We start from the raw sequence: 57,671 nt of genomic DNA, 5'->3' as shown, positions 1-57,671 counted from the left end.
AATTAAAAGCTTGATTTGCTGAAACAAGTTCAGCGATGCTCATCTGTAAAACGTCATAATGAATTTCATTATGTGTTCACTCGTGAGACTTGATATTTTTTAAAGTCCGGAGACTTTTGATATCAATCCTGCGAGTGCCCACACAGATTGTCTGATAAATTGTTAAAGAGCAGTGCAGTCAGTGCCGGGGCAATCTGCTGCGAGGTGGCGTATATTACGCTTTCCTCCTTCGGAGTCAACTTCTTTTTGAGAAGTTTTTTCCGGCGGTTCAGACAACTTTCTGAACCTCTAACACGCTGGCCTGTAAGCCGTTGTTCCGTGTCAGTGGAGGCGCAGTATAGGGATTTTCTGGCGGCTGACAAGGGCTAATTTCAAAAAAATGTTCACATGCTTAGTTTTCACCCAAACCTGTGTTAAAAGCCTCATTTTTGCCGATTTAATAAACAAAAATGGGCCCGAAGGCCCATTTTAATGATGACATGGTCAGAAAACCCCGTTCAGGAGCTTACCTGACACAGTGCACTTTACTGATGCGCAACGATAACGCCATCCTGCAGATCCATTTCTATTGTCTTACCCGGTACCAAAGCGCCGGAAAGAATCTGCTGTGCCAGCGGGTTTTCAATCTGCTGCTGGATAGCGCGTTTCAGCGGTCGCGCGCCGTAGACCGGATCATAACCATTCTCACCGAGCTGCTGCAGAGCGGCATCGGAAATATGCAGCTCATAACCCCGCTCTTCCAGGCGCTGATACAAACGCTGCAGCTGGATACGAGCAATAGAAGCAATATGTTTCTCGCCCAGCGGGTGGAACACCACCAGCTCGTCAATACGGTTAATGAATTCCGGACGGAAGCTGTGGCTGACCACAGACATGACCAACTCTTTCATTTCGCCATAGCTCAGCGCACCGAACCGTTCCTGGATCAGATCGGAACCCAGGTTAGAAGTCATGATCACCACGGTGTTGCGGAAATCGACCGTTCTACCCTGACCATCGGTTAAGCGACCATCATCCAGCACCTGAAGAAGGATGTTGAAGACATCCGGATGAGCTTTCTCAACTTCATCCAGCAGGATCACTGAATAAGGACGACGACGTACCGCTTCGGTCAGGTATCCGCCTTCTTCATAACCGACATATCCCGGAGGTGCACCCACCAGGCGCGACACCGAGTGTTTCTCCATAAACTCGGACATGTCGATACGCACCATTGCATCGTCACTGTCGAACATAAAGTTAGCCAGCGCTTTACACAGTTCGGTTTTACCCACCCCGGTCGGGCCGAGGAACAGGAACGAGCCAATTGGACGATTCGGATCGGCCAGGCCAGCACGGCTACGGCGAATGGCGTTCGATACGGCTTCCACCGCTTCATTCTGCCCAATCACCCGCGTATGCAATTCCTGCTCCATGCGCAACAGCTTGTCACGCTCGCCTTCCATCATGCGGGCCACAGGAATACCGGTCCAGCGCGCAAGCACGTCGGCAATTTCAACATCGGTCACGCGGTTACGCAGCAGGCGCATGGTCTTGCCTTCAGCCTGGGTTGCCGCCGCCAGCTGTTTTTCCAGCTCCGGAATTTTACCGTACTGCAGCTCAGACATCTGTCCCAGGTCACCCAGTCGGCGCGCCTGTTCCATATTCAGCCTGGCCTGCTCCAGCTCGGCTTTAATGTGCTGGGTTCCGGAAAGAGAGGCTTTCTCCGCCTTCCACTCCTCTTCCAGCTCAGAGTATTCGCGCTCTTTCTGCGAAAGCTCGTTTTCCAGCATCTCCAGACGTTTGATACTGGCATCGTCAGATTCTTTCTTCAGCGCCTGCTGTTCCAGCTTCAGCTGAATGATACGACGCTCCAGGCGATCGAGCGCTTCCGGCTTGGAGTCGATTTGCATGCGAATGCTGGATGCCGCTTCATCGATCAGATCGATAGCTTTGTCCGGCAGCTGGCGATCGGCAATATAGCGATGGGACAGCGTAGCCGCCGCAACGATAGCCGGGTCGGTAATCTGTACATGGTGATGCAACTCATAGCGCTCTTTCAGGCCGCGCAAGATAGCAATGGTATCTTCCACGCTTGGTTCGGCCACGAACACCTTCTGGAAACGACGTTCCAGCGCGGCATCTTTTTCAATGTACTGGCGATATTCGTCCAGCGTTGTCGCGCCAACGCAGTGCAGCTCGCCGCGCGCCAGCGCAGGCTTCAGCATATTACCGGCATCCATTGCGCCGTCGGCTTTACCGGCACCGACCATGGTGTGCAGTTCGTCGATAAACAGAATGACGTTGCCTTCCTGTTTCGACAAATCGTTCAGCACACCTTTCAGACGCTCTTCAAATTCACCGCGGTATTTAGCCCCGGCCACCAGCGCCCCCATATCCAGCGCCAGCACGCGGCGGCCTTTCAGTCCTTCCGGTACTTCGCCGTTAATGATGCGCTGTGCCAGACCTTCAACAATGGCCGTTTTACCCACACCGGGTTCACCGATCAGTACCGGGTTATTTTTGGTACGACGCTGCAGTACCTGAATGGTACGGCGAATCTCTTCATCGCGGCCAATAACCGGATCAAGTTTGCCTTTCTCGGCGCGTTCGGTCAGGTCGATAGTGTATTTACTTAATGCCTGGCGTTGATCTTCCGCCCCTTGATCGTTCACGTTCTCTCCTCCTCGCATCTGGTCAATCGCTTTCGTCAGCTTGTCATTGGTGACCCCGGCCGATTTCAGTAAGTCGGCCAGTGAACCACGGGAGTCGAGTGCTGCCAGAACAAATAATTCTGATGAAATGAAGTTGTCGGCGCGCTTTTGCGCCAGTTTGTCACACAGGTTCAGTACGCGGACCAGGTCAGCAGAAGGCTGAACATCGCCATCGGTGCCTTCAACCTGCGGTAAGCGACTGAGTGCCTGTTCAATACCGCTGCGTAAAGAGGCAACGTCTACGCCAGCCGCGGTAAGTAAAGGACGTACGGAACCACCTTCCTGATTAAGCAGTGCGCTCATCAAGTGCAGAGGTTCGATAAATTGATTATCTCGGCCGAGGGCCAGGGATTGGGCGTCAGCCAGTGCCAGCTGAAATTTGTTAGTAAGACGATCCAGACGCATAATTTCCCCCATTCAGGTCAAATTGCTACTGGAGATTAAATGAGGTCATCCCTCAAATTTTTCAAGGTAATGACCTGAACATTTCGGAGAAAAAAACATCAATCCGGACCGTCTTATGGCGCTAGGTTATATCAGCCAGATGAAACTTGCCATACGCCCGGTGATTCCATCGCGTCGGAAGGAGAAAAATTGTTCTTCCTGCGTATAGGTACAATCGCCGCCGCCCCTGATACACCGCACTCCGGCAGCGTTTAAGCGCTGCGTTGCCAGCATCCAGAGATCGGCATAAAATTTTTCACCTACAGCACAAAAAGCCGAGTTGGCAGCAGGATCGACGGCACAAAAGGCGTCTTTTACCTCTGGCCCAACTTCAAATGCGTTCGGCCCGATAGCCGGACCGAGCCAGACGATAATCTCTTCTGCTGGAGCGGAAAAAGCGTCAAGTGTTGCTTCGAGTACCCCAGAACACAATCCGCGCCAGCCAGCGTGAGCGGCCGCAATTTCCTGGCCATCTGCCGAACAAAACAATACCGGCAAACAGTCCGCAGTCATCACCGCACAAACAACCCCAGGCTCCCGAGTGTAGACGGCATCTGCCCGCAATGAAGCCGGAGGCTGACCATCCAGCCGCAGCACATCCGTGCCGTGTACCTGCTCCAGCCAGACCGGCATCGAAGGCAGATTACATGCCTCTACCAAACGTTGACGATTAGTCTGCACGTTTTGTGGATCGTCACCAACGTGTGCCCCCAGGTTCAGACTGCTCCATGGGGCATCGCTGATGCCGCCGCTGCGCGTGCTGCTGCACGCGCGAACGTTGACGGGAAGTGACCAGTCGGGAATAACGGGCTTCATTACCAATCCATCTGATCTTTAAACTCTTCGGTATCCGCCTTCAGAGCATTGATCAGATCGACCATGTCCTGCGGCAGCGGCGCGTGCCACTCCATCTCGATGCCGGTGATCGGATGGTACAGACGCAGCATGGTTGCGTGCAGCGCCTGGCGATCGAAACCGCGCAGTGCGGTAATGAAGGCCTCAGAAGCACCCTTCGGCGGGCGAGGACGGCCACCATAGAGCGGATCGCCCACAAGCGGATGTGTAATGTGGGACATATGCACGCGGATCTGGTGAGTACGCCCGGTTTCCAGACGCAGACGCAGACGCGTATGGGCACGGAAGTGTTCCATAATGCGGTAATGCGTCGTTGCCGGTTTACCCATCGGGTGTACCGCCATATGCGTGCGCTTGGTTGAGTGACGGCTAATCGGCTCATCAACGGTACCGCCAGCGGTCATGCGGCCAATCGCCACAGCTTCATACTCGCGGGTAATTTCACGCCGCTGAAGTGAATCCACCAGATGCGTCTGTGCCGGAACGGTTTTAGCGACAACCATCAGGCCGGTAGTATCTTTATCCAGACGATGGACGATACCCGCGCGCGGCACATCGGCAATGGCCGGGAAATGATGCAGCAATGCATTCAGCACTGTGCCATCGGGGTTGCCCGCGCCAGGATGGACGACGAGATGACGCGGTTTATTAATGACCAAAATATCGTCATCTTCATAAACGATTTCTAATGGGATGTCCTGCGCTTCCCATCTTGCCTCTTCTTCGATTTCCGCATCGATGATAATTTGCTCACTTCCGAGCACCTTTTCCTTAGGTTTGTCGATTATTTCACCGTTTACGGTGACGCGACGGTCAAGAATCCATTCTTTTATGCGAGAACGTGAATAATCAGGGAACAATTCGGCCAAAGCCTGATCTAAGCGTTGTCCGAGTTGCGATTCGGATACCGTTGCGTTGAGTTTTACTTGTTGTGCCATACACAGCTTCTTCGTTAACGTTGGGTTTTCACGGCGATGCCGTTTAATATAATGTGCTATTGTACCTGGTCACTATCGGGAGCTATACGGACAGCTTCCTGAATAACACTCTGAGGATAATCAAATCGTCATGACGCGTATGAAATATCTGGTGGCTGCAGCCACGTTGAGCCTGGCATTAGCTGGATGTTCCGGCTCCAAGGATGTGGTGCCTGACAGCCCGCCTTCCGAGATTTATGCCACTGCCCAGCAAAAACTGCAGGACGGTAACTTTAAAGGAGCAATAACGCAACTGGAAGCGCTAGATAACCGCTATCCATTCGGCCCTTACTCCCAGCAAGTTCAGCTAGACCTGATCTACGCATACTATAAGAATGCCGATTTGCCGCTGGCCCAGGCTGCCATCGACCGCTTTATGCGCCTCAACCCTACCCATCCGAACATTGACTACGTTATTTACATGCGTGGCCTGACGGATATGGCGTTGGATGATAGTGCGCTGCAGGGATTCTTTGGTATTGACCGATCGGACCGCGATCCAACTCATGCGCGTGATGCTTTTAAGGACTTCTCGCAGTTACTGCGCGGCTACCCTAACAGTCAATATGCGACCGATGCACGTAAGCGCCTGGTGTTCCTGAAAGATCGCCTGGCGAAATACGAATTATCCGTGGCTGAATTCTACACTAAACGCGGTGCCTATGTCGCTGTGGTTAACCGTGTAGAGCAAATGCTGAAAGATTACCCGGATACGAAAGCAACGCGCACCGCGTTACCTCTGATGGAAAATGCTTATCGTCAGCTGCAGCTTAATGCCGAAGCTGAGCGTGTGGCTAAAATCATCACTGCGAATCAGGCCTGATTCGCTGGTAACAAAAAAGGCAGCGCTAAGCTGCCTTTTTTACGCCTGAAAAATGCCATTCCGGCAAATTCCCGCTGTAGTTATCCCATCAACAATGCCATTGAAACAGCCCGCCGACAAGGGCTCTGACCGCATTTATCTGCCGGTTTCACACTTTTATCCTTCTTGACAAAAAGTGACAATAAAACGTGATCTAAATCACACATTTTACCGTTTTTGGCGCTATGCTGGACTTACCAAGACGGAAATGACAGAGAGGTAAGCACTATGGTTCTGAACATTACCAGCAAACAAATGGAAATTACTCCGGCTATCCGCCAGCATGTCGAAGACCGTCTCTCTAAGCTCGAAAAATGGCAAACCCATCTGATTAATCCGCACATTGTTCTTTCGAAGGAGCCGAAAGAGTTCGTTGCCGATGCCAATATCAATACGCCTAACGGGCCGCTGGTTGCCACCGCCAAACACGAAGATATGTACACGGCTATCAACGAGCTGATTAACAAACTCGAGCGCCAGCTGAATAAAGTTCAGCACAAAGGTGAAGCGCGTCGCGCCGCCGCCAGCGTCAAAGATCTCAGTCCGATTGACGAAGAATAAATGACTCATCCCGAATAACGCGCCTGCGGGCGCGTTTTTTATTGACAGAATGAAATTACAGCGGTTACTTTAACCCTCCAGACCGCTGCTATGAATTGAGCAAAATGAAATTTATCCCGTTTTTCTTCGCATTCTTTTTTACCTTCCCCTGACTGGGAGGCAATTCGTCGTGTAAGAATGAATGCGAAGACGAACAATAAAGCCTCCCGACAAAGGGAGGCTTTTTTTTTAGCGACATCTGACAGGTAGCGATATGAACTCCGAGAATCCTTTGCTGGCCCTGCGTGGTAAAATCAGCGCGCTGGATGAAGAACTACTGCAACTGCTGGCTCAGCGCCGTGCGCTGGCGATTGACGTTGCTACAGCCAAAATGGCGACGCATCGCCCCATCCGTGACATCGATCGCGAACGCGATTTGCTTGAGCACCTGATTACACTGGGCAAAGCACATAAATTGGATGCTCACTACATCACCCGCCTGTTTCAGCTGATTATTGAAGATTCCGTACTAACCCAGCAGGCGCTGCTGCAAAAGCATCTGAATAACACTAACGCGCAGTCCGCCCGTATCGCTTTCCTTGGTCCAAAAGGTTCCTATTCGCATCTGGCCTCGCGCCACTATGCGGCACGCCATTTTGATAATTTCATCGAGAGTGGCTGCCTGAAATTCCACGATATTTTTAACCAGGTTGAGACCGGACAGGCGGATTACGCCGTTCTGCCTATCGAGAACACCACATCCGGCTCCATTACCGATGTCTACGATCTGCTGCAGCAAACCAGTCTGTCGATCGTCGGTGAAATCACTCTGCCTATCGACCACTGTGTTCTGGTTTCCGGCAGCACCGATCTCCAGCAGATTGAAACCGTTTACAGCCACCCTCAGCCTTTCCAGCAGTGCAGCCAGTTTATCCACCGCTATCCGCACTGGAAAATTGAGTACACAGAAAGCACCGCCGCCGCGATGGAAAAAGTCGCTGCGATGAATTCTCCGAAGGTCGCCGCACTGGGCAGTGAAGCCGGGGGCGATCTGTACGGTCTGCAGGTTCTGGAAAGGAATCTCGCCAACCAACGGCAAAATATCACCCGCTTTATCGTGCTGGCCCGCAAACCGGTGGATGTTTCAATGCAGGTTCCGGCTAAAACCACGCTGATTATGGCAACAGGACAGCAGGCAGGCGCACTGGTTGAGGCGTTGCTGGTACTGCGCCAGCATAATCTGACTATGAGCAAGCTGGAGTCTCGTCCGATTAACGGTAATCCGTGGGAAGAGATGTTTTACATCGATTTCCAGGGAAACCTGCGTTCAGATGAGGTTCAGCAGGCGCTGCGCGAGCTGGCCCCGATTACCCGCTCGCTGAAAGTACTGGGCTGCTACCCCAGCGAAAACGTCGTGGCGGTAGAGCCACTCTGACGAATACAGGTGGCCTGCCGTGCGGGCCACCGATTTCCTGCCACAGAATCATTCCCCCCAGACTCCTGACGCTATATCATTAGGTATATAGCGAAATTCAGGAAATCTTCATGCGTCAAATTCTCCGCTTCTTTGTCTTACTGGTGCTGCTTGCCTCCGTCCCCGGTTTCTCTTATGCCGATCGTATCGTTACCGATCAGCTTGGTCGGCAGGTTACCATTCCCGATAGGGTTGATCGGGTTGTCGTGCTACAGCATCAGACTCTGAACCTGCTGGTTCAGCTGGATGCCACAAACAAGATGGTGGGAATACTCGCCAACTGGCGACAGCAGCTCGGTGACAGCTATGCTCGCCTGGTGCCTGAGTTAACCAAAGTACCGATGCTTGGCGATCTGACCCATGTCGATCTGGAAAAGCTGGTTGCCCTGCATCCACAAGTGGTGTTTGTCACCAACTACGCACCGCAGGAGATGATCGACCAGATCCAACAGCTGGGTATTGCCGTGATTGCCATCTCGCTGCGGGCGGATGATAAACAGCAGAGCCATCTTAATCCCGAGTTGCAGAATGAGGAACAGGCTTACAATCAGGGTCTGAAAGACGGTATCCGTTTAATCGGCGCGGTGGTAAACCATCAGCAGCAGGCCGAGGCGCTGATTAAAGCCACTTTTAGCCTGCGCCAGCAAACTGCCGACCGCCTTAAGGACATTCCCGCCGACCAGCGTATCCGCGTGTATATGGCGAACCCCGACCTGACAACCTACGGTTCCGGTAAGTACACCGGGCTAATGATGAACCATGCCGGCGCGATGAACGTCGCTGCCGCAACGGTAAAAGGCTATAAGCAGGTTTCAATGGAGCAGATACTGGCCTGGAACCCTCAGGTCATCTTTGTCCAGGATCGATACCCGCAGGTGGTAGATGAGATATATCAGCAGCCGGTCTGGCAGGCTTTAGATGCGGTAAAAAATCATCGCGTCTATCTGATGCCGGAATATGCCAAGGCCTGGGGGTATCCGATGCCTGAAGCGATGGCGCTGGGTGAACTTTGGATGGCGAAAAAGCTTTATCCCGAAAAATTCAAGGATATCGATATGCAACAGCAGGCCGAAAGCTGGTATCAGCGTTTTTATCGCACTGACTATCGCGGCAGCAACTGATGGAACCGCTGCGCGTACTGGCCGCAGGCAGCCTGCGCCCCGTCTGGTCAGCCATCACTGAACGCTTTCAGAGCTATTATTCGTCAGGCGTGGAGACGCAGTTCGGCCCGGCGGGCCTGCTTCGGCAGCGCATCGAACAGGGAGAACCCTGCGATCTGTTTGCCTCCGCCAATATGGCACACCCGCTGGCGCTTCAGCAGTCAGGCCGGGCACAGCAGGTTGCCGCCTTTTGCCAGAACTCGCTGTGCCTTAATGTGCGCCGCGAGCTTGGCGATCTGACCTGGCTGGAGCTGTTAAAGGACCCGACACTGCGAGTGGCAACATCAACGATCGGCAGCGATCCGTGCGGTGACTATGCATGGCAGATGTTTGACCGTCTGACGGCGTGGGACAGCCTGCTCGGCCAGGATCTAAAGCAGCGAGCCAGAATGGTCGTTGGAGGTGAGCACTCCCCGGCAATTCCACCGGGCATGCAGGCGGCAGCGTGGATTATTGAGTCAGGGCTGGCCGATATTTTCGTCGGCTATAGTAGCTACAGCCACCGGCGAGAGCACAATAGCCAAATCGCAACAGTCAGCATTCCTCAGGAGTGGCAGCCTTCGGCAATCTACGGTTTTGCGGTTTGTGATATAGCGGCACAACCTCTGGCTGATTTTTTACTGTCGGAAGAGGCACGGGAGATTTTGCATCAGCACGGTTTTGGCGCCGCGAAGCCGTAAGTCATACTGGTCAGACTGAATTCGGAACTGACCAATAAAAAAGGACAGCCCGAAAGTGACTTCCGCTCACTCTGAGTGCGCGGTTAACCAACGGCTGCCCTTCTCAATCAATACGGCAAATTATGCCCGGCTGTCATTTGCCTGGCGCAGCAGCGTCCGGCTCTCGGCCTGGAAGCGCTTAGCGTAGTCGCCAAACCAGTGCTCTACCCGGCGGAAGCTGTCGATAAACGCCTGCTTGTCACCGTACTCCAGCAGCTTAATCGCCTCACCAAACCGCGTGTAGTAACGCTTAATCAGCGCCAGGTTACTTTCCGAAGACATAATAATGTCCGCGTAAAGCTGCGGGTCCTGCGCGAACAGACGGCCGACCATCGCCAGCTCAAGGCGGTAGATCGGTGAAGAGAGCGCCAGTAGCTGTTCCAGCTGCACGTTCTCTTCTGCCAGATGCAAGCCATAGGCAAACGTCGCAAAGTGGCGCAGCGCCTGAATAAACGCCATATTCTGATCGTGCTCAACCGCGCTGATGCGATGAAGCCGCGCCCCCCAGACCTGAATCTGCTCCAGGAACCACTGATAGGCTTCCGGCTGACGACCGTCGCACCATACCACTACCTGTTTCGCCAGACTGCCGCTGTCAGGGCCAAACATCGGGTGCAGCCCCAATACCGGCCCACCGTGCGCGGCCAGCATTGCCTGCAACGGTTTATTTTTTACCGATGCCAAGTCGACCAGAATACAGTCCTGCGGCAGCGGCGGCAGCTCAGCGATCACCTGTTCGGTCAGATGAATAGGCACGCTGATAATCACCATTCCGGCATCCGCCAGCATTGCTTCCGCCTGATGGTGCTCCTCTTTATCGAGGATCTTCACCTGATAGCCGGAAAGGGTCAGCATTTTTTCAAACAGCCGCCCCATCTGACCTTTACCACCAACGATCACCACCGGGCGCAGTTCAGGATTCAGTGTTTTGAAGCCTTTATCATTTTCGCTGGTATAGGATTCACGCATGACCCGACGCAGCACGTCTTCGATCAGATCCGGCGGTACACCGAGCAGCTCGGCCTCTTTGCGGCGCGAAGCCAGCATGGTGGCCTCGCGTTCCGGTACATAGATCGGTAATCCGTAGCGGCTTTTCACTTCCCCCACTTCCGCCACCAGCTCCAGCCGTTTAGCCAGTAAATCCAGTAGCGCTTTATCTACTTCATCAATTTGATCGCGCAGTGCGGTCAGTTCAGCCACCATAACTCGTTAATCCTCTTACTGCAGACGTGCCGCCAGTACGCCGTTGAGATCCTGATGAATTTCACGCAGCAGGCTTTCAGTCGTTTCCCAATTGATGCAGGCATCGGTGACCGAAACGCCGTAGCGCATTTCGCTGCGCGGCTGCTCGGAAGACTGATTGCCTTCATTGAGGTGACTTTCCAGCATCAAACCGATAATCGAACGGTTACCGTCTTTGATCTGTGCCACTGCAGATTCAGCGACGCCCGACTGGCGGCGGAAATCTTTATTAGAATTGCCGTGACTGCAATCTATCATCAAGGATGGGCGGAGTCCCGCCTGCTGCATCTCTTTTTCACACTGCGCCACATCTTCCGGGCCGTAGTTTGGCTTTTTACCACCGCGCAGGATCACGTGCCCGTCCGGGTTGCCCTGAGTTTGTAGCAGGCAGACCTGGCCTGCCTGATTAATGCCGACAAAGCGGTGCGGCATCGCAGCCGCGCGCATGGCGTTAATCGCGGTACCCAGACTGCCATCGGTGCCGTTTTTGAATCCAACAGGCATCGACAACCCGGATGCCATTTCACGGTGGGTTTGTGACTCGGTGGTACGCGCACCGATGGCGGACCAGCTGAACAGGTCGCCGAGGTACTGTGGACTGTTTGGGTCCAGCGCTTCGGTCGCCAGCGGCAGGCCCATCTCAACCAGATTCAACAGAAGCTGACGCGCAATATGCAGGCCCCCTTCCATATCAAAAGTGTTATCCATGTGCGGATCGTTAATCAGGCCTTTCCAGCCAACGGTGGTACGTGGCTTTTCAAAGTAAACGCGCATCACAATGTACAGCTGATCTCCAACCTGATCGGCCAGAGTTTTGAGATGACGAGCGTATTCCAGCGCTGCATCCGTATCGTGAATTGAACAAGGCCCGCACACCACCAGCAGACGGTGATCTTTACCATTAATGATGTCGGAAATGGTCTGGCGCGAAGCGGCAATCTGCTGTTCCAGCGCGCTGTTAAGCGGGAAACGTTTTTTCAGTTCCTCTGGGGTAATCAGAACCTGTTCGTCAGCGATATGAATATTGTTCAGCGCATCTTTTTGCATGATCGTAATCCTGGGCAATTCGATTAATAGGGGTCCTCAGTGAGGTTGAAAAGAACTGTACCACAATAAGTACATTACTCAACCCCGAAACGTACAGTTTTATTACCACCGACAAAAACACAAGCACCACACAACAATTAAAACAATTAATATCAACAACTTAAAACAATAAAATAAAACAGAACAACAACCACCAGTGTAAATATAAATGTACATAATGGACTTTGATAAAAAAGCCTTTCTTTTCCGTCACCTGCCACCAGGCCTCCCCTCTGCTGTGATACTGTTAGCATCGATCATCGATTTTTAAAGACAAACCGTCGGGAGAAATGAATGGATTTTATCATGCGGGCGTTTGAGGACGCTGACGCAGTACCCTTCGCGCAGGCCGTTAATCAGTCACTGGATACCCTGCTGCCCTGGATGACATGGGCACATAAGAATTACACGGAAGATGAGGCCCGACTCTGGTTTCACCTGACTCACCTGCAGCGCCAACAGGGTACAGCCAACGAAATGGGCCTGTTCGCTGCCGATGGTCGCCTGCTCGGCGGTGCCGGTTTGCGTTACAGCAGCAATCCTCTGATCCCCACCTCGATTGGTTATTGGGTTCACAGTAATGAACAACGACAGGGGATTGCCAGTGAGGCAGTTCGCCGCCTGGTAACCAGCGCCTTCAGTCAGCCGGACATTGATGTGGTTGAAATCCTCGTTGCGGAGAGAAATATCGCCAGCCGCTCCGTCGCGGAAAAAGTGGGCGCAAAAATTATCGCTATTCGCTACGGGCTGATCGTACTGGACAACGGTCCGGTCAGCACGGTTATCTATCATCTGCACCGCCCTTCATCAGATGAAAGTGAAGATGACATTGCCAGAGAATCCCGTCTCATATAGCATTCTGTTTTACCTGCACAGGATAATTTGCAATGACGTCTCACGTTCGCTTAGCGCTTATTGGCGATTATCGCGCCGATGCGGTTGCCCATCAGGCCATTCCTCTGGCGGTGGACCTTGCCGCACAGTCCCTGAATCTCGATGTTACTGCCGAATGGCTGCCTACTCCTGAACTTACCGATGCATCAATGCTGGCCAAATATGATGCCGTCTGGCTGGTCCCCGGCAGTCCCTATCTGAATGATACAGGTGCGTTTATGGCAATCCGCCATGCGCGCGAAAGCGACCTGCCGTTTCTCGGCTCCTGCGGCGGATTTCAGTACGCGGTTGTTGAATATGCCCGCAATGTATTGGGCTGGGAAGATGCGGGGCACGCTGAAACCGACACCGGTGGGCGCCTGGTCATTGCACCATTAAGCTGTTCACTGGTAGAGAAAACGGGAACTATCGTCATTCAGCCCGAAACGCGCCTGGCCACGCTGTACGGTAAAAACGAGATAGAGGAAGGCTACCACTGCAATTATGGCGTTAACGCTGATTTTGTCAGCGAGCTTGACGGCCACTCACTGCGTATCAGTGCCCACGATCTTGACGGTGATGTCCGCGCTATCGAACTGCCTGAGCACAAATTTTTTATGGCAACGCTGTTCCAGTCGGAACGAGCCGCCCTGCGTAATGAACTGTCGCCGATGGTCGTTGAGCTTCTGCGCGTGGCCAGCCAGCGCGCGTAAATATCAACGGGGCCGAGAAAGCATCAGGCCCCGTTATTCTCGTCATTGCGACCAGTCTGACTTTTCGCACTAAGCTCAACCAGGTTTCCTGTACTGAACCCAGCCTGATTCTCATACTGAATTCAACCTAACTTTCCGTACTCAGCGAAGTCACGATACGTCGATTACGCCGCTCAAAATACATCGAGATCATCCCCCCCGATACCACCAGCCCGGCTCCTATTAGCGTCGCCGTCTCCGGCATATTTCCCCAGAAGAGAAAACCAATCATCGCCGACCAGACCAGCGTGGTGTAATCAAACGGTGCCAGCAGTGAAGCATCGGCATAGCGCAGGCTTAGCGTTAACAATATCTGGGTGATCCCTCCCAGCAGTCCGCAGCTGATTAATAACACCAGCTGTCGGGGATTCGGTACCGTCCAGCCAAACCACAGCGTAGTCAGCGAGGTCAGCGTGGTCATCACTGCGAACCAGAATGCAATAGCTCCCGGCTTTTCAATGCCGTTCAGATAGCGGATTTGAATCGATGCGCCGGCAATACATACCGCAGCCGCTAATGCGAGGATGATTCCCAGAGAGGAGGTCCAGCTTACGGAAGTTAAGGCACCTTCACGATTAAAGAAAAGGTGGCCCGACAGCATAACCAATATACCGGCGAATCCGGCAGCCACCGCTATCCAGCGATGAAATTTTACTTTTTCCCGCAGAATAAGCGCCGCCATCACCACGGTAATCAGCGGTGCGGCATAGTTAATCGCCGTCACGTCAACGAGGGAAATATAGATCAGCGAAAGATAACTAAAATAAAGCCCGCCGGTACCGGCAAGGCCGCGGACAAAGTGCCCGCGAACGTTCTTTGTCCTGATGCCATCAAGGATACTGCCCTGGCTCCATAGCCAGATAAATAGTGGGATCAGCGCGATAAACGATCGAAAGAAAATCACTTCACCGACGGGGATAGTACCGTCCAGATCTTTAACACAGGCCATCATCAGCGTTGAACTCAGCGCTGCGGCGATTTTCATCGAAATACCCGTCGAAGGGCTACTCATATCAGGGAAGGTTCCGGCTGTGGGGTATCAATCAAACATACTCGTTACGCTGTTTAAAAAAGCTTTTAAATCAGCGGATAACGGCATTATATTTTTTATTTGTGTATTTGTCGGCAGAGAATTTTTCATAAAAAAAGGGGCTAGCATACGCTAACCCCTTTTCACTATTAACTATCAGATGTCGCTTAAGCGCCCAGACGTTCTTTGATACGTGCAGACTTACCAGTACGCTCACGCAGGTAGTACAGTTTAGCTTTACGCACAGCACCGCGACGTTTCACGGTAATGCTGTCAACAACTGGGGAGTGAGTCTGGAATACACGCTCAACACCTTCGCCGTTGGAAATTTTGCGAACAGTGAATGCAGAGTGCAGACCGCGGTTACGAATAGCGATAACCACGCCCTCGAATGCCTGCAGACGCTTTTTAGCACCTTCAACGACCCATACTTTCACTTCCACGGAATCACCCGGACGGAATGAAGGTACGTCCTGTTTCAGCTGTTCTTGTTCAAGTTGCTTGATAATGTTGCTCATAATTAAATCTCTTATCCTGGGTAAACTGATAGTTAAGGCGAACCCGGCATTATGCCTGTCCAGCCGTCTCATCGTTTTGTTGCCTGGCGTGTTCCCGTTGGAACTCGGCCAGCAACTTTGCTTGCTCTACAGTCAGAGCCAGGTTTTCCAGAAGTTCAGGTCTTCTAAGCCAGGTACGGCCCAGCGACTGTTTCAGGCGCCACCGGCGAATATCAGCATGGTTGCCCGACAGCAGAACTGGCGGAACTTCCATTCCTTCTAACACTTCAGGGCGGGTGTAGTGTGGGCAATCCAGCAAACCGTCAGAAAACGAATCTTCTTCCGCCGACGCCTGTTTCCCCAGCACTCCCGGAATAAACCGGGAAACCGAGTCAATCAGCGTCATCGCTGGCAGCTCGCCACCGCTGAGTACGTAATCCCCAATCGACCATTCTTCATCGATCTCGGTTTTAATTACGCGCTCATCAATCCCTTCATAACGACCACAGACCAGAATTAACTTCTGATTGGTCGCCAGCTCGCAAACACCATCTTGATCGAGTTTGCGGCCCTGAGGTGAAAGATAAATCACCTTAACGCCTTCCCCTGCCGCCGCTTTTGCTGCGTGAATGGCATCCCGCAAGGGTTGTACCATCATTAACATTCCCGGACCGCCGCCGTATGGACGTTCATCCACGGTACGATGACGATCGTGAGCGAAATCACGAGGACTCCAGCTCTGAATGCTGAGCAGGCCATTTTTTACTGCCCGGCCAGTTACTCCGTAATCGGTAACTGCGCGAAACATTTCAGGAAACAGGCTGATTATGCCAATCCACATACTTTGCGCCGGAGTATTACCGTTTTGTTCGGAGTTCAAAAACCAGGATCCCAATCTACTTCGATCGAACGAGTAGTGAGATCGACATTCTTGATAACCTGTTCATCGAGGAACGGGATTAACCGTTCCTGCACACCAAATGCATCTTTCAGGTTTGCCTTCACGACCATAACGTCGTTTGAGCCGGTTTCCATCATATCGATGACTTTACCCAGCTCGTAGCCTTCAGTGGTGACGACCTGGCAGCCCATAAGGTCTTTCCAGTAGTATTCACCATTATCAAGCTCCGGCAGTTGCTCCGAGTCCACGACAATTTCGCAATTAGTCAGCAGACCTGCAGCATCACGATCGTCAATGCCTTTGACTTTGATGATCATGTCCTGATTGTGGCGCTTCCAGCCTTCCAGCTCGACATGCTGCCACCGACCCGCCCGCTGGATAAACCACGGCTGATAGTCGAAAATGCTTTCGGCGTCTTCGGTGGAGGAAAACACTTTGAGCCAACCACGGATACCGTAGGCCGAGCCCATCTTTCCCAGAATTAACGGGTTAGCGGGAGGCTGGTTGTGTTGCTTGCTCATGTTGACCACCGTGACAGATTAAGCTGCTTTCTTTGCTTCTTTGACCAGCGCACCAACGCGGTCGGACAGAGTTGCGCCCTGGCCAACCCAGTGCTCAATGCGGTCCAGATCAAGACGCAGTGCTTCAGCCTGACCAGATGCGATCGGGTTGAAGAAACCAACGCGCTCAATGAAACGACCATTGCGAGCATTACGGCTGTCAGTGACGACTACCTGGTAGAATGGACGCTTTTTAGCGCCGTGACGTGCCAAACGAATTGTTACCATAACATCCTCTTTAGTTAATAAAACAACCGGGCCCCATTGAGGGAACGGGGCCCGGGTGCAATATAAAAAGCCCGAAAATTTTACTCATTTTGGCGAAAAAAGCAACCTAATTCGCCTGAGCCCTTTTCCGGCTTGATTAACGGCCTGGGAAGCCAGGCGGCATCATGCCTTTCATGCCGCGCATCATCTTCGCCATGCCACCTTTTTTCATCTTTTTCATCATGCGCTGCATGTCGTCAAACTGCTTCAGTAAGCGGTTAACGTCCTGCACCTGCATACCCGAACCGGTTGCAATACGACGCTTGCGGGAGCCTTTAATAATCTCAGGTTTTTCGCGCTCTTTACGCGTCATTGAGTTAATCATGGCTTCCATACGCACCAGAACTTTATCGTCCATTTGCGATTTAACGTTGTCCGGCAGCTGACCCATACCCGGCAGTTTGCCCATCAGGCTGGCCATGCCGCCCATATTACGCATCTGCTTTAGCTGATCGAGGAAGTCGTTCAGGTCGAAACCGTCACCCTTCTTCAGCTTGCTGGCCAGCTTTTCAGCCTGCGCACGGTCAACTTTGCTTTCGATATCTTCGATAAGCGACAGCATGTCGCCCATGCCGAGGATACGTGACGCAATACGCTCAGGATAGAATGGCTCAAGGGCTTCGGTTTTCTCACCGACACCCATAAATTTGATTGGTTTGCCGGTAATATGACGAATCGACAGGGCCGCACCACCGCGCGCATCACCGTCAACTTTGGTCAGCACCACACCGGTCAGCGGCAGCGCTTCGTTAAACGCTTTTGCCGTATTGGCGGCATCCTGGCCGGTCATGGCATCAACCACAAACAGCGTTTCAACCGGGTTAATCGCGGCGTGGACCTGTTTGATCTCGTCCATCATCGCTTCATCAACGTGCAGTCGACCGGCGGTATCCACCAGCAGCACGTCGTAGAATTTCAGCTTCGCCTGTTGCAGGGCGTTCTTAACAATATCAACCGGCTTCTGGCTCAGATCGGACGGGCAGAAATCCACGCCGACCTGCTCTGCCAGAGTTTCCAGCTGTTTGATCGCCGCCGGGCGATAAACGTCGGCAGAAACAACCAACACCTTTTTCTTGTGCTTTTCACGCAGGAACTTACCGAGTTTACCAACGCTGGTGGTTTTACCCGCCCCCTGCAAACCGGCCATCAGCACGACAGCAGGCGGCTGAGCGGCCAGGTTCAGAGTGTTGTTCTCCTCCCCCATGGCGGCAACCAGCTCATTTTTCACGATCTTGACGAATTCCTGACCCGGAGTCAGGCTTTTGTTCACTTCATGACCGACGGCGCTTTCTTTAACACGGCTGATAAATTCGCGTACCACCGGCAGCGCAACGTCGGCTTCCAACAGCGCCATGCGCACTTCGCGCAGCGTATCTTTGATATTGTCTTCTGTCAGCCGTCCACGGCCACTGATGTTGCGCAGGGTTTGCGACAATCTATCGGATAAATTAGTAAACATCGTCTCTCGCTTAACGTAATGAGAGGCCGCCAGGGCGACACAATTGGCCGGATTATAACACACTGATGCAGGGATCTCAGCCATATGCGATGAGATCGTTTGGAGCCTGCTGCCGCTGGCGCTATACTGACTTTTTTCACAGTCCTGGCCGGTACTAACACTTAATATGTCCGTATTTGCGATTCTGGCACTACTCGCCTATTCATGTAGCCTTGCACTGATTGTTCCCAGCCTGCTGCGTAAAAACAGCAGCTGGCGCAGGCTGGCCGTTTTGTCTGCCGTCGTCGCGCTGGTGTTTCACGCCGTTGCATTGCAGCAGCGAATCTTTTCCCTCGACGGGGGGCAGAATCTCAGCCTGCTGAATATTGGCTCACTGGTCAGTCTGCTGATCTGCTCGATCATGACCATTGTCGCCTCGCGCAACCGCGGCTGGATACTGCTGCCGATTGTTTACAGCTTTGCCCTGATCAACCTGGCGTTTGCAACCTTCGTTCCTAATGCGTTTATCACCCATCTGGAAACCACGCCGGGGATGATGGTGCATATCGGCCTGGCCCTGTTTGCCTATGCTACGCTGATCATTGCCGCGCTTTATGCGCTTCAACTGGCCTGGATTGACTGGCTGTTGAAAACCAAGAGGCTGGCATTTACCACGGATATTCCTCCGCTAATGACCATCGAGCGGAAAATGTTTCATATCACCCAGATCGGTGTGGTGCTGTTGACGCTGGTGCTCTGCACCGGCCTGTTCTTTCTACCGGATCTTTTCAGCCGCGAAAACATTGATAAAGCCGTGCTGTCGTTCCTTGCCTGGTTCCTCTATATCGTCCTGCTTTGGGGCCATTATCACGAGGGCTGGCGCGGGCGTCGCGTTGTCTGGTTCAACTGCGGCGGTGCGTTTCTTTTGACGATGGCCTACTTCGGCAGCCGTATGCTGCAGCACTTTTTAACGTCCTGATCGACCACAACAAGGATCTCCCTTGGAACACGTTTCCACCACGACTCTGATCGTGACGCTGATTATCATGATTCTGGTATCAGCGTACTTTTCCGGCTCCGAAACCGGCATGATGACGCTGAATCGCTATAAACTGCGTCATCAGGCCAAGAACGGAGACCGCGCCGCGCGCAGAGTTGAGAAATTACTCCGCCGCCCGGACCGCCTGATAAGCCTTGTGCTGATTGGCAATAACCTGGTGAATATTCTGGCTTCTGCGCTCGGCACCATCGTCGGTATGCGCCTCTACGGTGATGCCGGTGTGGCGATTGCTACCGGTATCCTTACCTTCCTCGTGCTGGTCTTCGCGGAAGTGCTACCGAAAACCATCGCCGCGCTCTATCCCGAAAAAGTGGCTTTCCCCAGCAGTTTCCTGCTTGGCCCCCTGCAGATCGTGATGATGCCGCTGGTGTGGCTGCTGAATACCATCACTCGCCTGTTGATGCGCATGGTGGGAATGAAAAGCGATGGCTCGATCAACTCTGCGCTGAGTAAAGAAGAGCTGCGCACCATCGTTTATGAGTCCCGCACGCTGATGTCACACCGTAATCAGGATATGCTGCTGTCTGTACTCGACCTCGATAAGGTCAATGTGGATGACATCATGGTGCCGCGTAACGAAATTGTCGGCATTAACATCAACGATGACTGGAAATCAATTGTGCGGCAGCTGGCCCATTCTCCACATGGCCGCATCGTTCTTTATCGTGACTCACTGGACGATACCATCAGTATGCTGCGCGTGCGGGAAGCCTATCGCCTGATGACGGAAAAAAAGGAATTTACCAAAGAGGTGATGCTGCGCGCAGCGGACGAAATCTACTATGTACCTGAAGGAACGCCGCTAAACGTTCAGCTGGTTAAGTTTCAGCGTAATAAAGAGAAAGTGGGGCTGGTTGTTGATGAGTACGGTGATATCAAAGGGCTGGTCACCATTGAGGATATTCTGGAAGAGATCGTCGGCGATTTCACCACCTCCATGTCCCCTTCACTGGCTGAAGAGGTTGTGCCGCAAAACGATGGCTCCGTACTGATTGAAGGCAGCGCCAACGTCCGCGAGCTCAACAAAGCCTTCAACTGGACGTTACCGGAAGAAGGCGCACGTACCGTAAACGGCATGATTCTGGAAGAACTCCAGGATATTCCGCAGCCAGGTGCCACAATACACATTGGCAGATACGCGGTGGATATTCTGGACGTGCAGGAAAATATGATTAAGCAGGTGCGGGTGACGCCTCAGAAGCCACTGAAAGAGTCTGTCAGTTCGTAAATCGATCTGACTTCCCGGCAGCAGTGAACAGATAACAGGGCAATCGGTGAATCCGATCGCCCAGAACCGTTTAGATGTGCAGTTCTTTCAGTTTTTCTTTCGGCAGAGCCAGATCTTCATTACGGTTAACGCGGATGTCATTAGCAATAATGTGACGCGCGATTTCCTGTGCTTCTTCCAGTGAATGCATCTCACAGGTGCCGCACTGATAGATGTTCAGCTCAGGAATATCATTCTGGTTGGCAACCTTGAGAACATCCTCCATTGCCGCTTTCCACGCCTTCGCCACGCGCTGCTCGTCCGGCACACCAATCAGGCTCATATAGAAGCCGGTACGGCATCCCATCGGCGAGATATCAACGATTTCTACGCCTTCACCGTTCAGGTGATCGCGCATAAAACCAGCGAACAGGTGCTCCAGAGTATGGATACCGCGCTCAGGCAGGATTTCGATATTCGGTCGGCAGAAACGCAGATCGAAAACGGTGATGGTGTCGCCATGAGGGGTTTTCATGGTCTTAGCTACGCGGACTGCAGGAGCGGCCATGATGGTGTGATCAACGGTAAAGCTATCCAGCAATGGCATATTGTTTCCTCAACTAATGAATTTATTTTAGATATGGTGAAACTTTTTCTGTCAGCTCACGTCTTACTATGTGAAAGACGCGCATTTGTTATCATCATCCCTGACAACAGAGATGTTACTTTGGCCACAGTGATGTGGCCATTTTCTTTTGGCGCTAGCCTTTATCTTTCAGAAACTCTTCCAGACTCAGCGTATCACTTTCTTCTATCTGCTGCTGACTTACCTGCGAGCGGCATGCTTCTTCAGCAAACTGTTCAGCACTCAACACTTCCAGCGGCTCTTCATTTAGCTGCTGACGATACTGTTCGGCAAGTGCCAGTCCGGTACCGGCAATGCCGTTTTCCTTCAGCGACTGCAGGAAGCGTGCGGAGTAGGTCAAATCAGGATCGTCAAATGAGGCCACCAGGCGTTCGCACACCTGCTGGTAGTGGTTTTCCCCATTCTGGCCGTCCAGCGTTTCAGCAACGCGTTGCAGATCGCGGAACAGCGCTTTACCCACATCGACCAGCGGTTGTTCTGTTTCGCCGCAGCCTATGCCAATGGTTTGCCCCGGTTTACGCCCTTCAAGGATCACCCGGTTCCAGTTTTTACGCGTACAGAGCAGTTCGTCACTGTTCATATCCGGCGCTTCCGCCAGCGTACACCAGATCAGGAACAAATCGAGGAAACGGACCTGGTTAGCATCGACCCCGATCGCAGAGAACGGATTAATATCCAGCGAGCGCACTTCAATGTATTCAATACCGCCACGCAGCAGCGCGTCTGAAGGTGCTTCACCGGAACGCGTCACGCGCTTTGGTCTGATTGGCGCATACAGTTCATTTTCAATCTGTAGCACATTCGTATTCAGCTGCAGCCAGTCACCGTTGGCGTCTTTCACGCCCATCGCTGCAAATTCAGCGGATGGTGTTTTAATGGCCGCCTTCAGCGCTTTGATATAGTCAGGCAGGTCGTTAAAGGTAATACCGAGGTTGCTCTGCGATTTATTGGTATAGCCGAGATCGCTCAGGCGCAGAGAGGTGGCATACGGTAGTGACAGCATCCCCTGCTCACTGCGGTCGAAAGGCAGATTGCTTTCCTTACCCTGCAGGAAGGAAGAGCAGATTGCCGGTGACGCGCCGAACAGATAAGGAATAATCCAGCCGAAGCGATAGTAGTTGCGGATCAGGCGCAGGTAGCCGTCTGAAATCGCGTCTTTACCACTTTCCGCATCTTCCACTCCAGCCCAGGCCTGCCAGAAAGAGAGCGGCAGCGAGAAGTTGTAATGTACGCCGGAAATCACCTGCATCAGCGCCCCGTAGCGATTTTTCAATCCCTGACGGTACAACGTCTTCATGCGGCCAATGTTCGAACTGCCGTACTGCGCCAGCTCAATGTCCTGGCCCGGTTCAATGATGCACGGCATGCTCATCGGCCACATCCGCTCTTCACCCAGCTCGCGGGAGGTATGGCGATGAATATCACGCAGGAATGCCAGCAGATGATCAATATCCTGATCGACCGGCGTGATAAATTCTAACAGTGCCTCGGCAAAATCAGTGGTGATCCACTTGTGCGTCAGCGTGGAGCCCAGTGAAGATGGGTGCCGGGTTGTAGCCAGATGCCCATCGGGTCTGACACGCAGCGTTTCGCGTTCAATACCGCGACCAATTCCTTTAAGTGCGCCAGGGTGGGCTTCCAGCCACGCAAGTGCCTGTGATACGTCCGGGATCAAATTGACCTCCCGCTCAGAGAAAATTTATTATTGTTAAGCATAATGTTAACCGTAGCATCATCTAATAGCGAATCAATGCCACCATTCCATGCCCTGTAAAGTTGCGGCAGCTAGCGCTATATATCGCAAAGTTTTGCCGACGGCGAGGAAAACCACCATCGGCAGCCAGGCGAAACGCAGCCAGCCGGCAATAACGCACAGCAGGTCACCGATCACCGGTAACCAGCTAAATATCAGCGCAGCAGGCCCTAAACGATGTAACCATGCCATCGCTGTTGTATGCCATCGCCCCTGTTCTTTTAGCGGCAGCAGGCGACCAATCAGAATGTTTGTCAGCCCCCCGAGGGTATTACCTATAGCGGCAATCAACACCAGATTCACTGTGGAAGCCTTACCGGCCAGCAACAGACCTACCAACATCGCCTCTGAGCTGCCGGGCAACAGCGTAGCACTCAGAAAACTGCTGGCAAACATCGAACCGTATGTCAGCCACTCAGTCACAGCAGACGGACATCAACGGCATCCATACCCGCGGCACGCGCAGCCTGCAAACCAAAGTCCGCATCTTCAAATACTACGCAGCGCGCAGGCGGTACGCCTATCAGTTCAGCGCAGCGGATAAATGTATCAGGCTCTGGCTTATGACGTTTAACATCATCTGCTCCGACAATCGCCGAGAAATAATCACGGAGCCCCAGATGCTGCAATAGCGCAACCGCCATAGCATGTTCGCTACCGGTCCCTACAGCCATCGGGCGTCGTCCCTTATAGGCTTTCACCACCTCGATGAGCGGAAGCGGCTTCACCACATCGAACAGTATGCTTTTAAATAAAGAGGTCTTTTCCGCAGCAAGGCGGTGAGGATCGAGATCGCTCTGATGCTGTTCAACGATAAACTCGGCAATACGCCACGTCGGAGAACCATTAAGGCCAATCAATGCCTTTTCATCAAAAGCCATCCCATGCTGAGCCAGCACCTGACGCCAGGCCTGGCGGTGCGTGGGTTCAGTATCGAGGATGGTGCCATCCATATCGAAGATCAAGCCGTCGTAAGCGTCGTACATTCTCTTAACCACCCTGATAAAGGAACGATTACTTTAGCGTAAAGCTGTATGAATGTCGCTGTCAGCGTGGATCAGCAAATGCCTTGAAAGTCATAAGGATTTCTAGCAGTAAATTTATGATGAGAAAACGAATTAAAATGCAAGATAACAGCGGGTAACTGGCTAAAGACCAAAAGACACAGGATAGTCGAACAAAAGATGAAAATAGCGTATCGGGAACATGGTGTCACAATCAGGAGGGGGACATGACGAGCAAGATTGGGAAAAGTAGAAATCAGGAGAGATGGTGCATCCAGGAGGATTCGAACCTCCGACCGCTCGGTTCGTAGCCGAGTACTCTATCCAGCTGAGCTATGGATGCATCGGAAATGCTTTCGGCGCAAAACACAACAACCCGGAACGGTATTGAAGGAATTCACTGCCATTAACTAAAGTATGGTGCATCCAGGAGGATTCGAACCTCCGACCGCTCGGTTCGTAGCCGAGTACTCTATCCAGCTGAGCTATGGATGCATCGGAAAAGCTATTGATTGGGGGTAATGCGACAAACCTGAGGAGATACTGAAGAAAATCACTGCCACTCTAAAGAATGGTGCATCCAGGAGGATTCGAACCTCCGACCGCTCGGTTCGTAGCCGAGTACTCTATCCAGCTGAGCTATGGATGCATTGCTAATTCTTGTATAACGCAGGGTGCTTAACTACTCACCGTGATACAGGCTGCTAACGCTGTACCGTACTACTTCTTATAAAGCCGCTAATGCCACTTTAAGAGAGATGGTGCATCCAGGAGGATTCGAACCTCCGACCGCTCGGTTCGTAGCCGAGTACTCTATCCAGCTGAGCTATGGATGCAAAATGGCGGTGAGGCGGGGATTCGAACCCCGGATGCAGCTTTTGACCGCATACTCCCTTAGCAGGGGAGCGCCTTCAGCCTCTCGGCCACCTCACCACTAGCACTCTTTCGAGTTGTGCTTCAGAACTTTCTAACTGCTCATCGGCACTGCGTGGCGCACATATTACTTTCTGGGCGTAGTAAGTCAAACAATTTCTCCCCCTTTTTTCACCCTCTGCGTTCAATTGCACAAAAGCCATGCAATCCGGCGGTTTTAAAGGCAAAAAGAGTGAATTATCAACAGTGAAAACGGCGTTCTGCGATGAAAAGCACAATAGATAAAAGCCAACAGGCCGACAGTTTTGTTAAAAAAAGAGAGACGAAAAGAAGAATTGTGAGGACGGAGGAACTGAATGAGGGGAAATCAGGATAAACAACAGTGGCCTCGCTACAGAGAGCGAGGCGCTGAATACGTTAGTAGCTCGTTTGCTGAGTTTTTTCAGCCTGAATACGCTGATAAATCTCTTCGCGATGCACCGATACTTCTTTAGGGGCGTTCACGCCAATACGGACCTGGTTACCTTTAACACCCAGCACAGTTACAGTAACCTCATCACCGATCATGAGGGTTTCACCAACTCGACGAGTTAGAATAAGCATTCTTTGCTCCTTGAAAGATTAAAAGAGTCGGGTTAACTGTTCCCGGCATTATCCATCATACAACGTGAAATGTAGATTATGACAAATACACCAAGAGTGCATCCTCATACTAATACATTCTGCTGATACTTAGTTTAGCCGAAAACCTGCTCATCAACCTGACTTTATGATTACAGTGCGCACCGCATATGAAGAGCGCCAGGTTTTTGCTTCCTGGCGCTCATCAGCGGTACATTTTTATCGGTGTTACAGTTTTGCAGCCACCCAGGACTCAACGCCAGCCAGCGCAGCAGGGAGTGCCTGTGCATCTGTGCCGCCCGCCTGAGCCATGTCCGGCCGTCCGCCACCTTTCCCGCCAACCTGCTGTGCAAGCTCGCCAACAAGCTCACCCGCCTTCACACGATCGGTCAGGTCTTTAGTCACCCCACTAATCAGGGAGACTTTTCCCTCTGCGACAGTTGCCAGTACGATAACAGCGGAGCCGAGCTGATTCTTCAGATCGTCTACCATCGTACGCAGCATTTTCGGCTCAACGTTTTTCAATTCGCTAACCAGCAGCTTTGTCCCCTTCACGGTAATCGCTTTGCTGCTCAGGAGGTTACTCTCCTGCGCGGCCTGCTGATCTTTCAGCTGCTGCAGTTCTTTTTCCAGCCCGCGTGCGTGGTCGATCAGCGCACGAACTTTATCATTCAGGTTGCTGCTATTGGCTTTCACCAGCTGAGCAATATCCAGCAGCTGCTCGCTCTGGCTATAAACCTGAGACAGCGCGCCCTCACCCGTTACGGCTTCAATACGACGCACGCCCGCAGCCGTGCCTGACTCAGACAGAATGCGGAACAGGCCGATATCTCCGGTGCGGCTGGCGTGAACGCCACCGCACAGCTCGGTTGAGAAGTCACCCATGCCAACGACGCGCACATGATCGTCATACTTCTCGCCAAACAGCGCCATAGCACCTTTGGCTCTGGCCGCTTCCAGCTCCATGATATTGGTATCAATCGCCAGGTTACGACGGATCTGTGCATTGACGATCTCTTCAACCTGACGGATCTCCTGCGGCTTCATCGCTTCAAAATGCGAGAAGTCAAAACGCAGGTACTTATCGTTTACCAGTGAGCCTTTCTGAGCAACGTGGTCGCCCAGAACCTGGCGCAGTGCAGCATGCAGCAGGTGCGTTGCAGAGTGGTTAAGACGGATACGCGCACGGCGCGCTTCATCCACCTGTGCCGCCAGACGATCGCCAATGCGCAATGTTCCCACTGCCAGCTTGCCGCTGTGTCCAATAGCCTGACCGTATTTTTGGGTATCGGTTACGGTGAAGCTGGTGTTCTCGCCCTTCAGTTCGCCCGTATCACCAACCTGACCGCCTGATTCGCCGTAGAATGGCGTCTCATCCAGTACGATTACCCCTTCCTGACCGGCGGTGATTTCACTGGCCGCCTGGCCATTAACGAAGATGGCGGTAACGGTCGCATTCAGCGCCAGCTGGTCATAGCCTTTAAACGCAGAGGCTTTATCAATGCTGATCACGCTGCTGTAGTCAGCACCAAAACCGCTGGCATCACGTGCACGCTGGCGCTGCTGCTCCATCGCCCGCTCAAAGCCTTCTTCGTCGATTTTCAGGTTACGTTCACGGCAGACATCGGCGGTCAAATCGACCGGGAAGCCAAAGGTGTCATACAGACGGAAGACGGTTTCACCGTCCAGGGTATCGCCCTGAAGTTTTTCCAGCTCGTCATCCAGCAGCGCCAGACCACGTTCCAGCGTTTTTGCAAACTGCTCTTCTTCTGACTTCAGAACCTGCTCAACCTGAGCCTGCTGACGCTGCAGTTCTTCTCCCGCCGCGCCCATCACTTCAATCAGTGGCGCTACCAGTTTATAGAAGAAGGTGCCCTTCGCGCCCAGCATATTGCCGTGACGAACCGCGCGACGAATGATTCGACGCAGTACGTAGCCACGGTTTTCATTCGAAGGAATAACGCCATCGGCGATCAGGAAAGCACAGGAACGGATATGGTCAGCAATCACGCGCAGTGATTTATTGCCGAGATCGCTGGCACCGGTCACTTCTGCAACAGAGGCAATCAGCTTAGCGAACAGATCGATCTCATAGTTCGAGTTCACATGTTGCAGAACCGCAGAAATACGCTCCAGGCCCATACCGGTATCCACGGACGGCTTAGGCAGCGGCAGCATCGTACCGTCAGGCTGACGGTTGAACTGCATAAAGACGATGTTCCAGATCTCAATGTAGCGGTCGCCGTCCTCTTCCGGGCTACCCGGAGGTCCGCCCCAGATGTGATCGCCGTGATCGAAGAAAATCTCAGAACACGGACCGCAAGGACCGGTATCGCCCATCTGCCAGAAGTTATCTGAAGCGTAAGCGCCACCTTTGTTGTCGCCGATGCGAATAATACGCTCGCGCGGTACACCGATCTCATTCGCCCAGATATCAAAGGCTTCATCATCGGTTTCGTACACGGTCACCCACAGCTTCTCTTTCGGCAGTGCAAACCACTCAGGTCCGGTCAACAGTTCCCAGGCAAAGGCAATCGCCTCTTTCTTGAAATAGTCACCGAAACTGAAGTTGCCCAGCATCTCGAAGAAGGTATGGTGGCGGGCAGTGTAGCCAACGTTTTCAAGATCGTTGTGTTTACCACCGGCGCGCACGCAGCGCTGTGAGGTCGTCGCACGGGAATAGCTACGCTTATCCTGGCCAAGGAAGACATCCTTGAACTGGTTCATCCCGGCATTGGTAAACAGCAAAGTCGGATCGTTGTTGGGGACGAGGGAGCTACTGGCTACAACCTGATGTCCCTTGCTCTGGAAAAAGTCGAGAAACGCTTGACGAATCTCCGCAGTGCTCTTGCTCATATTTGTCCTGGAATCACGCTAACGAACGTTTCGTGGGTCTTGCTGCGCCGGTATTACATTTTCCTGCGGTGACACACGAACAAAAAGTGGTGAATAAGATAAATTTTCTTCGGAGGGAAGTAAAATCCCATTGGCGCTCAATCATCAAAATTTGTGAAAACCGACCGGATATCTTCCATAAAGAAGCCTTTTGTCATCAGATAACGCTGCACTTTGGCTTTTTCCTTCCATTCAGTCGGTAACGGTAAGCCAAACTTCCGCTCAGCCAGACTAAAAGCCAGACTTTGCCAGTCAGTTTCCGTGTTAAACATTGCCTCATCGATTAAGGCCTTGTCCACTCCCTTCTGCCCCAGCTCCAGTCTGATGCGCTGTGGGCCATAACCTTTTCGACTGCGCCCTGCCAGGTAGCGTTCAGCAAAACGGGCATCATCCAGCCAGTTGTGCTGGTAACACCACGCCACCACCCGATCGATCTCTTCTGGTGTTAACGGCTCCGGCGGGGTTTCACTGCGGGAGAACTGCGCCGCACGTTCTGTCGCTATCACCAGCTTCCGGCGGAACTCCGCCTCACTGTGATCGCGCATGGCGAGAATGCGTGTTGCTCGCTCCAGCAGGCGAGTATGTCGGGTCCGTTCTGAATGCTCTGTCATAGAGGCGGCACCATGTTTATGCAAAAAATACATCCATAAGGGTAACGTCTGACGGCAAGACTGGCGAGGAAAATACACACGGATGAAGGGAGGTTTGGCCGGATTATGATGCCCTGTACGAACATGAAGCGCCCATAAAAAAAGGAACGGGGTTACCGTTCCTTTTCTTCAGGAAAAAACATCAGATGAATCAGAAGTCTTCGTGAGTTTCCTCATCCGCTTCTTCTGCCGTTGGCACAAAATCAGCTTTCTGATCCTGGTTATTCAGCAGCAGCTCACGCAGCTTTGCATCGATTTCGTTAGCTTTTTCCGGGTTCTCTTTCAGGAAGTTAGACGCATTCGCTTTACCCTGACCGATTTTGTCACCGTTATAGCTGTACCATGCACCCGCTTTTTCAATCAGCTTGTGCTTCACGCCCAGATCTACCAGCTCACCAAAGATGTTGATGCCTTCGCCGTACATGATCTGGAATTCCGCCTGGCGGAAAGGCGCAGCGATTTTATTCTTCACCACTTTAACGCGGGTTTCGCTACCCACAACTTCGTCGCCTTCTTTGATGGCACCGATGCGGCGGATATCCAGACGCACGGAAGCATAGAACTTCAGCGCGTTACCACCGGTAGTGGTTTCCGGGTTACCAAACATCACACCAATCTTCATACGGATCTGGTTGATAAAGATCAGCAGCGTATTGGAGTTTTTCAGGTTACCAGCCAGCTTACGCATCGCCTGGCTCATCATACGTGCCGCAAGGCCCATATGAGAGTCACCAATTTCACCCTCGATTTCCGCTTTTGGCGTCAGGGCTGCAACGGAGTCAACGATGATGACATCAACTGCGCCTGAACGTGCCAGAGCATCACAGATTTCCAGCGCCTGCTCACCGGTATCCGGCTGAGAACACAGCAGGTTATCGATATCCACGCCCAGCTTCTTCGCATAAACAGGGTCAAGCGCGTGCTCGGCGTCAATAAAGGCACAGGTTTTACCTTTGCGCTGCGCGGCGGCAATCACCTGCAGAGTCAGCGTGGTTTTACCTGAGGATTCTGGTCCGTAGATCTCGACGATACGGCCCATCGGCAGGCCGCCCGCGCCAAGCGCGATATCAAGCGATAAAGAACCGGTAGAGATGGTTTCAACATCCATAGTACGGTCTTCACCCAGGCGCATGATGGAGCCTTTACCAAATTGTTTTTCAATCTGGCCCAGCGCTGCTGCCAGTGCTTTTTGCTTGTTTTCGTCAATAGCCATTTTTACTCCTAGTCATGCGGGTAAAGCACACGCGGACGCTGCTTTGTCTCTAAAATATGCAGTGATTATACTGTATGGTCATACAGTATCAAGTTTAATTTTTCAGAAAGCGATCGAGTAAGGTCTGTAGTGCCCGGGCTGTTGCCTGACGGCGAACGGACTCACGGTCTCCGCTGAAACAGTAGCGCTCTGCCAGCACTTCACCGCCAGCGCTGGCAAAACCGAACCATACCGTACCCACGGGTTTTTCCTCGCTGCCGCCATCCGGCCCGGCAATACCACTCACCGAGATCGCAAAATCAGCCGCCGCTTCGCGCAGCGCACCCTGTGCCATTTCTCGTACAACGGGCTCGCTGACGGCACCGTATTCCGCCAGCGAACGCTCACTGACGCCAATCATTTGCTGCTTGGCATCATTACTGTAAGTCACAAAGCCACGATGAAACCAGGCAGAGCTGCCCGCAATATCGGTCAGTACTTTAGCTATCCATCCCCCGGTGCAGGATTCGGCGGTAGTCACTGTCTCGCCACGGGCTAACAGCAGCTGACCGACACGGATACTTAACTGCGTTAATTGCTCATCCGTCATGGTGCGTACCTTTTTCAATGTTTATTGCCGCAAAGCCTAACATTTTTCCGGGGGACGGGAAGCAGAGGACGCCATTTTTGCGGCCCCTCTTCCAGCCGCATGTTAAATTTTCTGTGCCACCATAAACAGACGGGGGAAAGCCATCAGCAGGTTACCATCGGCACGGGCAGGGTAGGCCAGTGCAATTTCCGATTGATAAGCGGCCAGAAACGCCCCCTGCTGCTGCTCATCCAGTGCGGCAAGAAACGGCCGTAACCCGGTCGCTCGCAGCCAGTCAACAATCGCCTGTGGCGAAGGCATCACGTGATAGTAGGTGGTACGCCAGATATCCACACGACAGCCGGCCGCGCACAGCAGATCGTAATACTGCTCGGTGGACAGCAACCTCTTTCTGTCGGCTGCCTGCGGATCGATGATATCCACCCACGGCGCACGCTGCGCCACTTCGCGCATCAGACGATGAGTCGGCTGTTCAAGGTTATCCGGCATTTGTACCGCCAGCACACCCGACGAGGAGAGCTGAGCAAGCAGATGGGGTAATAGAGTCTGATGGTCCGTCAGCCACTGCAAAGAAGCATTGGCATAGATTACATCCTGCGGCTGAGCGGCCCGCCACTGGCGAATATCTTCACGGGCAAAAGCGCAGCCGGGCAGCCGCTGTTGCGCTTTGTCGAGCATCGCCTGCGAACTGTCCAGCCCGGTAATGTGCGCATCGGGCCAGGCGTTGCAAAGCAGTTCGGTACTGTTGCCCGGCCCACAGCCGAGATCGGTAGCAAAGGTAACGTGGGTCAGTGGGATTCGGCTCAGCAACTCCTGTGCCGGACGGGTGCGTTCTGCTTCAAACTGCCGGTAAAGATCGGGGTTCCAGTCTTTCATTATTCCTCGCTCAGTAAGTAGTGCGACCGGACACAGTGTAGGCCCGGCCGCGCTGGCGATAAATAACGAAATCGCAACAATTTATCCTGCAGGCGCTACATTCCCTGGCGGGCACGCCCTACCGCTTCCCCCAACTGCCATACGGCCATTGCGTAATGGTTGCTGTGGTTATAGCGGGTGATCGCATAGAAGTTCGGCAGGCCGTACCAGTATTGATAGCTGGTCCCCATATCGAACTTGAGCAGACTGACCTGCTGGTTATTATCCAGCGGGATCTGTGGCGACAGTCCGGCGGCGGCAAGGGTCGCTACCGAATAGCGCGTTTTGAATCCGCTTTCCATCCCCGGAGCCTGGCCATTAGCCTGCACGGCAACCGTACCGTTAGTCAGCCAGCCGTGAGCCTGAAAATAGTGCGCGACACTGCCGATCGCATCCACCGGGTCCCAGAGGTTAATATGCCCGTCACCGTTGAAGTCCACCGCATACTGTTTAAATGCCGATGGCATAAACTGGCCGTAGCCCATCGCACCGGCAAAAGAACCGCGCAGATTCAGCGGGTCATCACCTTCTTCACGCGCCATCAGCAGGAAGGTTTCCAGCTCGCCGCTGAAGTAGGCGGCACGGCGCGGATAGTTAAAGGACAGCGTCGCCAGCGCATCAAGGATACGCGTTTTACCCATCACCCTGCCCCAGCGCGTCTCAACGCCGATAATCCCGACAATGATTTCCGGCGGCACGCCGTAAACCTGCTGCGCGCGCTGCAATGCATCCTGATACTGATTCCAGAAGGCAACGCCGTTCTGCACGTTGTCCGGCGTAATAAACTTGCTGCGATAGCGTATCCAGGCACCGTTAGGCCCGGTCGGCCCCTGCGCGGTCGTCGGTGCCTGGCGATCCATCAGACGAATAACCCAGTCCAGATTCTTCGCCTGCCCCAGTACATCATGAAGCTGCTGGCGGTCGAAACCGTGCTCGCGCACCATCTTATCGATAAAAGCATTCGCCGCCTGATTATCGGAAAAGTCACCGCCGAACGGAGCGGCCGAGTGATCGGGGCTTAACAGAAAACCGCCGTTTCCCTTAAACGGATTACCGTGCGGTTCAGCCGGAGCCTGCTGCGGCTGGCTGCTACAGGCGGAAAGTAATGCGACTGCGGGAAGAAGAGTTGCCAGAAAACGCATGGGGTATCCATTTTGCCGTGCATGAAATATCAGAAAGCAGATGGTAAAACAGAGTCAGGATGGAATTAAAGTGGATTTACCTGCCGGGCGATAAAACTGCGCAGCGGGTAGAAAAAACGCCCCGCCGCCGTGTTTCAATCAGTGTTTATAATAGATCTCACCCGATTCTGCCTGGAGGATTTTCCCGTCAGCATTGGCGATCATCACATAATTGCCGCCCATATAGGTCCAGTGGCTTTCTGCAACAGGCGCAGGAAGATGGCGCACCGTCCACTGGGTAACTTCATATTTTTTCGTACGATAAAGTTCAGGCACCGTGTCGCCAATGGCAAAATGCGTAAAGTCAGCGAAGAAACTTTTTACGCTATAGGGATCGGCAGAATTAGCCAGAGCCTGTACGGCCTGATCGGATGACTGCTCAGCGGTAGCGGTTTCGGCTGGTGCTTCAGTAGCCGGACTTTCCGGGGCGACTGTATCCGTCTCCTGAGCAACTGACTCAGGGGCCGGTTGTGCCGCACTCTGCTCGCCTTCGGCCCAGGCGGCAGAAACGCTGGTGAGAGCCAACGTTGAGAATACCGCTGAACATAATATCACTTGCAACTTACGCATAACGTCTCCACTTTTAACGACGACCAGCGACACGCCAACATGCTGTCGCCACAGGTATCAGGTTGGCTAACTCAATCAGGCTGATATTTACTGAGTTTCAGCATTAGATATCACAACCTCACAGGAGTTCCAGCCTGCCCGGTCTGCGATGATAATGCTATGCCGTCCCATGCGACCGCGAATATTTGTTAAGAAAAATGATCGCTGTACTGAAAACACTCGGCAGACAAAACCGTTGATCATCTGGCTCGGGTACAAATCACCATAGGCGTTGTTGCTGTGCCGAGGATATAAGCATCGCGACCAAGCTTACTGATTTTGGATACGCGGGTAGTGCCCACTTTATCCGATAAGTATTTCCAGTAAAGTGCCTGTGGCACGGTTTCTCGCTGGTTAATCTCAACGGCGGTGACGGTAAAATGATAGGTCTCATTACCATAAGGTTTATAGGTGAAATGAACGGTACGGGCAACGCGATATTTTTCCGTTCCGCTATCGAAGATGCCATCAACGCTGTACAGCCCGGTACCATCAGATTTTGCATGATAACGCAGCATGGCACTTTCTTTCGGCGGCGATTCTTTTTCACCCAGCAGAAAGATAAACTGACTTACACATTCGAAATCGAGCATAGTCGTTTCAGAGGACTTCTTGTAATAAAACACACTGAAAGAAATCAGTAAAAAAACAGCCAGTGTAAGAAAAACAATAATTTTATTCATTATGATCATTTACTGAGTATATAAAATAACTCTTGCAGCTTACTATTGAATTACCTTCAGCCTCACAATTAGAAACGAGCGCCCTGCCGTTATACACATTATTATTAAACACGCCAAATAAATCATAAATGACAATACCGTTCCCATGGCAGAGCGCAGAATATTTTTTTACCAGTGATAAAATAACTCTACGAGAATTTTCAACATCGAAACTGCTATAGCTATTTTCGGGGGTGAAAAATGAACAACCACCCTCTGTGAAAGAATAGTGAACGCCACTTATTATACGGGGATCAGGAGCATAAAAAGCGGTGACCCCTTCCCACAAAAACAAAATCAGTGTTCCTGCCGTGACAGTGGTTGCGAGCCAAAACCAGACCCTTTTTAGCGAGTAAAAACGGCTTCCGGAGCTGGATAGCGTCTCTGTAAAATGCAGTGGCTTTTTATCGACGTTGGTCACGGTATCCGGGATACTTTCCGTTCGTATCTCATCAGGATAAACCTCAACGCTCACCCGGGCGGCATCTATTCTGAAGCCAATTTTGGGTTCTGTGATGATCAACGGTATTTCCAGGCCAAGTGCAACGAGCTGCTTTCTTAACCCACTGATATAATTATTAAGATTGCTACCAGAAGCGGTCAGACTGTGTTCATCCCAGACTTTTTGTAGAATGATATTACGTGGGATCGCGCTACCGTCGCTTTCCAGGAAAAGACAAAATAGCCGGTTACTTATATGGCTAAGAACCATCCTGGAGAGATCGTCATCAATTCTTACCAAAGAGCGGTCAGCAGGATTATAGAGTAACTGATTGTCTATCCGGTATAGTTTCATAGTCTGGTAATTGAGCGCGGATGATTCAGAAAGAATAGCCCGGCTAATCGGACTGTACAAGTTCACCGGCTTAAAGGTTAATGATGATTAAGAACAACAAGAAATTTTCATTTATCTAAATAAAAAATGGCACTGACGTGGAGAACTTAATAATTCGCCACATCGTGAAGAGGTTTTTTAAGGTGCATTATTTCTTAGTGCTGCCCATACGCACAGGTAATATCAATAACCTGCTGCGTAGCCGGTGACAGAAAGGCATCCTGCAAATAGGTAATGCCCACGCGGCGCGCCATCACCAACTGGTTGTTATCGATGCGCGTCAGCAGCGAGGCAAATTCTTTTTCAGCCAGGCTATTTTCAGAAATAAAACTCAGCAGGCCACTGCTGGCAATCAGCCCCGGTACGGCAGCCAGAGAACTTATCTCAATTTTTACCTCGGGGGCGGCGCAGTGATTTTCATAGAATATGCGTTCCAGCCACTGACGCATGGAGACGGTTTTTGCCGGCAGTATCCAGCCATAGCGGCTGAGATCGCGCAGGCTCGCGGGGCCGTCAGCCAGAGGATGAGATCGTGAAGCCGCGACCACGACCCGATCGGTGGTTACCGGAAGCTGCACCACCGGTTTGTTATACCCCACCAGCGGGCCGATGATGATATCCAGTTCATGTTTATCAAGCAGGCTGAAAAGTACATCATTCATCCCGATCTGGATCTCCAGCTTCACATTCGGCGCTTCCTGCTGCAGGCGCTTACAGACTTCCGGCAGCAGAAACTGGGTTGCCGAACCCGCGCTGCCAACCCGCACTACTCCCCGACGACCGTTGCTCAACTCCGCCATGGTTTTCGCTACATCATGCCATGAACTTTGCAGCATCAGTCCGCGCTGGTAGAGGATGCTGCCCGCTTCGGTCAGTACCAGCCCTCGCCCGGATCGCTTGAACAGCTTGATATTGAGATCTTTTTCCAGGCGAGCGATCGACTTAGAGAGTGCTGGCTGAGTGATATTGAGGTTTTGTGAAGCCAGTCCCAAATTCATGATGCGGGCCGCTTCCATAAAATAGCCTAACTCTCTGTTATTCATCATTCATTCCTGAAATTCATCGATTAAATAAAAAAGTATATTAGTGGAAATGAATACTGGTAACAATAATGTCCGCACGGATAACAGGCGTAAACAGATAATATTAATGCAGAGGTACTATGAATAACGAACGTAGCAGCTGGCCAGCCGGATTTTATATTGCAGAGCGCAAGAATCTTCTCTCATCGGACATTGTTGCAGAGTTTCACTCTATCCCCGTGGCGGTAGCAGGCGACTGCACTGGTCGAATAAGCGGAGCGACCGGATTACAGCGCTACCACCAGGACGTCAATATCAGCATCTGCGGTCCGGCCATCACCGTTAAAGTGCGCCCCGGGGATAATCTGATGATCCATAAGGCGCTGGAACAGGCACAGCCCGGCGATGTGATCGTTATTGACGGCGGCGGTGACCTTACCCAGGCGCTAATTGGTGGATTGATCCGTACGACTGCGCTCACGAAGAAAATTGCCGGATTTATCGTTGATGGAGCTATCAGGGACTTAGCCGAGTGGGCGGACGGCCAGGTGCCGGTATTTGCCAAAGGCCATACCCATCGTGGACCGGATAAAAGCGGACCGGGAGAAGTGAATGTGCCCATTGCCTGCTGCGGCATGGTAGTTAACCCCGGCGATCTGGTCCTGGCAGACAGCGATGGCGCACTGGCGATTTCACCTTCTGATGCAGAGAGCGTGCTGGTACGCGCTAAAGCGCATTTAAAGAAAGAAGAAGCCATCAGGGAAAATAATGCCAGCGGCAGCAGCGACCCGGAAAGATTCAACTCCATTTTGCGTAAAGCAGGTTGCCCGGTGTAAAAATATCGTCAACTCATAATAAGGATAATAATATGTACCTTGCCCTGATTGGTTATGCACTCATTGCATGCCTGATGTTTTTCCTGATTAAAGGAAAAGCCACTCCCATCTCATTATTTATTTTTCTTTCCATTATCGCCGGGTTCTGCGCAGGCTATACGCCAATGCAGATGAATGATTACATCATGAAAGGCGTGATGCAAACCGCGCCTAACGCGGTGTTATTCACCTTCTCAATTATCTTTTTCAGCATTGTCACCGATGCCGGGGTATTCCAGCCGCTGGTTAACTGGATGACCAAAATTGCCGGCAACAGCGTAGTGGCAATTGTGGTGGTGACCGGATGTATTGCGACCATTGCTCACCTGGACGGCTCGTCTGTGCCTACGGTGTTAATCACCATTGGCGCCATGTTGCCGATTTATAAGCAGTTTGGCATCAGGCCTGTGGTGCTGCTGTGTATGCTGGCTGCAGGCATGGGAGTAACCAACTTTACGCCATGGGCCGGTCCGCTGGCGCGCGTTGCTGCCGTGTCTGGTCTTGACGTGAACGCCCTCTATCACCGGTTGATCCCAACCCAGGTGATCGGGCTGGTCTGTATGATTGTGCTGGGGCTGTATTTAGGCCTGCAGGAAAAACGGCGAATTGCGCGTGGTCTGCCGATTCCGGAAGCAGAGCTGGAGCCGGAGAAGGCGACGGGTAAAGGCCACCATGCAGTTGAAGGTAAGCAAAACCGCCTGCTGTTTGCTATCAACGTCACGCTGGTGGTCGGCGCCACACTCCTGCTGCTGATCACGCATATTCAGGCCTACATTATCTTTATGTGCGCGTTTTCCGCCGCGATGATTTTCAACTATCCCAATCTCAAGGCGCAGGAAGGCGTCATGAAAAAATATGCCTACTCCGCCTATATGATTTCCGGCACGGTGATGGCCGCTGGCGTTTTCGTCGGTATTTTAAGCGGTGGTGGCGACGCCTCAATTCTCACGGAAATGGCCGACGTGGTGCTCCACGTGATGCCCGACTCCTTAGGCTCACATCTGCATATCATCATGGGGCTGCTCGGCGGATTAATTGGTTTTGTGATTGGCCCGGATGCTTTCTTCTACGGTATTTACCCTCTGGTTGCCAAAGTCGGAACCAATTACGGTTTAAGCTGGGAAGAGATGGGGTTAACCATGGTGGTGGGGAAAAATATCACCATGATGCTCAGCCCGGTCTTTGCGACCACCTATTTAGCGATTGGCCTGGCCGGCGTTGAATTGAAAGATCATATCCGTTTTTCCTTCTTACCTGTCGTGGTGTTCTCGTTTGTCATGGTGTTCTCACTGGTTCTGACCAATACGGTTCCACTTTAAGATAACAGCCAGGTTATTTATGAAAATCATTAACTTTATCATCAACAAAACCGGTGCCCGGAGTTTCGGTATTTACCGTCATGATGACATTATTGATATCGGTCGCCATACAGGCTGCCATGATATTAATACGTTTTTAAGCCAGCATCAGTTAAGCGATCTCAGCCAGTACCAGTCCTGTTCTCCGGATCTGAAGATCAATGATATTCAGTTTCTTCCGGTGATTGACCGGCCTGGCAAAATCTTCGGTGTGGGCATGAACTATGCGCAGAAACGCAAAGAGTTTAATGAAACCGAAGAGGCCCCCACCCTGTTTGTTCGTTTTGCAGACTCACAGGTTGGCCATAACGATATGATTATTAAGCCAGCCTGTTCCGATCAGTTTGATTACGAGGGAGAGCTGGCGATTATCATCGGCCAAACGGCACGGCATATTCCTGAAGAACAGGCCCTCTCCTGCGTGGCGGGCTATAGCTGCTATATGGATGGTTCCGTGCGCGACTGGCAGTACAAATGGTACACCGCCGGTAAGAACTGGCCGGCAACCGGTGCGTTCGGCCCCTGGCTGGTCACGCCGGATGAAATTGGCGATCCACAAAATTTAACGATTAAAACCTGGCTTAACGATCGGCTGGTCCAGGATGATACGACGGCGAATATGCTTCATTCCATTCCGCAAATGATTGCCTACATCAGTACCTTTACCACGCTGTCACCCGGCGATGTGATTATTACCGGATCGCCAGGCGGCGTTGGTAAGTCGCGCGTACCGCCGCTGTTCCTGCATGAGAATGATGTTATTGCGGTGGAAATCGAAAAGATTGGCCGACTCAGCAACCGCGTTGTCGGCACGCTTGCCCGATCGGCCTGACCTTATCCCATCAAAGACCCGGCGGAACCTGCCCGAAAGCGGCAGGTCCGCCACTTTCCCGACATCGATCCTTCCCCTATTCACTTCTCCCGCATCCACCAATCCACCAATCCACCAATCCACCAATCCACCAATCCACCAATCTGACAATCTGACAATCTGACAATCTGACAAGATAGCCTCACAAGCCAACAAGCTGACAGCCTCACAGCCTGGCAACCTGGCCTGGTTCACCCCGATCGCACCGATCTACCAATCTGATACAAAGTTTGCGGCAAGCCTTCCGTTATTACCTGTGACAGCCCGCTGGTCACTGGGCTACGATGCAGCAGTATTTTTTCAATAGTTAACCTGTTGAAATAGAGTCATAAAATGATTACTAAGTAGGTTCTGGTTTACTGATGGGATACATTTTCGGGAATGCGAGTGCGGTTTGATGAAAGCAGACAATTAACTCCTCAAGCAGCAAAAATCCACACATTGATTATTTACTCACTCCCTACTCAATAGATACACTATTTATAAGGATTTAAAGTAAAAATAAGGAAAAAGAGTATGGCCTTACACGGAAAATTGATATTGAACGGAGCAGATTATGTTCCTTTCAATCTGTATGGCGTAGGTGTCTTTATGGCTTTCTCAGGTAAAGGGGTATACCGGAATAAAGGAGCCTGTGGAGCTATTCCGAGTGACGGACCATTACCACCTGGAAAGTACTGGATAGTAGAGCGAGGAGCAGGTGGGTTAGGCTCCTGGGCTAAAGCTAAAGCACAAGATTTATACAACAAATTTTACTATGGTGCTGAATTTGGTCGGGATGAGTGGTTTGCTCTATACAAGGATGATTGGGGTATTGATGACGGGACTTGGATTAATGGTGTTTATCGTGGATTGTTTAGACTTCATCCGGGACGAGTGTCTGAGGGATGTATAACAATTGCACATAATTCCGACTATGCTCTCATCAGGAATGCACTTCTAAGAACGGCTCCAATACAAGTTCCTTGTATGCGATCTCTTATGGCTCGTGGTTGGGTTGAGGTAGTAGCCAATGGCTCAAACACTTGCCCGTAGAATTGTGAAAGTTTTATTTTACATCGTTTTGTCTCTGATTATAGCTCGCACCTTAGGTACGCCTGAAAATTGGTTAAGCGACAAATTTTATTCCTGGCTTGGCCATCTTATTTATGGTTCTGGGGAGATTGGTGCTGACAATTATTATGATCTTTATTTCTACGTATCCGTAATAACAGTATTTTCTATAACAACCTTAGTCTATTTTATTTCTGTTAAATTAATCAAAACAATAAGAAATATATAACATGCCAATTCCTCCATAGATGTGGCTTAAAGGTAATACTGTCCGCCTCGATAGGTATAAACGATAACATTCTGTGTCCTTTTACGCCGCCAGAGGGCCATCTGTAGCACATCGCCGGCAAGCAGTGCTGTCATCCGTGACGACATTGACCAGCCGATAACAGCCTGTGACCACAGGTCAATGACCACGGCAAGATACAACCAGCCTTCATCGGTGCGTAGTTACGTGATGTCACCGCACCACTTCTGGTTCGGACTGCTGGCGCTGAAGTCCTGCTTCAGCAGGTTCTCTGACACCGGCTGCCCGTGTTCACTGTGGCTGACCGTGCTGAACCGCCAGCTCCGGTTGCACAAGGAATACCAGCCAGTTTAAGGGCTCCTTGACAAAATTCAGGTGAGTGCTATATGCGGATCTTTTTTTATGGTTATTGCTGGTTTTATCATGTGATTCACCCCGATCGCAGCAATCTCCCGATCTGATACAAAGTTTGCGGCAAGCCTTCCGTTATTACCTGTGACAGCCCGCTGGTCACTGGGCTACTATAGCGGTAGATAACGGGGCCGATCATCGGGCAGAGTTAACCGATTGATTTTACATCGCTAGTCGCTGCACAATTGCGCGTTATTTTGAGCAACACCGTGATACCAACGAAAACAATAAAATCACATTACACTTTAAATTCAATGGATTAATCAAACCATGTCCGTGACTGACAACAAGAATTTCGATTCCCATACCCCCATGATGCATTGGTATTCTATCATTGATTAATAAAGATATTACTTATAATCTTATTTAAACCCACACTTTGACCTATAGTAGGTGTAAATGGTGCATACCCTATTCACTAGGTTTTGAGGGATTGTTGTTGATCATTTGTAGACAGATAACTATAAGCACTGCCACCCCTTTCCACTTAATGCCCTTACCAAAAGCTTTCTGTGTACAGCAAGTAAGTTCCACGAACGTCTGCAGAGTGCCAAGGGCGGAAGTTCCTAACATCATGCTGCATTAGTTTAATGGGAGCAGGTCAGCAGTGTCGCCAGTGAGCCTACGCTTAAAAAGCAGATCGATGCATTCAACGTCATGGCTTGCTCACAGGGCAAGATTAGGGATAACTGTCAAACCGTCCCTATCGAGATGTCGCTCGGCATGGATGACTACAAGAATCCTGTTGCCTTCCTACCCCCGCCTTATGCACAGAATCTCCAGCTACTGCAAAAGTCCATTCAGAAGGCGGATGAACATATTCAGGAAATCGAGCAGGGGCATAATACGCGCTATTTCGTGTTTCTCCTGCTGGCCTTTGTAGCCGGAGGTAAGCTTGCCAATGCCTCAAGATCGATGGTCAAACATGACACGGTTCGTCCCCCTTCATGACTTTTCATGGTCATCAGGTTTATTTTTATCAAAATATTGCTGTTGTTCCGGATGCTTGCGACGGGAGTTATCCGGCCACTTTTTAAGCTCATTTCGCTGTCAGTTGTGCGGCGAAAAATGAGAGCAACCAGAAGTGAAGAAGCAGATGACTCACCTTCTGAACAGGGTTAACCGACAACCATGCCTCTGACTCTCAGCGATGAAGTTCAGTAACTGTAATCAACCGCTCTCCACACTAACATCAGCTCAAAGATGATCTGAGTATAGCGGTTTAATAATTTTGGTAACCTGAACAGAGGTGATATGCACACCTTAGAACAATACATTATCCTCAATGAAAAAAATATTATCGCTGAGTTTAAATGCTAATCCGCTTGACCTGCTCTTAGCTGACATCGGGTTTAATTTGAACACAAAGTATTCCTCAACTGATAAAGACAACGCGCGCAACGGCGATCCGCTGCGCTGGAAGTTAAGTCGCTGATATAATTTGTTTCAGAAATTTAATTTTTTGGATCTGGTGTAATGAGTATCTACGTATTGCGCGGAATACTTCTAGTTTGAGTTAAGGAATTGTAAGGCGAGAATTAGGAATTAGGAATTAGGAATTAGGAATTAGGAATTAGGAATTAGGAATTAGGAATTAGGAATTAGGATAGGATATAAAAATTTATAAATGGATCTAATTTTTCATAATGTAATCTAGCAACTTTATCTGTTAGCCTTCACACTTCAATAGTTTGAAGGCTAACAATTTTCAAAAATCAAACCAGCGCAATTCAAAAGCATCGCGGAGATTACTTAACTGTTCAATCGCCTCTTCTTTCCGATCATTTACTAGAAGGTCTAATGTAAAGTTTATATTATCCAAAAGATAAATCTTAATAATATCCGATTCTTTTTCTATTTCAGAAATTGAATCCAGTTTGCACTCTTTAATCATATTGTGCGCAGCTATTGCATTTGGAGCATTATCTTTAACCCTATAGAACCATCCTTTTTCGATTTCAATATTATCATGATAATTATCAAAATATGGATGCAGCCATTTGAATGTTCCCATACCGCTATAAATCCATGGTGACAGCTTTACAGAATTATCACCCATTTCAATTGTTGTCTTTTGCATATTGCAAGGATGGCAAGCTAAAGTTAGATTCAATGGATGGAATGCCCAGCGTTTGTAATGTTTCTTCGATTTATCGAGAAAATGTTCAATATCTTCTGTTGAGTTTTTCCTTTCCTTTTTTATAGGCCTCCGACAAAAAATACATCTTGACTCTTGTTGAATTCTAAGTAAATGTCGTAATGATTCCTTCATCTTTTTTAAATCTTCATCTCCCCATTCTAGTTGACTATTTAGGTATAATTGTATTAACCTTTTATTAGTCTTAGTTTTAACTATTTGCCGATGCAAACATGTCATTTTAGCAGGACCAAGATTCATCCATTAATCTCCTTATAGAAAGCATCTAAGAAATTAAAAGCATTATAAAGCGGATCTTCAGGGTTAAACTTCACATCTAAGGAATACAATTCATCCATTGCCTTTATAAAAGATGGACTTTGATTGTGTGAATATGCTTTTAATGCTCTTTGAAAGAGAGCGATGACTAAATTTGATCGTGAAGAAATCAAGCCAAATTGCTCTTGCAAAATAAAATCAGAGTTATTTCCTAAAAACTCTGATTGTTCCCACTTAGCCTCACTTGGCAAATTCATTATAAATGTATTTTTATTTAGCATACTTGATACAATCAACGGTGAATGCGTAGCAATCAACACGGTAGCTTTATATCCCAACTCATCAATAATCGTTCTTATTGTACTTGATATTACTTCTTGCCACTTAGGATGGAGTGAATTTTCGGGTTCATCAAATAATACTAACGCATCATTTTTAAGTGAAAATATTAAAGCTAGCGTGGAGAGAATAATACTACGCTCACCTGAGCTTAATTCTTTAATACTATAATTTCTTCCGTCAACCTTCTTGTGAAAACTAATATCACTTAATGTTAACTCTCCTTTTTTAAAAGCTTGTCTCAATAGGGCTTTAATTTTTGTAGGTGGGTCAGATAACTTCGACTTAAAATTTTTTATGTCTTCTGCGTAAAGAATTGCACCTTCTTTATTATCTTGCAACGCAAATTTACAGCGAATATCATCAGCAAACCCGATATCATCCAAAAGCCTCTTTATTAAGATCGCTGATGTACTCGTTGGAGAGAAGTCAAAGTATGAATGTAACATCATTCGAAATGGAGCTATCTCAGAAAATAAATTATTATTTACTCTACTTCCAAAATAATAATATGCATTAGCACCATCTCTTTCCTCTTTTTCTTTCGCGCTTGGATTTCTTGGAAAGTTTTCATAAACAGTTCCAGACAAACAGATTAATCTACTATAATCGGAGTTATTGATATACATATCACTCATGACTTCATTTGCAAGCCGAGATAAATATCGTGTTTTTCCACTACCATTATCACCAGTAATTATATTCACATTATATATCAACGGAGCAGGTAAATTACCCAATGATGAAACCTCATTATCCTTCACAAAACCTCCCATTTTTTTTACAAGAGCCATCTATTAAAACTATCAATTTAATATACATTTCAAACATCAATAATGCAGCCATATTCTCAATGGTTTTGTTGAATAAATCGAATTTTTGCCGAGTTGAAGGAGCAGATCACGCATCATCCTGACAACACAGACCGCTCCATGGCAAAGCAGAAGTTCACAATCACCAACTGGCGCAACTACAACAAGGCCCTGATTAATCGTTGCTCTATCACTTTCTGGCTTGATGATAAGGCGATTCAGGCCTGGTATGAGTCAGTAATGCCTGCATCCAGGGGACGACCTCATTGCTATTTAGACCTTGGCATCACAACCGTCCTGGCGATTAAACGCGTATTCCGGCTGACCCTGCGAGCCGCTGAGGACTTTATTGATTCTATTTTTGCCCTGATGGATGTCCCGCTGCGCTGCCCGGATTACAACAGTGTCAGCAAGCGGGCAAAGTCGGTGAACGTCAGTTTTGAAACGCCCACCTGGGGTGAAATCGCGCACTTTGTGATTGATTCCACAGGCCTGAAGGTCTTCGGTGAAGGCGAATGGAAAGTCAAAAAGCACGGCAAGGAGCGCCGTCGTATCTGGCGGAAGCTGCATCTTGCGGTGGGTGCAAAAACACATGAAATCATTTGTGCAGACTTGTCGCTGAACAACGTTACGGATTCAGAGGCGTTCCCCGGATTAATCGGCACACTCATCGAAAAATCAGGTCAACCGCTGCGGACGGCGCTTACGACATCCGACTGTGTCACGATGAACTTCGGCATAAGAAAATCAACGCGCTCATCCCGCCCCATAAAGGGCGCAGGTTACTGGTCCGGGGAGTATGCAGTCCTCACCCGTGCCGTTGCGAACCAGCGGGTGAGCGGGAGCAATGCGCGCTGGAAATGGATAACAGATTATAATCGTCAGTCGATAAGCGGTTGCTCTGATTCAGGCATCAGCAACCGATAGTCCTCGCCGTTGTGTTTAGCATCACGGCGAATTTCTTTGATCCGCTGTCGCAATTGCGCAAACCCATCTGTAAATAGACCCGTTTTAGTTCCACGCACTTTTAGAGATCCCGGCCAGATGATGTTGTCGTCGGTATTCCTCCGGTGTCAGGTTGTTCAGTGATTCATGTGGACGTTCACAGTTATATTCTGAAAGCCACCGTTCTGTGATTTCTCGTACTTCGTTCAGCGTCCTGAACAGATAAAAATCGAGTATTTCAGTGCGGTATGTCCGGTTAAAGCGTTCAATAAATGCATTCTGAGTTGGTTTACCCGGTTCGATAAATTCCAGCTTCACAGCGTGCATTTCTGCCCAGTCAGCCAGAGTCAGCGAAATAAACTCCGGACCGTTATCCATGCGAAGCATCGCGGGGTATCCCCGGTTTGCTGCGATCCTGTCGAGCACACGAACAACTCGTTGGGCCGGCAGGTTCAGGTCTATTTCGATCGACAAAGCCTCGCGATTAAAATCATCGACGACATTAAACGTGCGAAAGCGACGACCGCAAATCAGCGCGTCATGCATAAAATCTACAGACCAACTCTGGTTCAGAGCTTCAGGTGTGGTCAGCGGCGATGGACTACGTACCGGCAGACGCTGTTTGCCTTTGCGACGAAAATTCAGTTTCAGCAGGCAGTAAATGCGGTGGATCCGCTTATGGTTCCACGGATATCCCTGCCGCTTCAGAACCTGAAAAAGCTTCGGGAAGCCGTATCGCGGATATCTTTCAGCAGCCGCCTGTAACGCGAAAATAACGGGATCGTCACGGGTGTTGTCCGGACGATAATGATAAACCGTTCTGCTCAGGTTCAGACTCCTGCAGGCCTGGCGAATACTCAGTCCGAATGTTGTTATCAGGTGCGTCACCAGCTCACGCTTAAAAGCTGGCTTCAGAGCTTTTTTTCGATAACGTCTTTCAGTGCGCGATTTTCAAGACTGAGGTCGGCAAACATTTGCTTGAGCCGCCGGTTCTCGTCTTCAAGATCCTTTATCTTTTTAATATCAGATGCTTCCATGCCACCGTATTTAGACTTCCAGTTATAATACGTGGCTTCAGATATTCCGGCTTCGCGACAGACATCTTTCACTGTTCGTCCGGATTCAACTGACTTAATCACTGTGATGATCTGATGCTCAGTAAAACGGGCTTTACGCATAGCGATCTCCTTCGTTGGCAAAATGAGTATGCCGGAAGATCTCTAAATGTGAATGGCACGATTATGCGGGATACTTACAAATTCATCGCTGAATTACCAGACCCCATCAGAATTTGTAGCAGGCTGGAGAAATGGGAAATTAGAAGGTAACCAACCCGATAATACTAATTGATCATTATATCTTACACTGGGGCAGGTCACGTATTTCACACAGGTGTAGATCGTGAGAAATACGTATCATTTTTATTTATTATTGATAACTATATTGCTGCTAAATGCTTAAGTTCATGATGATGAGGGAAATCTTGTAGTGCTGCCAAAATCAAAGAATGTTTATTTATAGCTTGACCACCACCACCTTGTCGCATAGTCCGGAGCGCAGAGAACCACTGTACTCGCCCTGTGCCATTTAAACGAAGACGGGAAATATCGCCACCTGCTCGGCTCCATATCTCCTGATCCTGTGGCCCTGCTGGATATAGATCCGCAAAGACTTCTTCAAGTTGTCGCCATACTGTGGGCTCGTCTGTATTGTTGATGTTGACAGCAGAAGTGATTGATTTAATACCTCCACAATCTAGAGCAATGGGAAAGTTGTCTTCTAGGTCACTGGCCTTAAAGATAGGATGCTGTTTACCTGGTACTGAGGCTTGTACTTTTTCGGAAACATGGTTGAAAACATCAAAAACACGAATCAGGCCATCTCCCTGTGTATATGCCCCACCTTTCAATGCGCCAACCAGATGTTCTGTAAAAAGACTATTGCTTGCACCATGCAAAATGAGTGATGTCTCGGAGGCCCTTGAAGAGGCGATTATAACGCGACCAGTTCCCTGTGCTAATCGACCTAATATTTTATCACTAAAACCCCAATTAGTAGCTAAATTATCTCCAAGAGATTTTAAGCTACCTGCTCCACCAGAGTGGCATGCATCAATAAAAACCAAGAGTCGCTGCGCTTTTATTTTAGTGAGGGCGTCTGAAAACTCCTCCTCCATTAGAACAGTCTTTAATATATTAGAAAGTTCGCAGTCAACGGGAACCAAGGCGCTAATAGGGTCTGTAGGATTGCCAAGGTTGGCACCATGCCCAGAAAAATAAATGCAAACAGTGTCAGAGCTTGAACAACGGCTGGCTAATAAATCAAGCTCACGACGGATTGCCCCGAGAGTTGCCTGCTCATTCAAGAGTAATGTAATATTATCCGGATCATACCCACAGTATTCTGGATCGGTAAGCACAGCCCTTATTGCACGGGCATCATTAGCAATTTCTGGAGGTAATGGATTAACTTCCTTATAAGCAGAAATGGCTATCACTAAGGCGTGACCATTTGGGAATTTAGATTTTGAAATGCTTTTTACTTGATCATGTTGACTCATGGTAACTCTCTGATTTTGTGTTTTTTATAGGGAAGTTGTAAATCGAAAGTCATTGGCTAAATGGTGAAGCTGACTATTTGCAGGGAAATCTCGCTTCATTTCTTCCAACAACCGAGTAAGCACGGGACCTCTTCCTTTTCGGATTTGTGTGAGGGCATCGTGCCATCGTGCATGTCCTGTTCCTGAGAACACAAGATGACTATTTCGCCCCCCAGCGCGATCCCAAAGCTCACTTTCATCCGGACCTCCTGGATAGAGATCTGCTGCAAGTTCTTCAAGAACGAGCCACTTTTCGTGGCTCGTAATGACTGATATGCCTAATAGCCACACATCAATGAGATTTACCATGTTGCGACAAAATCTAAGAACTGGCTTAACGTCATTCTGTCCATCTCTAGCAACGCGAACTAAGCGATCCACGACTCGCTGCCATTGTCGATTATGAACAAGGTTGCCAAGTAATTCAGCCTCAGAATATGTCATAGAACGGTTAGTAGACAACCAGTATTCCAGCCATTGAAGAAATCGTGACTCTCCATATGCTGGTAAAGCATCAATCAGTTTCATTGCCAATTTTGCATCTGTTAACACTAAAGTTTGAAGCTTCTGATCCAGAGCTTGGCCAGCAAGAAGGGTGATCTCCAATTGTGAATCTGGAACAACAACACTTCCCAATACTGCTTGCTCAAGCCATCCTGATGCTGTTGCCTTCAAAAAATGAGTGCGAGCAGGTTCGCCGAGTCGTGCCCAGACCTCAATACAGCGTTCATAGCCGCAAAGATTGGCAATGGGTGTGGTGGATAACGCACCAAGCAGTTGGGAGTTTATCTGGTGGCCATCGAGAAGAGCTTGAAGGATAACGAGTAAGGAGTGTTTGGGGTCTGCAGGCCCCCGCCAAGCATCTATGTTAATAGCCAATGCTCTGGCCCAGAGCTCTTGCGCTGAAACCGAGCTGAAGTCAGTGTCCTTAAGAAGTTTCGGATAATGTGCGACTTCTTCTGCTGCAAGGCATAAAATACGGGGCTCGTCGCTCTCAAGCGCAAGCGTGACCAACTCCTTACTTGTCGAGCGCCGTAGGGCTGCCTTGATACCATCTAGATGTGTTAGTTCTGTATCGATAATTAACTGTTGGTGAACTGCTTCCCTTGGTTCAAAACACGCCCCCACGGCAGCGCCATACAGGCGTAACCACTTCTTTGATCGCGCGAGTGTCATGACCGCATAACCCACACTTGTGTTCATTTCTTGCGGTACAACTTTGGAGAGACGAGTTTCCAAATCATGATCTGAAGGTAGATGCTCGAATAATTTGGTAAGCGTAGATGGCTGCATATGGGCCCAGCGCCAGAAGGCTAGTGGGAAAGCTGATGACGTTGAGCATGCAGACGTGATAATGCCACTGAGAATAGCTTCACACCAAGGTGTGACAGCTTCTACTGATAGGGCATCGCTAATTATATCTAGGAGTCTTCGATCATCCACTTCCTCAAGACTATAGGATGCAACCCTGGCTCTTAGACTTTCCCAAATACGCTCAGCTCCATGAAAGCCTGTTATCCTAAGGTTTCTGAGCTGGAGGATTCCTGTTATTCCAACATCACACATCTGCGAGCAAAGTTTATGGATAAGTTTTTCCTTACCCACAGCCCCTACTGTTGGATAAGGAGATAGCGTGTTTACTAGCCTTATCGTGGCAACGCATGCTTCGAAATCAGGAGTAGAACTGAGTTCGTATGCACTTACAAGCATTTGAAGGTGAGTAAATCTGTTTACGCATATACCAATCTCATCAGCAAATTGGAGTATTGGAAAAGCTTCTGTACTGTCGCAAAGTATTGATGCTGCTCGTGTAAGATTCTTTGAACCAGAAACACTAATAATATTACGCCCTGTCCAGCGGGCCGCCAATGTAGAGGGCGTACAGACAAGCACTGGCGGAGGATTATCGATTATATCATGTGGGCCGAAACTTAGGCGAAACGAAAAACTTGCACGAAGCTCAGGCCAAAGACGGAACCATAATGCAACAATCAGATCTTCAAACCCATCGATACCAATTTTTACTGATGGTCCCACCCCTCGGGTGACCAGTGATTCAGCTGTTGCTGTCAAATCTATTGCATCAATCTGGGGTTCTGCTGATCTCTGGATATCTAATGTAGTAAGCGTACCGGGGACCTCAGGCGTAACAATTAGGTTCTCAAAAAGCGATTTTAGGTTAGCTGTTGTGACAATTTCATCGAGAGGCGCAATAAGCGCATGAGATATAACCATACCAGCCCGCGTCGCGTGTGGGTCAGCGAATGTCCGTGCCAGGACATATTTATCTCCACAAGGGAAACCTGTTATGTAGGGAGACCAGTTAACTCCTGGTGGTGCTGTGTCTGGTAGGTCTAGCCGTGATGCTAGTTCATCGACAATTTGACTCCGAGTGCTCGCTAGCCTCAAGGCATGCCCACTGCGGACTTCGCCATAAATAGCTTGCTCGATTTTCATCAATCCAGTCTCTTGTGTCAGAGGTTTTCATCCAAAAGGAATTGTACTGGCAGAGTAAGGTCTGGTGAATGTTGACCATCGGGAAGTACAACATAGCCAAACTGCTCTGGCCCACGATTTGAGTAATCTTCATTAGGGTCTTTAGGGCTCAATGCTTGTCCAAGCGCAGAGAGTCCCAAAACACTCGGTTTTTCCCATGTGTTGTGGATGAAGCTCGATAGCATAGGTAATCGGCTCTGCAATAATTCCGGTGGGGCTTCTTCGACCCCAAGTTCATCCCAACAGCTAAGGAGTACACAAAGACGGGGGCTAGCTAGGGGTTTCGTACTATCCATTCCGCGGATGTAAAGAAGTATCTGAAGTAACTCTATTAGCTTGGCCTGATCTGACATTTGAATATCGTGACTCTCGGTATTATTGACAGGCAGATCGTGTAATGGCCTCGAAAAAATGTCTGCGTTTATACGGGTTTTCTGCAAACGGATAAGGAATAGCCACGATGGGGCTGCAATCACTCGAGACTGCCAAGCCGCAGGAATGCGGCGTGTGTCAGAGATCGCTTTAATCTGTTCGCCACCATAATCGGGCCAAATAAGTTCGGCAGAGCGCCCTTGCGCATCCGTAATAGGCCAGATGCTATCGACGTAGGTTGATGCAGCGGTATGGCCTGCCGCCATGCCTTCGTCGAGGCAGCTCATAGCTGATTCGAAAGGCTCTAGGTTGGTTGCCGCACCATTCATTCTGAGTTGACCATCCCTTTTCATCAGGCGCTTCAATAATTGGGCACCATAGTGAGTCTTGCCGACATCGGACTCTCCAATGAGCAGAATCGAGTTATCACTGGAACTCATAATCACCTCTTACCAAACATGAAAAGTGGATCCTCGTTTGCCGTATCAACAGGTGGTAAGAGAACGCGCCCACGTCTGACTAGTAGTGTCCAATTAAGAAGCTCCAAAAAACCTTGACCCTTGCCCAAAGTATCATCGTCCTTCACTGCTGTACTGACGAAAAATTCGACAGCTTCCGGAATAGAGCTAAAAACCGCTTGTCTAATTGCAGCCTTCATCTCTGGAGCGACCTTGACATCAGATTTAGTCCAAACAAGTGCAACGGGACGACTCCCCCTTTCTGAAGCTAAGCGTTCCACAAGGCGCAAGAAGGAACCACGAGAAGAACCCTTGCTGGGGCCTGCAAGGGCCTCACAATCAGCGACAAGCAAGAATACGTCTGCATGCTCGGCAACCCAACGAGCGCCAGCCCCGTCAGCACTATCACGGTTTGCAGCCCATTTCTGAAACCATTCACCAGGAGCATCCGCAAACATATACCCACGAAACTCTCTATCAGAATGTCGAAAATCCAAGTGGAGCAATCCAGGTGCTCTTCCACCGCGACTGGTCGTGTGTGGTGGGAAACTGGGGGAATGCCCTGGAGCCCACCGAAGCGAACTGGCTACTGCCTCCCAACCAGCAAGTGAGTAGGACCCTGCAAACTGATGATCACCATAAATTAAACCCCGGCCAAGCAACAAATACCACGCAGCGAGCAATGTGGTCTTTCCTGCATTCTGGTGTCCGATGATACCGACAACCAGAGGTTTTGCACGACCAGCAACAAATCCAAGGTCTACTAGCCCCAAGGCGCCTCCGGACCAAGGGAGCACCAACTCATGCGGAGCAGTCTCTTCATGCAAAGTCACCACTCCTTCCTGCCCGGCCCACTCATGACATTTTGTATGATCTAGGCAGCCCATGCTGCAAGTGGATTCAGGAGCAAAACAAGTAGATCTAGAACATGTATTCATCAGGATTTACGTCCTCGCTTCTTTACCACAGCTCCGTCTTGCATGGCTCGTGCAGCTTGCAACTCTCGGAAGATCCATGTCGCCCATTGGGGAATAGTAAGAGCCGACTCAGCTGGAATACCTACCAGACTACGGAACTGATCATCATTGATGTTTTTGCCAAACCCATGTCCCAAGATTCCTAGGAGAGGGCCTCGACCAGTAGGTTCTGGGAACAACTGAGAGGAGGTATCACGTAATGGTGCCAGTTCCTCTGCTTGTAGTGCTTCTTCTAGTAGAACACGAATTGGTTTTCCATCTTGCGTCTCAATATCCGGTAAGCTCAAAACTGTTTCGTGTAAGAAGGCTGCAACACTTGCAGGGGAAAACAAAGGGACTTGTTGATGGAGATCAAAGGCCATCAAGGCAGCCGCGATGGGTGGAGACATATCGCGGTAGCTACGTTGTACACTTGGAGAATACAGCGTTTCCTTCCACCAGATTAAGCTGGTGCGACGTTGGAGGCCCGCTGTCGCGCCGCTCACAGCTTGCAGCGTATTGTCCACATGAATTGATACTGCACTGGCGAGATTTTTCAACGGTTCAGATAAATCTACTGGCTCAATTTGTGCTCCTTCCAATACTTCTTCCAATGCACCATAAATGGCATTGGCTAGAAGAGGAGTAAACTGATGAACCCAGGCTTGACCGCTATTTGACCAATTCGAATTTCCTCCTGTAGGCTGTCCCGCTGCATTACTTGGCCCGCCAGCTGCTGCAATCTTCTCTGCTAGAGCATCCTTATCAAGGGATACTTCTTGGCCGCGTATAGTAATTGCCCCGGGTACCAAATAGTTCATTTCGGGAACACGGATTGATTCAGGAGTAGTCCATTCAGCTTCTGCTCGGACGTTAACCTGTCTTTCTATTTCTGCGACCACATCGCCCCAAATCTTGCTTTCATTGCAAGCTTCCATAAATGAGAGTGCATTACGTGCATAGGAGATAAAGGCAATGCCAATGTGGTCATCTTCGCTGGCTGCTTTAAAAAGAGCATCCAGCAATAGAGCTCGGATTACTGTCACTGGCGTATCAGAGAAGGTGTTGATGTAAGTTGCCCAACGACTCTGAAGTGCCTCAACGGCCTCCTGAATCACTGGATCAGTTGCAGGAGAGGACGGATCGAAAGCTATGAGAGAAAATGCAGCAGACTTTGAGGGGGTCTTCTTTAGCGCAGCGGACAAGTCTGCCGCAGTGGTTTGTAGCTTTTCGAGTTTTGCGTCATCACCCTGAACATCTAAGAGGCCGGCACTCAAAAAACGAATCAACACGTCTATCGTCACTCTGTTTTCCTCCGGAGGATCGCTGTCCTAGATAATTGAGGCAGCCTTACTGGTATATATAGAATTTGGTATCGATATGAATAGCTTGACAATGGCTGGATTTTATCGCTCAGTAAGCAACAAACCATGAGTCATTGCACGAATTTACCATAGGAAGTATCTGTAATAAACTGACCTTGCCCCGAAGTCCTGCGCCATTCAGAAACAGAATTCCGGCATAATAAACAATCCCTCAACGGAGGTGGTGCCGATGAAAAAATCACGATTCACCTAAGAGCAGATTGTCTTCGCCCTGAAGCAGGCTGAACTGGGTCACCCGTGCCGGAGGCCTGTCGTAAGCTGGGTATTACCAATGCCACGTTCTTCACTTTGCGTAAAAAATACGGCGGCATTTCTCTCTCCGAGGTGAAGCACATTCGCCAGCTCGAAGAGGAAAGCCTGCGGCTGAAGAAACTGGTGGCCGCTTTAAGTCTCGACAAAGCGATGCTGCAGAACGTACTGGCACGGCTGCGCGAATGGGGCCGGGAGCTACAGGCGCGTTACAGTGCCAGCGAACGGCATGCTGCGCCAGGATTGCCTAAACGAGAACAGGTGTGCTTACAGAGGATGCGCGGTGCAAAATCGAGGCGTTACGCATACACTATAATAAGCGCCATCCCCGTTCTGCACTGAGATGGCTGACCCGTTAGAATTTGCTGAGAAGTCTGCCGGTTGCCAGAATACACAACCAACATTAAGCTGGTTATTCCTGATTACGGCTGGATCATATTCGGGTTCAGGGTAAAAAAATCGGTTATTTGATTTAACCTAGCATCAATATTGCGAATAGATCAGTGTCACACGAATGTCATTCGGTACCGGTTCGCATTGTACTTTTACCCGGTGTCCGCCTCTTCTTTATGGAATACAAACCACCGCGCGCCGACCAGATGCGTGCGTATGGACGCCCGCGCGCTGGGTTTTACCATAGTGGTGCTGGACTATAAAAATCTGGAGGGGGTTTTCTAACCTTTCACTTTATCTAATGAACAATGCGAAAATAAAATCAGTTTTATTTCCCCCGTCAACTCGGCTGCCTCATCAAGCAAAAGCGCGGGATTAGAAATAACTTCTCCATTTTTATTTTTCATTGGTATCTCTGAAAATTTATCACGATACGTTAGCAACCTATCGAATTTTTTAATCAAGTCATTATTTTTAAATATTGACAGCAGCGCCTTATATTTAGCCAAACCACCTCTATGATGACCACATATATCTGTAAGCGATATTGACCCTCCATTTTTTGATGCATAAATACGTTGGATATAATCCATTTCAACATCGATATATTTTAAAAGATCATTTAAAGCAAAGTCGGTAAACAACTTCACTTCCATTCGCTCCTTTTCTAATGAAAGCGCATTTGTGTGCTGCCATCGTTGAGTACAATAGGCTGTTAATAATCCCAAAGCAGCACCTATCAAAATTCCTATTAATCCAAACATGGGGCCATTTAGCCATGATTGAGTCATTTTTTCGCAGTAAACAGTAAGCACGTTAACTCCTTATAAATACTAACTTTATGGTAAATATATCTTATCTGGCTAATAAAAAATTTTCCAACGAGTAAAATCTATAACCCCAGACAAAAGCGTTCAAGCCACGCCCAACCAAGATCTCATTATCAAACATGCAATCGACATAGGCTGGCATGGGTACTCATTTATGTACCCGTTTTGAATTTGGATTGCAACGGCTAAAAGCGGATAATACTGGATAAACAATACAAACAAAATCACAAAAATTAAGGTAAAATCGATAATGGGGGACGTTAGCGGTGCGATAATAGGAGTCGATACTACGGCCTTCGCATTACGAATGCGAACCAACTCCAAAGTGAGTACAACCATGAGTATATGTATAACCACAAATCAAAAAAATAAAATGATTAATATTATGACATGTAAATCATGGCTCAACCTCTATTCGTGCAGACTCGCTCATTAACAATGATGAGCTGTATTTTTATACAGCTCTATAACGAATGACTATCTGTTGATTATCTAAACAGATTACTCATATCCAGGTTATGCTAGAAAAGGAATAAACTCGTATTGCTTTACTAAAAATTTTAGTTTGTCAGCTCTGGCGACATATGCTATTGCTCGATGATATGCGTTCGAGATAATCCGCCCAAATCTGCAGCCACTTTTTACACTCAGCATCATACTTGTAAAGGTTATAAATACCTTCCACACCGCCTTTTGTATGTCCCAGAATAGCCTCAGCCACTTCGTTAGGACATTGAAGCCGTGATAGCCCGGTACGCACGGTCCGCCGTAAATCATGAGGTGTCCAACTCGGTATATCTAGCATCTGCCCGGATTCACGTAAGCGCCACGCATTCTCCGTAAGATACTTTTGCTGGATTGGTCTTCTTGTTCGTGTAGACGGAAATAAATATGTATCCGAATTGAGGCGGAGAACTTTAAGAAAATCTATTGCTTGCGTCGATAGCTGAACGTAACGTTCAACGCCTGTTTTATTCTCGCGCAGGTGTATCGTACCTTTCTCCAGATCAACATCCTTCCACGCCATGTTACAGACCTCACCGGTACGGCAACCTGTCCACAAGGTCAGACGAAGCACGTTTTTGATTGTCGGTGAAAAAGCAGAACCCGGTAGCCACAGGAGAAACTTTTTCAGCTCAGCTTCACTAAGAACTCGAGTCCCGCAATTATTAGTAAGCTTGATTCGAGTTTGACGCAGGCTGGATTTTGCCAACAGCGCGGGATTAGCAAAGCTGGCATCAAAACGCCCCAGACCAATAGCGAACTCGTAGGCCAAAGACAGCTCCCGTAGAACGTTACCGGCTTGCACTTTTGCGCCTCTGGCAACAATGCCATTGATAAGCGTAATCACGTCATTGCGTGTGATTTCTGCTGCATTACGATCACCCAGCTTATCTACCGCATCGGCATACAGTGTTCTGCGCACTTCATCCTGGCCCTTCTTCTTCCGGGCTCCCGGAATGATTTTGCCATCCTTAGTTTTGCGGTCCTCAATGCGCTCAGTCAGGTAGAGTTCAACTAATCCCTGCACAGTTAATTCAGGTACTTTGGCCTGTTCAGCCTCGATTGCACGAAGTTGTTTTTCCTGCCTGAGTTCTGATGCAGGACACCGTCCTTCCTGACGGAGGAGCTTTAATTCGTTGAGTTTAAGACGTGCAGCGGCGAGAGAAGTCTGCGGGAAGTTGCCAATTTTTACCTGAGCAAGTTTTCCAGTCACAGGACTCGTGTAACGATAGAAAAAAGACTTAACACCAGTAGCACCACAGGAGACACGTAAACCACGATTTTCGCCAATATCAGCTTTATCTTTGTCACCTGGCTTCATCATTTCTATCGCTTTAAACGACAGTGGCTTTGCCTCTTGTTTTCCTGCCATAAAGACTCCGTTATCATGCTCCCTACGCATTTATTAAACGAAATGTAGGTTGTGCTCTAAGTAGCCATATTTTACCAGGCTATAGGTTGGTAAGCTACACTTTAACCTACATTTAAATGTAGGATTTCATGAGATCCAATGAGACAAAGTGAAACTCAATGATAACAACAAACATCACTAACTCGTTAAAATTTAATAAAATGGACATCATAAACTGATGAGTACACTAGAGAATTTCGACGCACATACACCAATGATGCAGCAGTACCTGCGGCTGAAAGCAGAACATCCGGAAATTTTGATGTTCTACCGTATGGGTGACTTCTATGAGCTGTTTTACGACGATGCCAAACGTGCTTCTCAGCTGCTGGAAATCTCGCTGACCAAACGCGGTGCCTCCGCCGGAGAGCCGATCCCGATGGCGGGCGTGCCCTATCACGCCGTGGAAAACTATCTGGCGAAGCTGGTACAGCTGGGCGAATCCGTCGCGATCTGCGAGCAGGTCGGCGATCCGGCACTGAGCAAAGGCCCGGTTGAGCGTAAAGTGGTACGCATTGTCACCCCG

At 49.9% G+C, this 57,671-nt stretch carries 55 protein-coding genes, 5 tRNA genes, 1 rRNA gene, 2 pseudogenes and 1 other annotated feature (2 of these 64 running past the window's edge); of the genes and pseudogenes, 20 read left to right on the top strand and 43 right to left on the bottom strand.

Features of this window, described 5'->3' with window-relative positions; genetic code table 11:
• The 4 genes from JOE09_RS13645 to rluD all read right to left on the bottom strand — a co-directional run.
• A 16S ribosomal RNA gene (locus tag JOE09_RS13645) occupies positions 1–5 on the bottom strand; its annotated part reaches 564 nt to the left of the window's first position; the annotation flags it as partial.
• Between the two features lie 519 nt (positions 6–524).
• Positions 525–3,110: an ATP-dependent chaperone ClpB gene (gene clpB, locus JOE09_RS13640; RefSeq protein ID WP_205066130.1), complete on the bottom strand. Its 2,586-nt coding sequence runs from the start codon at positions 3,108–3,110 to the stop codon at positions 525–527.
• A gap of 114 nt (positions 3,111–3,224) precedes the next feature.
• Positions 3,225–3,953 carry a purine nucleoside phosphorylase YfiH gene (gene yfiH / locus JOE09_RS13635; RefSeq protein ID WP_205066129.1) on the bottom strand — a complete coding sequence of 243 codons (729 nt, stop codon included), beginning with the start codon at positions 3,951–3,953 and terminating at the stop codon, positions 3,225–3,227.
• Positions 3,953–4,930, bottom strand: coding sequence for a 23S rRNA pseudouridine(1911/1915/1917) synthase RluD (rluD, locus tag JOE09_RS13630; RefSeq protein WP_205066128.1), 978 nt, complete (start codon positions 4,928–4,930; stop codon positions 3,953–3,955). Before rluD ends, yfiH begins: the two co-directional genes overlap by 1 nt.
• 130 nt (positions 4,931–5,060) lie before the next feature.
• Between rluD and bamD the strand changes: the two genes are divergently transcribed.
• The 6 genes from bamD to JOE09_RS13600 all read left to right on the top strand — a co-directional run bounded on the left by bamD (position 5,061) and on the right by JOE09_RS13600 (position 9,685).
• Positions 5,061–5,792 carry an outer membrane protein assembly factor BamD gene (bamD, locus tag JOE09_RS13625; RefSeq protein ID WP_205066127.1) on the top strand — a complete coding sequence of 244 codons (732 nt, stop codon included), beginning with the start codon at positions 5,061–5,063 and terminating at the stop codon, positions 5,790–5,792.
• A gap of 267 nt (positions 5,793–6,059) precedes the next feature.
• Entirely contained in the window at positions 6,060–6,392 is a 333-nt protein-coding gene (raiA, locus tag JOE09_RS13620) for a ribosome-associated translation inhibitor RaiA (protein ID WP_123330820.1), read from the top strand.
• Positions 6,393–6,495: 103 nt separating this feature from the next.
• Positions 6,496–6,622 (top strand) — a sequence feature (Phe leader region).
• Positions 6,497–6,544 carry a pheA operon leader peptide PheL gene (pheL, locus tag JOE09_RS13615; RefSeq protein WP_105594002.1) on the top strand — a complete coding sequence of 16 codons (48 nt, stop codon included), beginning with the start codon at positions 6,497–6,499 and terminating at the stop codon, positions 6,542–6,544. It overlaps the preceding feature by 48 nt.
• Before the next feature lie 23 nt (positions 6,623–6,645).
• On the top strand, positions 6,646–7,806 hold the full coding sequence (gene pheA / locus JOE09_RS13610; RefSeq protein WP_205066126.1) for a bifunctional chorismate mutase/prephenate dehydratase: 1,161 nt from the start codon (positions 6,646–6,648) through the stop codon (positions 7,804–7,806).
• 110 nt (positions 7,807–7,916) lie between these two features.
• Positions 7,917–8,966, top strand: a complete 1,050-nt coding sequence (locus tag JOE09_RS13605) for an ABC transporter substrate-binding protein (protein WP_205066125.1) — start codon at positions 7,917–7,919, stop codon at positions 8,964–8,966.
• Positions 8,966–9,685 (top strand): substrate-binding domain-containing protein, encoded by a 720-nt coding sequence (locus JOE09_RS13600; RefSeq protein WP_205066124.1) that lies wholly within the window; start codon positions 8,966–8,968, stop codon positions 9,683–9,685. Before JOE09_RS13605 ends, JOE09_RS13600 begins: the two co-directional genes overlap by 1 nt.
• Positions 9,686–9,805: 120 nt before the next feature.
• Here JOE09_RS13600 and tyrA read toward each other — a convergent pair whose 3' ends face one another.
• A complete protein-coding gene (tyrA, locus tag JOE09_RS13595) occupies positions 9,806–10,927 on the bottom strand; it encodes a bifunctional chorismate mutase/prephenate dehydrogenase (RefSeq protein ID WP_205066123.1) in 1,122 nt (373 codons plus the stop codon).
• 15 nt (positions 10,928–10,942) lie between these two features.
• The gene (locus JOE09_RS13590) at positions 10,943–12,013 is read right to left on the bottom strand and encodes a 3-deoxy-7-phosphoheptulonate synthase (RefSeq protein WP_200564067.1); all 1,071 of its coding nucleotides are present in this window, start codon (positions 12,011–12,013) and stop codon (positions 10,943–10,945) included.
• 333 nt (positions 12,014–12,346) lie between these two features.
• On the opposite strand from JOE09_RS13590, the gene JOE09_RS13585 reads away from it, so the two are divergent.
• Complete coding sequence (locus JOE09_RS13585) at positions 12,347–12,907, top strand: GNAT family N-acetyltransferase (RefSeq protein WP_205066122.1); 561 nt, start codon at positions 12,347–12,349, stop codon at positions 12,905–12,907.
• 32 nt (positions 12,908–12,939) lie between these two features.
• Positions 12,940–13,638, top strand: a complete 699-nt coding sequence (locus JOE09_RS13580) for a CTP synthase C-terminal region-related (seleno)protein (RefSeq protein ID WP_205066121.1) — start codon at positions 12,940–12,942, stop codon at positions 13,636–13,638.
• 127 nt (positions 13,639–13,765) lie between these two features.
• Here JOE09_RS13580 and JOE09_RS13575 read toward each other — a convergent pair whose 3' ends face one another.
• The 6 genes from JOE09_RS13575 to ffh form a co-directional block, all read right to left on the bottom strand.
• A complete protein-coding gene (locus tag JOE09_RS13575; protein ID WP_205066120.1) occupies positions 13,766–14,689 on the bottom strand; it encodes a DMT family transporter in 924 nt (307 codons plus the stop codon).
• 185 nt (positions 14,690–14,874) lie between these two features.
• The gene (gene rplS / locus JOE09_RS13570; RefSeq protein WP_105593986.1) at positions 14,875–15,225 is read right to left on the bottom strand and encodes a 50S ribosomal protein L19; all 351 of its coding nucleotides are present in this window, start codon (positions 15,223–15,225) and stop codon (positions 14,875–14,877) included.
• A 49-nt stretch (positions 15,226–15,274) separates the two neighbouring features.
• Positions 15,275–16,045: a tRNA (guanosine(37)-N1)-methyltransferase TrmD gene (trmD, locus tag JOE09_RS13565; protein ID WP_105593985.1), complete on the bottom strand. Its 771-nt coding sequence runs from the start codon at positions 16,043–16,045 to the stop codon at positions 15,275–15,277.
• Positions 16,046–16,080: 35 nt separating this feature from the next.
• On the bottom strand, positions 16,081–16,626 hold the full coding sequence (gene rimM / locus JOE09_RS13560; protein WP_105593984.1) for a ribosome maturation factor RimM: 546 nt from the start codon (positions 16,624–16,626) through the stop codon (positions 16,081–16,083).
• Between the two features lie 18 nt (positions 16,627–16,644).
• Positions 16,645–16,893 carry a 30S ribosomal protein S16 gene (rpsP, locus tag JOE09_RS13555; protein ID WP_105593983.1) on the bottom strand — a complete coding sequence of 83 codons (249 nt, stop codon included), beginning with the start codon at positions 16,891–16,893 and terminating at the stop codon, positions 16,645–16,647.
• A gap of 136 nt (positions 16,894–17,029) precedes the next feature.
• On the bottom strand, positions 17,030–18,391 hold the full coding sequence (gene ffh / locus JOE09_RS13550; RefSeq protein WP_105593982.1) for a signal recognition particle protein: 1,362 nt from the start codon (positions 18,389–18,391) through the stop codon (positions 17,030–17,032).
• A gap of 166 nt (positions 18,392–18,557) precedes the next feature.
• Between ffh and JOE09_RS13545 the strand changes: the two genes are divergently transcribed.
• Positions 18,558–19,349: a cytochrome C assembly family protein gene (locus JOE09_RS13545; protein ID WP_105593981.1), complete on the top strand. Its 792-nt coding sequence runs from the start codon at positions 18,558–18,560 to the stop codon at positions 19,347–19,349.
• A 22-nt stretch (positions 19,350–19,371) separates the two neighbouring features.
• Positions 19,372–20,658, top strand: coding sequence for an HlyC/CorC family transporter (locus JOE09_RS13540; RefSeq protein ID WP_205066119.1), 1,287 nt, complete (start codon positions 19,372–19,374; stop codon positions 20,656–20,658).
• A gap of 70 nt (positions 20,659–20,728) precedes the next feature.
• Here the strand turns inward: JOE09_RS13540 and luxS are convergent, their stop codons facing one another.
• From luxS to JOE09_RS13440, 20 genes are all read right to left on the bottom strand, one after another.
• Complete coding sequence (gene luxS, locus JOE09_RS13535) at positions 20,729–21,244, bottom strand: S-ribosylhomocysteine lyase (RefSeq protein WP_105593979.1); 516 nt, start codon at positions 21,242–21,244, stop codon at positions 20,729–20,731.
• Positions 21,245–21,398: 154 nt separating this feature from the next.
• The gene (gshA, locus tag JOE09_RS13530; protein ID WP_205066118.1) at positions 21,399–22,958 is read right to left on the bottom strand and encodes a glutamate--cysteine ligase; all 1,560 of its coding nucleotides are present in this window, start codon (positions 22,956–22,958) and stop codon (positions 21,399–21,401) included.
• Positions 22,959–23,030: 72 nt separating this feature from the next.
• Positions 23,031–23,459, bottom strand: coding sequence for a YqaA family protein (locus JOE09_RS13525; RefSeq protein WP_205066117.1), 429 nt, complete (start codon positions 23,457–23,459; stop codon positions 23,031–23,033).
• Complete coding sequence (gene yqaB, locus JOE09_RS13520; RefSeq protein ID WP_105593976.1) at positions 23,456–24,022, bottom strand: fructose-1-phosphate/6-phosphogluconate phosphatase; 567 nt, start codon at positions 24,020–24,022, stop codon at positions 23,456–23,458. Before yqaB ends, JOE09_RS13525 begins: the two co-directional genes overlap by 4 nt.
• A 284-nt stretch (positions 24,023–24,306) precedes the next feature.
• Positions 24,307–24,383 (bottom strand) — tRNA-Arg (locus JOE09_RS13515).
• Positions 24,384–24,458: 75 nt separating this feature from the next.
• Positions 24,459–24,535: transfer RNA gene (locus JOE09_RS13510), tRNA-Arg, on the bottom strand.
• 77 nt (positions 24,536–24,612) lie between these two features.
• Positions 24,613–24,689: transfer RNA gene (locus JOE09_RS13505), tRNA-Arg, on the bottom strand.
• 110 nt (positions 24,690–24,799) lie between these two features.
• Positions 24,800–24,876, bottom strand: a tRNA-Arg gene (locus tag JOE09_RS13500).
• 4 nt (positions 24,877–24,880) lie between these two features.
• Positions 24,881–24,973 (bottom strand) — tRNA-Ser (locus JOE09_RS13495).
• 357 nt (positions 24,974–25,330) lie between these two features.
• Complete coding sequence (csrA, locus tag JOE09_RS13490) at positions 25,331–25,516, bottom strand: carbon storage regulator CsrA (protein ID WP_004155916.1); 186 nt, start codon at positions 25,514–25,516, stop codon at positions 25,331–25,333.
• Between the two features lie 246 nt (positions 25,517–25,762).
• Positions 25,763–28,390: an alanine--tRNA ligase gene (gene alaS / locus JOE09_RS13485; protein ID WP_205066116.1), complete on the bottom strand. Its 2,628-nt coding sequence runs from the start codon at positions 28,388–28,390 to the stop codon at positions 25,763–25,765.
• Positions 28,391–28,527: 137 nt separating this feature from the next.
• A complete protein-coding gene (locus tag JOE09_RS13480) occupies positions 28,528–29,040 on the bottom strand; it encodes a regulatory protein RecX (protein ID WP_205066115.1) in 513 nt (170 codons plus the stop codon).
• A gap of 190 nt (positions 29,041–29,230) precedes the next feature.
• Complete coding sequence (recA, locus tag JOE09_RS13475; RefSeq protein ID WP_105593974.1) at positions 29,231–30,292, bottom strand: recombinase RecA; 1,062 nt, start codon at positions 30,290–30,292, stop codon at positions 29,231–29,233.
• Positions 30,293–30,386: 94 nt separating this feature from the next.
• Positions 30,387–30,881, bottom strand: a complete 495-nt coding sequence (gene pncC / locus JOE09_RS13470; RefSeq protein WP_205066114.1) for a nicotinamide-nucleotide amidase — start codon at positions 30,879–30,881, stop codon at positions 30,387–30,389.
• Between the two features lie 102 nt (positions 30,882–30,983).
• Positions 30,984–31,757 carry a trans-aconitate 2-methyltransferase gene (gene tam, locus JOE09_RS13465; RefSeq protein WP_205066113.1) on the bottom strand — a complete coding sequence of 258 codons (774 nt, stop codon included), beginning with the start codon at positions 31,755–31,757 and terminating at the stop codon, positions 30,984–30,986.
• A gap of 95 nt (positions 31,758–31,852) precedes the next feature.
• Positions 31,853–32,938 (bottom strand): lytic murein transglycosylase B, encoded by a 1,086-nt coding sequence (mltB, locus tag JOE09_RS13460; protein WP_205066112.1) that lies wholly within the window; start codon positions 32,936–32,938, stop codon positions 31,853–31,855.
• Between the two features lie 138 nt (positions 32,939–33,076).
• Complete coding sequence (locus JOE09_RS26305; protein ID WP_205066111.1) at positions 33,077–33,547, bottom strand: RcnB family protein; 471 nt, start codon at positions 33,545–33,547, stop codon at positions 33,077–33,079.
• Positions 33,548–33,786: 239 nt separating this feature from the next.
• Entirely contained in the window at positions 33,787–34,269 is a 483-nt protein-coding gene (locus tag JOE09_RS13450) for a hypothetical protein (protein ID WP_205066110.1), read from the bottom strand.
• Complete coding sequence (locus JOE09_RS13445) at positions 34,262–35,164, bottom strand: winged helix-turn-helix domain-containing protein (RefSeq protein WP_205066109.1); 903 nt, start codon at positions 35,162–35,164, stop codon at positions 34,262–34,264. The genes JOE09_RS13450 and JOE09_RS13445 overlap by 8 nt, the downstream gene beginning before the upstream one ends.
• Positions 35,165–35,298: 134 nt before the next feature.
• The gene (locus JOE09_RS13440) at positions 35,299–36,189 is read right to left on the bottom strand and encodes a LysR family transcriptional regulator (protein WP_105593967.1); all 891 of its coding nucleotides are present in this window, start codon (positions 36,187–36,189) and stop codon (positions 35,299–35,301) included.
• Between the two features lie 116 nt (positions 36,190–36,305).
• Between JOE09_RS13440 and JOE09_RS13435 the strand changes: the two genes are divergently transcribed.
• The 5 genes from JOE09_RS13435 (at position 36,306) to JOE09_RS13415 (ending at position 40,551) form a co-directional block, all read left to right on the top strand.
• A complete protein-coding gene (locus JOE09_RS13435) occupies positions 36,306–37,001 on the top strand; it encodes an RraA family protein (protein ID WP_200547016.1) in 696 nt (231 codons plus the stop codon).
• Positions 37,002–37,033: 32 nt separating this feature from the next.
• Positions 37,034–38,359 carry a CitMHS family transporter gene (locus JOE09_RS13430; RefSeq protein WP_200547017.1) on the top strand — a complete coding sequence of 442 codons (1,326 nt, stop codon included), beginning with the start codon at positions 37,034–37,036 and terminating at the stop codon, positions 38,357–38,359.
• 19 nt (positions 38,360–38,378) lie between these two features.
• Complete coding sequence (locus tag JOE09_RS13425; protein WP_205066108.1) at positions 38,379–39,230, top strand: fumarylacetoacetate hydrolase family protein; 852 nt, start codon at positions 38,379–38,381, stop codon at positions 39,228–39,230.
• A 555-nt stretch (positions 39,231–39,785) separates the two neighbouring features.
• A complete protein-coding gene (locus JOE09_RS13420; protein ID WP_205066107.1) occupies positions 39,786–40,304 on the top strand; it encodes a DUF2778 domain-containing protein in 519 nt (172 codons plus the stop codon).
• Positions 40,282–40,551, top strand: a complete 270-nt coding sequence (locus tag JOE09_RS13415; RefSeq protein ID WP_205066106.1) for a hypothetical protein — start codon at positions 40,282–40,284, stop codon at positions 40,549–40,551. The genes JOE09_RS13420 and JOE09_RS13415 overlap by 23 nt, the downstream gene beginning before the upstream one ends.
• A 35-nt stretch (positions 40,552–40,586) precedes the next feature.
• On the opposite strand, the pseudogene JOE09_RS13410 reads toward JOE09_RS13415, so the two are convergent.
• Positions 40,587–40,892 (bottom strand): annotated as a pseudogene (locus JOE09_RS13410) (DDE-type integrase/transposase/recombinase); the annotation flags it as partial.
• 811 nt (positions 40,893–41,703) lie between these two features.
• Here JOE09_RS13410 and JOE09_RS13405 point away from each other — a divergent pair.
• Positions 41,704–41,931, top strand: coding sequence for a hypothetical protein (locus JOE09_RS13405; RefSeq protein ID WP_205066105.1), 228 nt, complete (start codon positions 41,704–41,706; stop codon positions 41,929–41,931).
• A gap of 757 nt (positions 41,932–42,688) precedes the next feature.
• Here the strand turns inward: JOE09_RS13405 and JOE09_RS13400 are convergent.
• Positions 42,689–43,378, bottom strand: a complete 690-nt coding sequence (locus JOE09_RS13400; RefSeq protein ID WP_205066104.1) for an HNH endonuclease family protein — start codon at positions 43,376–43,378, stop codon at positions 42,689–42,691.
• Positions 43,375–44,529, bottom strand: a complete 1,155-nt coding sequence (locus tag JOE09_RS13395; protein ID WP_205066103.1) for an AAA family ATPase — start codon at positions 44,527–44,529, stop codon at positions 43,375–43,377. Before JOE09_RS13395 ends, JOE09_RS13400 begins: the two co-directional genes overlap by 4 nt.
• 138 nt (positions 44,530–44,667) lie before the next feature.
• Between JOE09_RS13395 and JOE09_RS13390 the strand changes: the two genes are divergently transcribed.
• Positions 44,668–45,474: an IS5 family transposase gene (locus tag JOE09_RS13390; RefSeq protein ID WP_275584426.1), complete on the top strand. Its 807-nt coding sequence runs from the start codon at positions 44,668–44,670 to the stop codon at positions 45,472–45,474.
• A gap of 84 nt (positions 45,475–45,558) precedes the next feature.
• Here JOE09_RS13390 and JOE09_RS13385 read toward each other — a convergent pair.
• The 6 genes from JOE09_RS13385 to JOE09_RS13360 form a co-directional block, all read right to left on the bottom strand.
• Positions 45,559–46,670 (bottom strand): IS3 family transposase gene (locus JOE09_RS13385; protein WP_205066102.1). Its coding sequence is split into 2 segments (ribosomal slippage): positions 45,559–46,409 and positions 46,409–46,670, totalling 1,113 coding nucleotides; the frame shifts between segments, so codons are not numbered across the junction.
• Positions 46,671–46,930: 260 nt separating this feature from the next.
• Positions 46,931–48,052, bottom strand: a complete 1,122-nt coding sequence (locus JOE09_RS13380) for a caspase family protein (RefSeq protein WP_205066101.1) — start codon at positions 48,050–48,052, stop codon at positions 46,931–46,933.
• 24 nt (positions 48,053–48,076) lie between these two features.
• Complete coding sequence (locus tag JOE09_RS13375; protein WP_239553048.1) at positions 48,077–50,548, bottom strand: GAP1-N1 domain-containing protein; 2,472 nt, start codon at positions 50,546–50,548, stop codon at positions 48,077–48,079.
• A gap of 17 nt (positions 50,549–50,565) precedes the next feature.
• Complete coding sequence (locus JOE09_RS13370) at positions 50,566–51,399, bottom strand: TRAFAC clade GTPase domain-containing protein (protein ID WP_205066099.1); 834 nt, start codon at positions 51,397–51,399, stop codon at positions 50,566–50,568.
• A 2-nt stretch (positions 51,400–51,401) separates the two neighbouring features.
• Positions 51,402–52,190, bottom strand: coding sequence for a TRAFAC clade GTPase domain-containing protein (locus JOE09_RS13365; RefSeq protein ID WP_205066098.1), 789 nt, complete (start codon positions 52,188–52,190; stop codon positions 51,402–51,404).
• A gap of 164 nt (positions 52,191–52,354) precedes the next feature.
• The gene (locus JOE09_RS13360) at positions 52,355–53,677 is read right to left on the bottom strand and encodes a GTPase-associated system all-helical protein GASH (protein ID WP_205066097.1); all 1,323 of its coding nucleotides are present in this window, start codon (positions 53,675–53,677) and stop codon (positions 52,355–52,357) included.
• Between the two features lie 280 nt (positions 53,678–53,957).
• On the opposite strand from JOE09_RS13360, the pseudogene JOE09_RS26135 reads away from it, so the two are divergent.
• Both JOE09_RS26135 and JOE09_RS26430 read left to right on the top strand, forming a co-directional pair.
• Positions 53,958–54,235 (top strand): annotated as a pseudogene (locus tag JOE09_RS26135) (transposase); the annotation flags it as partial.
• A gap of 35 nt (positions 54,236–54,270) precedes the next feature.
• On the top strand, positions 54,271–54,366 hold the full coding sequence (locus tag JOE09_RS26430; protein ID WP_420830643.1) for an integrase core domain-containing protein: 96 nt from the start codon (positions 54,271–54,273) through the stop codon (positions 54,364–54,366).
• Positions 54,367–54,681: 315 nt separating this feature from the next.
• On the opposite strand, the gene JOE09_RS13350 is transcribed toward JOE09_RS26430, so the two are convergent.
• Positions 54,682–55,215 (bottom strand): hypothetical protein, encoded by a 534-nt coding sequence (locus JOE09_RS13350; protein WP_205066095.1) that lies wholly within the window; start codon positions 55,213–55,215, stop codon positions 54,682–54,684.
• A 583-nt stretch (positions 55,216–55,798) separates the two neighbouring features.
• Complete coding sequence (locus JOE09_RS13345) at positions 55,799–57,106, bottom strand: tyrosine-type recombinase/integrase (RefSeq protein WP_205066094.1); 1,308 nt, start codon at positions 57,104–57,106, stop codon at positions 55,799–55,801.
• Positions 57,107–57,323: 217 nt separating this feature from the next.
• Here JOE09_RS13345 and mutS point away from each other — a divergent pair, with 217 nt between their 5' ends.
• A protein-coding gene (mutS, locus tag JOE09_RS13340; RefSeq protein ID WP_205066093.1) for a DNA mismatch repair protein MutS crosses the window boundary here: on the top strand, positions 57,324–57,671 show its start. Its footprint extends 2,208 nt past the window's final position; the window shows 348 of its 2,556 coding nt (coding positions 1–348); the start codon lies at positions 57,324–57,326; its stop codon lies off the right edge, out of view.

It is taken from the genome of Pantoea coffeiphila (assembly GCF_016909495.1).
In the GTDB taxonomy this organism is placed as follows: Bacteria; Pseudomonadota; Gammaproteobacteria; order Enterobacterales; family Enterobacteriaceae; genus Erwinia; species Erwinia coffeiphila.
The sequence above is the reverse complement of the archived record's forward strand: the minus strand, read 5'-3'. Positions and strand labels throughout refer to the sequence as shown.

Excerpts from the sequence above, each read along its gene's own strand:
- JOE09_RS13430 (WP_200547017.1), top strand. The coding sequence starts at position 37,034 with ATGTACCTTGCCCTGATTGGTTATGCACTCATTGCATGCCTGATGTTT.
- JOE09_RS13585 (WP_205066122.1), top strand. The coding sequence starts at position 12,347 with ATGGATTTTATCATGCGGGCGTTTGAGGACGCTGACGCAGTACCCTTC.
- mltB (WP_205066112.1), bottom strand. The coding sequence starts at position 32,938 with ATGCGTTTTCTGGCAACTCTTCTTCCCGCAGTCGCATTACTTTCCGCC.
- JOE09_RS13380 (WP_205066101.1), bottom strand. The coding sequence starts at position 48,052 with ATGAGTCAACATGATCAAGTAAAAAGCATTTCAAAATCTAAATTCCCA.
- pheA (WP_205066126.1), top strand. The coding sequence starts at position 6,646 with ATGAACTCCGAGAATCCTTTGCTGGCCCTGCGTGGTAAAATCAGCGCG.
- luxS (WP_105593979.1), bottom strand. The coding sequence starts at position 21,244 with ATGCCATTGCTGGATAGCTTTACCGTTGATCACACCATCATGGCCGCT.
- JOE09_RS13435 (WP_200547016.1), top strand. The coding sequence starts at position 36,306 with ATGAATAACGAACGTAGCAGCTGGCCAGCCGGATTTTATATTGCAGAG.
- pncC (WP_205066114.1), bottom strand. The coding sequence starts at position 30,881 with ATGACGGATGAGCAATTAACGCAGTTAAGTATCCGTGTCGGTCAGCTG.
- JOE09_RS13450 (WP_205066110.1), bottom strand. The coding sequence starts at position 34,269 with ATGAATAAAATTATTGTTTTTCTTACACTGGCTGTTTTTTTACTGATT.
- alaS (WP_205066116.1), bottom strand. The coding sequence starts at position 28,390 with ATGAGCAAGAGCACTGCGGAGATTCGTCAAGCGTTTCTCGACTTTTTC.
- rluD (WP_205066128.1), bottom strand. The coding sequence starts at position 4,930 with ATGGCACAACAAGTAAAACTCAACGCAACGGTATCCGAATCGCAACTC.
- rpsP (WP_105593983.1), bottom strand. The coding sequence starts at position 16,893 with ATGGTAACAATTCGTTTGGCACGTCACGGCGCTAAAAAGCGTCCATTC.
- JOE09_RS13420 (WP_205066107.1), top strand. The coding sequence starts at position 39,786 with ATGGCCTTACACGGAAAATTGATATTGAACGGAGCAGATTATGTTCCT.
- bamD (WP_205066127.1), top strand. The coding sequence starts at position 5,061 with ATGACGCGTATGAAATATCTGGTGGCTGCAGCCACGTTGAGCCTGGCA.
- JOE09_RS13580 (WP_205066121.1), top strand. The coding sequence starts at position 12,940 with ATGACGTCTCACGTTCGCTTAGCGCTTATTGGCGATTATCGCGCCGAT.
- yfiH (WP_205066129.1), bottom strand. The coding sequence starts at position 3,953 with ATGAAGCCCGTTATTCCCGACTGGTCACTTCCCGTCAACGTTCGCGCG.
- JOE09_RS13440 (WP_105593967.1), bottom strand. The coding sequence starts at position 36,189 with ATGATGAATAACAGAGAGTTAGGCTATTTTATGGAAGCGGCCCGCATC.
- tam (WP_205066113.1), bottom strand. The coding sequence starts at position 31,757 with ATGAAAGACTGGAACCCCGATCTTTACCGGCAGTTTGAAGCAGAACGC.
- JOE09_RS13425 (WP_205066108.1), top strand. The coding sequence starts at position 38,379 with ATGAAAATCATTAACTTTATCATCAACAAAACCGGTGCCCGGAGTTTC.
- JOE09_RS13395 (WP_205066103.1), bottom strand. The coding sequence starts at position 44,529 with ATGGCTCTTGTAAAAAAAATGGGAGGTTTTGTGAAGGATAATGAGGTT.
- JOE09_RS26305 (WP_205066111.1), bottom strand. The coding sequence starts at position 33,547 with ATGCGTAAGTTGCAAGTGATATTATGTTCAGCGGTATTCTCAACGTTG.
- yqaB (WP_105593976.1), bottom strand. The coding sequence starts at position 24,022 with ATGTACGACGCTTACGACGGCTTGATCTTCGATATGGATGGCACCATC.
- JOE09_RS13600 (WP_205066124.1), top strand. The coding sequence starts at position 8,966 with ATGGAACCGCTGCGCGTACTGGCCGCAGGCAGCCTGCGCCCCGTCTGG.
- JOE09_RS13345 (WP_205066094.1), bottom strand. The coding sequence starts at position 57,106 with ATGGCAGGAAAACAAGAGGCAAAGCCACTGTCGTTTAAAGCGATAGAA.
- JOE09_RS13415 (WP_205066106.1), top strand. The coding sequence starts at position 40,282 with ATGGCTCAAACACTTGCCCGTAGAATTGTGAAAGTTTTATTTTACATC.
- clpB (WP_205066130.1), bottom strand. The coding sequence starts at position 3,110 with ATGGGGGAAATTATGCGTCTGGATCGTCTTACTAACAAATTTCAGCTG.
- raiA (WP_123330820.1), top strand. The coding sequence starts at position 6,060 with ATGGTTCTGAACATTACCAGCAAACAAATGGAAATTACTCCGGCTATC.
- JOE09_RS13575 (WP_205066120.1), bottom strand. The coding sequence starts at position 14,689 with ATGAGTAGCCCTTCGACGGGTATTTCGATGAAAATCGCCGCAGCGCTG.
- JOE09_RS13370 (WP_205066099.1), bottom strand. The coding sequence starts at position 51,399 with ATGAGTTCCAGTGATAACTCGATTCTGCTCATTGGAGAGTCCGATGTC.
- trmD (WP_105593985.1), bottom strand. The coding sequence starts at position 16,045 with ATGTGGATTGGCATAATCAGCCTGTTTCCTGAAATGTTTCGCGCAGTT.
- JOE09_RS13605 (WP_205066125.1), top strand. The coding sequence starts at position 7,917 with ATGCGTCAAATTCTCCGCTTCTTTGTCTTACTGGTGCTGCTTGCCTCC.
- tyrA (WP_205066123.1), bottom strand. The coding sequence starts at position 10,927 with ATGGTGGCTGAACTGACCGCACTGCGCGATCAAATTGATGAAGTAGAT.
- recA (WP_105593974.1), bottom strand. The coding sequence starts at position 30,292 with ATGGCTATTGACGAAAACAAGCAAAAAGCACTGGCAGCAGCGCTGGGC.
- JOE09_RS13400 (WP_205066104.1), bottom strand. The coding sequence starts at position 43,378 with ATGAATCTTGGTCCTGCTAAAATGACATGTTTGCATCGGCAAATAGTT.
- ffh (WP_105593982.1), bottom strand. The coding sequence starts at position 18,391 with ATGTTTACTAATTTATCCGATAGATTGTCGCAAACCCTGCGCAACATC.
- JOE09_RS13390 (WP_275584426.1), top strand. The coding sequence starts at position 44,668 with ATGGCAAAGCAGAAGTTCACAATCACCAACTGGCGCAACTACAACAAG.
- JOE09_RS13405 (WP_205066105.1), top strand. The coding sequence starts at position 41,704 with ATGGATGACTACAAGAATCCTGTTGCCTTCCTACCCCCGCCTTATGCA.
- rplS (WP_105593986.1), bottom strand. The coding sequence starts at position 15,225 with ATGAGCAACATTATCAAGCAACTTGAACAAGAACAGCTGAAACAGGAC.
- JOE09_RS13375 (WP_239553048.1), bottom strand. The coding sequence starts at position 50,548 with ATGAAAATCGAGCAAGCTATTTATGGCGAAGTCCGCAGTGGGCATGCC.
- JOE09_RS13590 (WP_200564067.1), bottom strand. The coding sequence starts at position 12,013 with ATGCAAAAAGATGCGCTGAACAATATTCATATCGCTGACGAACAGGTT.
- JOE09_RS13545 (WP_105593981.1), top strand. The coding sequence starts at position 18,558 with ATGTCCGTATTTGCGATTCTGGCACTACTCGCCTATTCATGTAGCCTT.
- JOE09_RS13480 (WP_205066115.1), bottom strand. The coding sequence starts at position 29,040 with ATGACAGAGCATTCAGAACGGACCCGACATACTCGCCTGCTGGAGCGA.
- csrA (WP_004155916.1), bottom strand. The coding sequence starts at position 25,516 with ATGCTTATTCTAACTCGTCGAGTTGGTGAAACCCTCATGATCGGTGAT.
- rimM (WP_105593984.1), bottom strand. The coding sequence starts at position 16,626 with ATGAGCAAGCAACACAACCAGCCTCCCGCTAACCCGTTAATTCTGGGA.